We start from the raw sequence: 54,010 nt of genomic DNA on the forward strand, positions 1-54,010 counted from the left end.
ATACAATTACGGAAGCAAGTATTATTTAACAGGTACGGTTAGAAGAGATGGTTCATCGCAGTTTGCACCAGGCCATCAGTATGGTACTTTTTATTCAGGTGCTGTAAACTGGAATGTTAAAAAGGAATCTTTTCTTACAAACGTTAACTGGCTTTCGGGTTTAAAATTCAGAGGAAGCTATGGCGAGTTGGGTAACCAGCATGGCATCGGCGACTTTACCTACCAATCGTTATATTCTGCAGGCGCTTCTGCAACCGCCAGTGGTAACCTTGGTTATGCATTTGGTAAAGTAGGTGGCTCAAACGGAACTTACCAGGCAGGTGTGGCTTCAATCCAGCCAGAAAATGATAACATCAGGTGGGAAACTGACTACGTGACCGATATCGGTATGGACGCGTCGTTTTTAAATGGCGAATTGAGCCTTACTGTTGATTATTTTAACAGAAGATCAAAAGATTTCCTGTTAAACATTGCAGCATCACCACAAACAGGTTATACATCTTTACCTTCAAACGTAGGTTCGATGGTAAATAAAGGCTGGGAGTTTGCATTAAACTATAACCATGCGGTAAACAGCGATTTGCATATCGATTTAGGTTTAACCCTGTCGTTCATTAAAAACAAGCTTACCAGTTTATATTCAGGTACCAATGCCATTTCAAACTTTGGCGGTCTTGGATTAACAGGTGATGGCTGGACAGAATTTACCCGTACTTACATTGGCCAGCCGGTTGGCGAGTTTTACGGTTATAAAGCAATTGGTATTATCCAAAGCCAGGCCCAGTTAAATGCTTTAAATACAGCAGCACAGGCTAAAGGCAACGATTTTTATTATAAAGCAACTACAGGTGTAGGCGATAGGTTATATGCCGATGTTGATGGCAGCGGTAAAGTAACTGCTGATGACAGGGTAGCCCTGGGCAGCCCGCAGCCTAAGTTTTTTGGCGGGTTTAACCTTGGCGGTTCGTACAAAGCATGGGATTTTAACGCTTACTTCTACGGAGTTTACGGCAACAAGATCCTGAACTACCAGGAAAGTAACCTGGAAAGCTTTGCGCAAAGAGGATCGGTAAGTATCGAAAACGTGAGCACACAGTATTACAATAACTACTGGACTCCTTCACGTCCGTCAAACCGTTATGCTGCAGTACATTATGATGATACCGATTATGGTAACTTGTTACCATCAAGCGCCTGGGTTGAAAACGGTAGTTTCCTGAAACTGAAAACCGTTACTGTTGGATACTCATTACCACAGGATTTAGTAAAGAAACTTACCTTATCAAAAATCAGGGTATATGTTTCGTCTCAAAACCTGTTCACTATTACCAAATACACAGGTCTTGATCCCGAAATTGGTGCTCAAAACGCCAACCCAACCCAAAACGGAGTTGACAATGGTACTTATCCATCATCAAGGTTTTACACTATCGGCTTAAACGTAGTATTCTAACCAAGGACAAAAAAATTAATGATATGAAAATCAATAAAAAATATTTCACTATAGCGGCCTTGTGTGGGGCTATGCTGATCCCGCTCAGCTGTAAAAAGAATTTCTTAACACAAACCAATACTACAGCATCAAACGCCGATGCAACCTTCGAAAAATCGCAGGATGTAGTAGCGTTGGTAAACAGTATTTATGATGGTTATCAAAACAGCGATTTGCTGAAAAAATCAATCTGGTACTATGCCAATTTTACAACTCATGATTGGTTTAATGATGGTGGTGATATTGCCTGGAACAACTATACCATCAGTCCGACTTTTGGCGCATTGTATACCTTTTGGCAAAATGCTTATTTTGACATCATCAGGGCAAACTCTGCATTAGAGATCATTGCTACTGCAAAAACAAAAGGTGTAGTTACCGCCGAATTGGGTAACCGCTTATTAGGCGAAGCCTACTTTTTACGGGGCATGAGCTATTATTACCTGGCAGGTAGCTTTGGCGGCGTACCGTTGGAGTTAAAGGCATCAACCAATGGTTTAACACCGAGAAACACACAAGCCGAAGTATTTGCACAGGTTGTAGCCGATATGAAACAGGCTGAAACCCTGCTACAATCAAAAACGGTATTGCCTGCGACTGAAAAGGGCAGGGCCACCAAAGGTGCGGCTTATGCTTATGAAGGTTCGGCGCAAATGTGGTTAGGTAAATATGCTGAAGCTTTGGCCGCGTTTAACAATACTGAATTGACAGCCAATTACCATTTATTGCCAAAATTTATTGATGTACATGAATTTAGCAATCAAAATAACGACGAGTCGTTATTTGAAATTCAGTTTGATATCCAGGGCTCACAAAGCTGGGATGGCGGCTGGCAAAATGGTGGCGAAGTTGCCTGGATTGATGACTTTAGCTGGCCACATGAATTAAGCGGTTTTGGTTACGATTATGGTAACCCAGGATTAGAATACTCATACCAAACAGGTGATTTACGTAAAAATGCAACCATTATTGGTCCCGGCGATCAAAACATCAGCCCAGGCATTATTGCCAAGTGGGGTGGTATAAAAGGCTACCAGGTGGTTATTGACGGTTTCAAAAACGGAACAAAAGATAACTCGGCTCAAAAATATGGCTCATTTGTTGGCGATGATGGCAACATCATTAATACCTGCGGTGCCATCAGGCAGCCATGGTATGGCGATGACCTTACCCGCTCTGGCTTCTATTGCGCAAAAAAATGGCGCGATCCAAACCTTACCGGCGCCAATGGCTCATCAACCATATTTGGTTCGCAAAACCAAATCCTGATGCGTTATGCCGAAGTTTTGTTGTCAAGAGCAGAGTGTAAAGTGCGTACCGGCGATATTCCTGGAGCCATGGCCGACTTGAAATTGGTTAGAGACAGGGCTTTTGGCGGCTCGGCCCCTGCCGTTATGCAGGATGGGCTTACTTATGATGGTAAAGCAACTACGCCTATTACCGACCCGTTGCAGATGGTATTAAGTGAGTACAGGCACGAATTGACCGGCGAGTATTCCTTATTTTACTTATTGCGCAGAGCTGGCCCGGGTGTAGCTGCTGCCTTCATCCAAAAAAACTACGGTACCGATGCTACAGTAACCCCGCAGCCTTATCCTTACGGCCCAACTGCCGATGGAAAACTGCATGGAGTTTGGCGCACATCGTTACCTGCAAACCACGATATATTGCCTATACCGCAAACCGCTATAGGGCTTAACCCTAACCTGAAACAAAACCCAGGTTATTAATAAGGGTTATGATGAATGAACTGAGTTTAGTTATATAATTGGTTACTTGCTTTGGCTTTCTCCTTCGGGAGAAAGCCTTTTTAAATTCGGCCCAACCCAAACCCTCCCCGGTAGGGAGGGCTTTTAAAAGGAGTGAAGTTAAGTCTTCCTGTAAACGGCTTAGAGTTTAAAAAAAATAGATTTTAAAAGTCTCCCCTACCGGGGGAGATTTAGAGGGGGCCGGGCTCGCTGTCATGAAAAAAACACTAATAGTAACAAGCATATTAATTACACTACTGGTAGTTATCTACTTCCAGTTTAGGGGTAATAATGCCTATGCCGATCCCCGCGGCCCTTTATACGCCGGTTCAAAAGCCTGTGCTAAATGTCATGGTAAGCTTTATGACTCATACTTGCATACTGCACATTATATAGCGTCAATCCCTGCATCGGCAAATACGGTACACGGCAGCTTTGCAGCAGGCTTTAACGTCTTTAACATCAGCCAAAATCAAAAAATATTGATGGAGAAACGCGATAGCGGCTTATACCAAACCCTTTACCAGGATGGCAAGGTTAAGCAAAGTAACCGTTTTGATATTGTTTTTGGCGGGGTAAAAGGCGAAAGCTATTTATACTGGCAAAACAACCAGCTTTACCAGCTGCCATTATCTTATTATAATAAACAGGAGCAATGGTCAACCAGTCCTGGTTATCAGTTTAATTTTGTCAACTTCAGGTCGATAGGGAAGCGTTGCCTGGAATGTCATGTTTCTTATGTTGATGAGCTGCTGCAGCAAAACCAGCAGTTAAGCCGCGATGAGCAATTTGATAAAAGCACCATGGTATATGGAATTGATTGCGAACGCTGCCATGGCCCCGGTGCACAACACGTGGATTTTCAGGCTAACAATCCCGGTGTTAAAACGGCAAAATTTATAGCCCGCTACGCCAATTTAAGCAGGGAGCAAAGGATGGATATGTGCGCGGTATGCCACTCGGGCATCCATACGGCATTGTTAAAAACCACATTTGGCTTTATGCCCGGCGATACCTTTGCCAAATATAAACTTCCCGAATTTCAGCGCACGTTGGATACCAGCCATTTAGATGTGCATGGCAAACAGTTGCAGCTATTACAAAGCAGCAAGTGCTACATAAACAGTACCATGGATTGCGCAACCTGCCACGATACGCACCAGAATACGCGCGGCAACGATATTTTATATACCCAAAAATGCCTCAGTTGCCACAACAAGCCCAGTCATGTTTATTGCAAAATGACAGATAAGTTAAACGCCGGTGTGCTTAAAGATAAATGCATCAGCTGCCACATGCCCGAATTAACTACCAATGTAATATCTGTGCAAACCGCCGATAAGGCGCCGCCTGTAAGGTTTTTTGTGCATACCCATCATATAGCCATATATCCGCAGGAGGTTAAAAAGATATTGGCATTTGTTAACAAATAATTGAATATCCCCATCATATGAATAAGATCCATTTCCCGGTGCTGCTTTTATTGTCGATATGCTTGTTTTCCTGCAAAAAGCATACGTTGTTTCAGCAAATTTCTTCGTCGCATTCGGGCATTCATTTTAATAACCAGATTATCGAAACCGATACCATTAACCCCATCGACCTCACCAATATTTACAACGGTGGCGGCGTTGGCGTAGGCGATTTTAATAACGATGGTTTGCAGGACCTGTACTTTACCGGCAACCTGGTATCAAACCGGCTTTATCTGAATAAAGGCGATTTTAAATTCGAGGACATTACCGATGTAGCCGGCGTAAGCGGTATGGGCCGCTGGGGCAGGGGCGTTGCCGTTGTTGATATCAATAACGATGGCCTGATGGATATTTACGTTTGTAATACCATCTATCCCGATTCGCTGCGCCGTAAAAATATTTTATACATTAACCAGGGGCTTGATAAGGATGGCATCCCTCATTTTAAGGATGAGGCAAAAGCCTACGGCCTGGAGCTTACCAAACAATCAACCATGGCCAGCTTTTTTGATTACGATAACGATGGCGATCTGGATATGTACCTCACGGTTAATACTGCGTCATCGGCCTATTACCCCAACGTTTTTGGCAAAGCCACCCGTACCAGTAACAGCAGTACCGGGCAATTGTACCGTAACGATTGGGACGAAAAGCTGCACCATGCCGTCTTTCATAATGTATCGGCACAGGCCGGCATCAATTTAGATGGCTTTGGCCATGCAGCCACTACGGTTGATATTAACGGCGACGGATGGAAAGATATTTATGTATCTGACGATTTTGTATCCAGCAATATCCTGTACATCAATAACCACGACGGCACGTTTACAGATCGCTCCAAAGAGTATTTTAAACATACATCCTACAACGCCATGGGGCAGGATATTGTGGATATTAACAACGATGGCCTGGCAGATGTGATAGAGCTGGACATGAACCCGGAGGACAACTATCGTAAAAAAATGATCCTGGGAGCCAACAGCTACCAAATCTTCCAGCTTTTTGATATGTTTAAAACGCAGTACCAATACGTACGCAATACATTGCAGGTTAACCAGGGGCCGCGTTTGGGGCAAAACGGAGCCATTGGCAGCCCGGCATTCAGCGAAGTAGGTTTCATGAGCGGCCTGTCTCAAACCGACTGGAGCTGGACACCCCTGGTAACAGATTTTAACAACGATGGCTTCCGCGATGTAATTGTAACCAACGGTTTCCCCAAGGATGTATCCGACCGTGATTTTATGACCTACCGCAGCCAGGCCTACGCAGCCGTGCCGAAGAAAAAAGTACTGGAGCAAATTCCCCAGATCAAGATTCCTAACTATGCTTTTCAAAACAATGGCGATCTTACTTTTCATGATGTAAGCAAAAGCTGGGGACTGAACATACCATCGTTTTCAAATGGTGCAGTTTACGTCGACCTGGATAATGATGGCACTATGGATATGGTGGTAAACAATATCAACGATGAAGCATCGGTATACCGCAACACCTCGCGGGATGATAAAACGAAATCAGACAGCAGCCATTACCTGCAGATAGACTTTAAAGGCGACAAAAATAATATCAACGGACTGGGTGCACTGGCCGAAATTTTTTATGACAAAGGTAAGCACCAGGTTTATGAACACGACCCTTACCGGGGATACCTGTCATCAGTGCAAGCCATAGCTCATTTTGGTTTAGGGACTATTAGCAAGGTAGATTCGTTAGTTATAAAATGGCCGGGTGGCAAAAAACAAGTATTACGCGATGTAAAGACTGATCAAAAGATCACCGTAAACATAGCCGATGCCAAGGATAATTATTTATCCACGCTGCCTAAGTTTTATACCAAATCGCTGTTTAAAGAGGTTACAGACTCTCTTGGAATAGGTTATGTAAGCAAGGATGCCACCTTTATCGACTTTAATATTCAAAAACTGTTACCCCATAAACTATCAGAATACTGCCCGGCTTTGGCCGTTGGTGATGTAGATAATAACGGGTTAGACGATGTGGTGATTGGCGGCAACTCCAACTTTCCGGCGCTGGTGTTTTTGCAACAGGCCAATGGTAAATTCATCCAGCGCGACCTGGTTAAAAATAATCCGGCACAAAGCCAGGGTAAATACAAAGATGGCGGCTTGCTTTTGTTTGATGCCAATGGCGATGGCAAGCTGGATTTATACGCAGCAGGCGCCGGGTACGAAACGGCGGCCAACAGCCCCGAATACCAGGACAGGCTTTATTTAAACGACGGAAAGGGCAATTTTACCTTAGCTACCGATGCTTTGCCCACAAACTTTACCAGCAAACTGTGTGTGCGCGCCTGCGATTATAATAAAGATGGCAAACTTGACCTGTTTGTATCAGGCAGGGTTGAGCCCTGGAAATACCCACAGCCCGTATCAAGCATTATTTTAAGAAACGACAGCCACGATGGGCACATTAAATTTACCGATGTTACTGCGCAGGTTGCCCCAGCATTAAAAAATGCGGGCCTCATCTGCGATGCCTTATTTACCGACTTTGACAACGATGGCTGGCCCGACCTGATCATGGCCGGCGAATGGATGCCCATTACTTTCCTGAAAAATGACCATGGTAAATTTGTGAACATCACCGCTAAATCGGGCGTTGCCGACAAATTGGGCATGTGGAACACGATAACGGGCGGCGATTTCAGGCATATCGGTCGCACGGATTACATTGTGGGCAACCTTGGCCAAAACAGCCTGCTGCAGGCCAGCGACCAATATCCGATTTACATCACCGCAAAAAACTTTGACGGCAGCGGATACAGCACCATCCCATCCGTGTTTTTCCCGGATGTAAATGGCGAAAAGAAAGAGTTTCCGTTGCACGGGAGGGAAGATCAGCTGAAACAGATGATCAGCCTGAAAAAGAAGTATACCAACTACAAATCATTTGCCACCGCCACCCTACAGGATATGCTAACGCCCGAGCAGCTAAACGGTGCTTTAAGGCTTAAAGCCAACCTGCTTAAATCATGTTATCTGCGCAACGATGGAGGCGGCAAATTTACCCTGATACCTTTACCTATCCAGGCCCAGGTATCCATACTCAACGGCATGCAAACCGGCGATTTTGACGGCGATGGCAACCTGGATGTAGTGATGAATGGAAACGATTATGGCAGCGATGCATCCATAGGGCGCTACGATGCCCTGAATGGTTTGATGTTGAAAGGCGATGGCAAAGGCGGTTTCAAACCGATGAGTATTTTGCAAAGCGGTATTTACATTCCCGGCAACGGCAAAGCCTTGGTGCAGTTACGCGATAAAAGCAACCACATTCTGCTGGCTGCCAGTCAAAACAGGGATAGCCTGAAAGTTTTTAAACAAAATACAAAGGTTAAAACCATGGCGGTACAGGAGCGTGATGCCTATGCCATTATTAAATATAACGATGGCCGGGTAACTAAGCAGGAGTTTTACTACGGCAGCTCCTTCCTGTCGCAGTCTGCCAGGTTTATACAGGTTGATGATGGGATGAAGAGTGTGGTTGTTTTTGATGATAGAGGGAATAAGAGGGTAGTGAAATAGCGGGGAAATTGTTTGCTGTAAAGAATTTTAAAGTGAAGAAGGAATAAAAGAGAGCAGGGGGATGTGCGATTCCTTCCTTGGGGAAGGGGAGGTAGGGGTTAAATCAGGCGTTCAAATAACCTTTGTGCCGGTCGCTCGAATAAACCCCTCCCTACCTTTGCCCGCATTTCCATCGCGCCCCTCCCGAGGGAGGGATTTGAAAAATAAGGTTTTAGGTTGCGGTGTTTTGTATCAAACAACTTATTCAAATAATTCCGCAATCGATTGTATATTTTATTAAATTGCACGGGTATAAGGCTTAACCATCTTATGCCACATAAATCAAATTATAATTTAAATAAAATGTATTGTATCAAGTATCCTCCTATAACCCTTGGCGGTAAAAAGCTGGTTATGTTGTTGGGCTGCCTGTTGGGTTGCCATCAATTGATGGCACAAAGCACGGTGCCCTTAACCGATCTTTCGGCGTTCCAGGAGCCATCCTCAAACTGGAAACTGGCTGTCGGCGCACAGGCCGACCTGGATAAAGACGAAGTTTTAACAACCAAAGATGGCACCGGCATATTGGTTAACCTGCCCGGCAAAAAAGGCGCCCAGGACCTTTATACCAAAGCTAACTACGGGGATATGGACCTGGAGCTGGATTATATGATGGCCAAAGGATCAAACTCGGGCATCTATTTACAGGGCCGGTACGAAATTCAGTTACTGGATAGCTGGGGTAAAGTTAATCCCCAATCGGGCGACAACGGCGGTATTTACGAGCGTTGGGACGATAGCAAGCCCAACGGCCAGCAGGGCTATGATGGCCACGCGCCAAGGCAAAATGCCAGCAGGGCTCCCGGCTTATGGCAGCACATGCGTATCTCGTTCCAGGCTCCGCGCTTTGATGCGCAGGGCAAAAAGATAAGTAACGCCAAAGTGATTTACGTTTGGTTAAACGGTGTTTTGATACAGGATAATGCAGAACTGGCAGGCCCAACCCGCGGCGCGATGGACAGCAAAGAAACAACCGCCGGCCCGCTGCGCATCCAGGGCGATCATGGCGCGGTAGCTTTCCGGAATATCAGCATTACCAGTTTTGATAAAGCGCCACCTGTTTTAGCTAACCTGAAATATGCGGTTTTTAAAGGTGCAGCTACCGCAACAAATGACGCTAAAGTTAAGGCGGTAGCCGAAGGAAATTCGACCATATTATCATCAAATGTAGGCAAACTAACCAACGACTTTGCGATCCACTACACCGGAACCATAAAGATTACCGAAGCCGGGCAGTATACTTTTAAGCTAAGTGTGCCGGGGGGTAAAGGCTCTTTAAAGATCGGCGGCAATGATGCCATAGCGTCGGCCAATAACCGCGGCGATGGCAAAATTCAATTGCAGCCCGGCGATCAGGCTTTTGATCTGTATTATTCCAAAACTGCCGATTGGGCCAAGCCTGCTTTAGGCTTAACCGTTTCGGGTCCCGGCATCCGCGAATATCTGCTGACTGATGCTAACGTAAGTAATAACGATCCGGTTGATCCCATCCTTATTAATGCCACGTCCAACACCATTTTGCGCAGCTTTTCTGACCTGCCGGGCGGTATCCGCGTTACCCATGGCGTAAATGTGGGCAGTGCCGAACAGGTACATTACACTTACGACCTGGATAAAGGGATGATAGTTCAGATATGGCGCGGCGGCTTTTTAGATGCCACCCCCATGTGGCACGATAGGGGCGATGGTTCATCACGCGTAGCAGGTTCGGTACAATACCTGGGCAAACCTGTACCTGGGATCGAAAAATTGGCTGGTGTGCAGGCCACCTGGGCGGCAGATACCGCCGGGACAGGTTACCGGCCTAAAGGCTATATCCTGAACGCTAATGATCAGCCCACTTTCAGGTATATCATTTACGGATCAATGGTGAATGATGCCAGTTCGGTGATAGAAGGTGGCCACGGCATCCACCGCGAAATTACTTTGCAAAACCCGGTTGATGGCTTGTTTGCCCACCTGGCTACCGGCAACAATATTGAGGATGCGGGTAACGGATTATATACCGTTGATGATAAATCTTACTATATCAAAGTAGAAGATGCTACGGGGGCAAAACCCGTCCTTAGGGACGCGGGCGGTAAGCAGGAACTCATCATCCCCATCAAAGGAAAATTAACCTATTCAATTATCTTTTAAGCAGCCGTCATCATGAAATACACATTAAAACAAATGATAAACAGGACCGGCTTATTTACTACACTGATAGTTGGCGCGCTGTTAAGCAATACGCAATACACGTTCGCCCAGGCCGAATCGCCTAAGGAGGATGATTTTTTCAAGATCATGAAAGTGCCTGCTCCCGAAGGTACTATACTGGAAGTTGGCGGTTTGTGCACCCTGCCTAATGGCACTTTGGCGGTAACTACCCGCAGGGGCGATATTTTTATGGTGGAGAACCCCACCGGCCAGCACCCATATTTTAGGAAATTTGCATCGGGCCTGCACGAGGTTTTGGGAGCGGCCTGGAAGGATGGCGCTTTATACGTGGTACAGCGCGGCGAGCTGACCAAGCTGCAGGATACCAATATGGATGGCAAGGCCGATGTATTTGAAACCATTTACGCCTGGCCATTATCGGGCAATTACCACGAATACAGCTTTGGGCCAAAACTTGCTCCGGATGGTTCTTTCTTTGTGACGCTTAACCTGGGTTTTCCAGACGACTGGTGGCACCCCCGAAGCTTCGTACCCTATCGGGGATGGGCTTTAAATATCAAAGAAGATGGTACCGTTACCCCATGGGCTGCGGGTTTCCGCTCGCCATGCGGCATTAGTATGATTGATGGCGAACTGTGGTACAGCGATAACCAGGGCGACTGGGTAGGATCGGGCAGTATCATGAAGATAGAAAAAGGCGCTTTCATGGGCCATCCCTCCAGCCTGGTTTGGACGAGTTTACCAAACTCTCCCCTAAAACTAACGCCAGAACAATTCTTTGCCAAAAACAATCCCAGGATTGAATTTGATAAAGATGGGCGTCCATTTAAACCCCAGGATATCGTCAACGAAAAATTCAGGACAGAATTTGAAGTAAAGAAGGAAATTCCGGAACTAACATTGCCAACGGTTTGGTTACCTCACGGGATATTAGGTATTTCCAACTCCGAAATAGTAAAAATTCCCGAAGACGCCTTTGGCCCCTTTGCCGGTCAGCTATTAGTGTGTGACCAGGGGCAGAGCATGGTTGACCGGATCTTTTTAGAAAAAGTTAACGGCCAGTACCAGGGAGCAGCATGGGCATTCCGCAGCGGCTTTCAATCGGGCATTGTGCGGCTGGCCTGGCTGCCCGATGGTTCATTAGCCGCCGGCGAAACCAACCGTGGCTGGGGATCAGCAGGCGAGGCCACCATGGGCCTGCAACGTTTGGTGTGGAATAATAAGGTGCCGTTTGAGATGCGCGCCATTCGTGCCATGCCCGATGGTTTCGAGATTGAATTTACCAAACCGGTTGATAAAAAAGTAGCGGAAGATATTGCTTCTTACTCGGTAGAAAGCTACATCTACAAATACCAGGCGGTATATGGCAGTCCACCAGTAAATACCGAAAAATGCCCTATTGTAGGTGTTAAGGTATCGGAAGACGGACTAAAAGCCAGGCTAATTGTAAACAACCTGCGCCGGTATTATATCCACACCATTACGTTGGATGGCATGCGCGATAAGGAGAATTATTTTAACCTTGTCCATCCAACGGCTTATTATACCCTCAATAACATCCCCGAAGGGCAAAAGCTTTCGATGGTGGGGGTGAGTACCCTGAATTCGGCCAAAATGGTAAAAACTGCTACAACAGCAGACGGTAAAAAGGGAGCTTTAGCTAAAGGCGCAGGTGCAAAAGCATTGGCTATGGCCAACGCGGTACCTACGTATGACGAGGTAAAACCGCTGTTACTAAAAAACACCTGTTTATCGTGCCATAACGCCAATAAGCGCCAGGTTGGTCCGGCCTATGTTGATGTGGCCAAGAAGAAGTACAGCGTGAACGAATTGGTACAACTGATTCACAATCCCAAACCCGAACACTGGCCCGATTATTCGACACCGATGCCGCCTATGCCGCAGGTGCCTAAAGATGAGGCCCGGAAAATAGCGCTCTGGATTAAATCGCTGGCTAAGTAATTTATTAAAACAGATCATCAATAGTTTAAAATGAAAAACGTTATCATATTATCAGCTTTATTAGCTGCCTCGGCAATAGCTGCAAACGCGCAGCAAAAAGGAAAACCAGAAGATACAGAATACTGGACACCGGTACCAGCTGTAGTAACACCCGGCCAAAAAATGGGCGAAGCACCATCTGATGCCATCGTTTTGTTCGACGGCAAAAACCTGGACGAGTGGGTAGATTTAAACGATTCCACATCAACCCACAAATGGACAGTTGCCGACAATATTATAACTGTTGATAAAAGCGTAGGGGATATCCGCACCAAACGCAAATTCATGGATTTTCAATTGCATATTGAGTACCGCATTCCATCCAACATTACCGGCACCAGCCAGGCACGTGGTAACAGCGGTATTTTCCTGGCGGCTTTGCCCTGGGGTGCAGGTGGTTACGAGTTGCAGGTGCTGGACAATTATAAAAACCCAACCTATGTAAACGGCCAGGCCGGTAGTATGTATAAACAATCGCCGCCACTGGTAAATGCCTGCCGCAAACCCGGCGAGTGGCAGTATTACGATGTAATTTGGACAGCCCCGCGCTTTAATGAGGATGGCACCTTAAAATCGGCAGCCCGCGCTACGGTTTTGCATAACGGTGTGCTTGTACAAAACAATACTATCCTGAAAGGAGATACCCCTTACATAGGTCAGCCAGAATATCGTAAACATGGCGCCGAGCCCATTAAGCTACAAGCCCATGGCGATAAAAGCGAACCTATCAGCTATCGTAATATCTGGGTAAGGGAGCTTTAAAAAGCAGCAGGAGTAAATAGTTCAGGGTGTTTGCTATTAGTTGATGGTACTACGTACATAAACTTTAGCAAGCACCTTGTTGTTTATGAAGTTTTTAAATACGGCAATCTTTCCTGTGCGGATAAGGTAACCGGTGAGTAAGGCTATCAGCATAATTTAATTTATTTAACAATTCCTGCAAAACGTTGATAAAACGCGGTAGGGCTATCAGCATTTTTTGGTTCGAATTTGCCCGCTATGATGGGTATGTATATTACCCTGCGCCTGCTTGCATCGCCAGTTATGGTTGATTGTGCCACACGGTGCCATAAGCGGCCATCGTGTATGGTCAGGTCGCCGGCATTTGGTGTAATTGCTACCTCATTTTCATCAGTATCATGATCCAGGAAATACTTTTTACGGAAAAGCATCTGGTAAAGGTTTTGCCTGTGGGTGCCGGGCAAAATGCGTAATCCGCCGTTTTCGGGTTTTAATGTGCTCAGGTGGATACCTACATTCAGCATCGGGTTTAATCGCTGCCCGTGAAATATATCGCGCAAGCCATCGGTATGCCAGCCCATTTTGGTAAAGCTGCTCTCGGGGCCGTTAACATAGTGGTTAAAAACCATTCCGTCTTTTTCTTCAGTTCCCAGCCTTGCACCATCGCCAATGAGGTTTAACAATACCAGGAATCTTGGGTCCTGCGTAAATTCATTGAGCACGGCATGGTGCTGGTTAATGAACGCGAAGCGCTGCACAATTGGCGAGCCATCCAAATCCTTGCCATATTTAACCGGGACACCGTTTATCTTTTCTACTTTATTATCTATCCATTGCTGCTGTACCTGTTCAGATGCCTTGATGATATCGGCCACGGTTTCGGGTTTAATAAAATTGGTGAAATGAATGAAACCATGCTGGTTAAAAAAAGCTTGTTGTTCGGCCGTAATAGTTGTGCCTAAGGTGAATTTTTGATATACCGCTGCCATAAAATGGGTAGTTAAAATAATAGATAATTAAAATGTTGTATTGGATAAAGCGTTATGCCGCTTTTAAATGGGGGAGCCTTGGGGCCGGTGAAAATTAACAACAACAGCTACACAGCACCCTTTTTGCAAAGGGCATTCGCATGGGGGATGCAAACGTTATATGTTGTGTTTTGTTCAATGTATATAATGTCTATGTATTTTATAGACTATGCAAATGTAGATAAATTGTTTAATCAAACAAATTTTCAGGAAAATATTTTTATCGCTTATATAAACCGGCGGTTATGCGTTCAATAAGGCGTTTGGGGCTATGCCTGGCCGCTGTTGACGATAGCTTATTTAAAAAGCCGGGTACAATTTCGGCTTTGTTGGCAAACATGCCGGCGATGCCTATGGCCGCAACATCGTCAGGGCTCATGTTAAATTTGGCTGCCAGTTCTGCAATAGCATCCATGCCTGCACGGTGCACAAAGTTGGTGTCAGTAGGGCCGGGGCACAGGCAACTTACAGATACAGGAGTGTTTTTTAATTCATAACGCAAGGCCCTGCTAAATGATAAGACGAATACTTTGGCAGCCGCGTAAATAGCCATAGTAGGCACGGCCTGGTAGGCCGTAGTGCTGCTTACATTAAGTATATAGGCTTGTTGCTGTAATTTTAAAAACGGAATAAAATAATGTGATAATTCGACAACGGCATCTATATTAACCCTCATCATGGCCATTTGGCCTGGTAGTGGCAGTTCATCGAAGTTACCCCACTGGCCGTAGCCCGCATTATTAACCAGTATAGATAGTGGTATAGATAAACCGGTAAACCAGGCAGCTATTTCTGCTGCCGCGCCCGCATTTGATAAATCGGCCGCGTAATAGTGCACATCAACATGATGGGTTGATGTAATAGCTACGGATAAAACATTTAATTCGGCCTCTGAGCGGGCAACAAGCAATAAATTATAACCTTTTTGTGCCAATAGCCAGGCTATCGACTTGCCAATACCTTTACTTGCGCCGGTTATTAAAGCATATTTTTTCATCCTGAAATTGTCATTTTAAAGCAAAATCCAAAAAACTCCGCAAGTTAAATAAATACTCTACTAAATTTGTAGACTATTTAAAATGTTATTACGTTTGTATCGGATATGAAAAACACACCCACATGTTTTAATTTTTTAACTTGTAGCAGCAACTATTGTTGTTGCAGGTAAGCAAGCCGCATATACCGTTTACTATTAAATTACGTTAATACAATATCCATCTAAGCTCCTTTTCATGAATAGCCATCGAATAACGCAATGTTTGAAAGCGTTTACCATTATAGGTTATCTTTTATATAGTATACCCGTGCATGCCCAGTTGTCGGCCGCTGTGCATTATAAACCAATGCGGGCAGATACATCGGCAGATGTTATAACTGATTACGATGTTAAAAAAACATCCGTAATAATAAATAAAACAAGCGTACCGGCCGAAGGGAACATTAATTTCCTGGAGAATATGGAAACACATTTAAGCAGCCGCCAGGAGCGCAAGGCGCTGATGGGCTACTTGAAAGAGTTTTCGACCGGGAGCAACGAAGTAAATTATAACAGATCAAGGGTTAAGATATACTATAAACTGGCCAATGTATTTGCCCGGTTGCGGATGTACCCACTGGCCATGAAATGCTTTTTTAAAACCATGCAGTATAAAAAAGATTCAAAAGAACCAGCCTTGCAAATAAGGCCGGTGGTTGATTCTGTATCAGCAGATACGCTGAGTGCTGATTCGGGCCTTAGCACACGTTACCTGGCAATTAATGCAAAAGACGATTCGTTATTTGTAAACGATCCAAAACCTTTAGCATTAAATGATAAGGCCGAAGAGAAAAGCAAGGCCGTTACTTACCAGCGTATTGTAAACACTTTTAACGATGGCAAAAAGGCGGTTGCTTATGCGCTGTTATTTCATGTGAAACAGCCGGTACCCGGTAAACCAAGGATATTTAAGATAGTTAATACCGGCCATACTTTTATAACACTTATTAAATATAATACCGATTCAACTTCGGTTTCCATATCGTTTGGATTTTATCCTCAAAAAGATAACCTGTTTTCGGCAACGCCGCTTGATCCTTCCTGCTCGGGCACGTTCAAGAACGATAACGGGCATAACTGGGACGAAGTGATGGGTAAGTTTATCTCCAAAAAAAGGTTTGATAAAATCCTGCTGCTCACCAAAAGCTACGATGGGCTTGAATATCATCTATCTAAAAACAACTGTACCGATTTTGCAATTAAAGCCGCTTCATACGCAGGCATCGGCGTGGCCGATACAAAAGGCTCGTGGCCGCTGGGGCATGGGAACAATCCGGGCATAACCGGGCAAAGCATTATATCAGGCGGAGTTTATAATACCGAAGGTAAAGACAGCCTTTTTATTGATTTTGATGCCGCGCTGGGTAAATAAAAGATCTGTGTAATACAATCCCAATTTTATTAACATATTGTTTTGCTCCTTTTTGCGCTTGATCCGTGTTATCCATTGTTAAGCGGAATGCATAAGGAAAACTCCGCGGATTAGTTCTTATAAAAAATCTGAAGATGTTACCGGGCGGTGAAAAACATTAGGTTTGATCTTATATTTGCCCTTGAAACCGCGTGATTCCGGCGAAAAAAAAGCCCCTCTTTTTACAGAAGGGCTTTTGAGCGAAAGACGAGATTCGAACTCGCGACCCCGACCTTGGCAAGGTCGTGCTCTACCAACTGAGCTACTTTCGCGTTAGTATAGGCTCTCATTTATAACGAAACCCGATACGAAGGTATCAGGTTTGTGCTGCAAAGATACAGATTTAGATCAGTTTGTCAATAATCTGAGATTGCTATTTCTCTTAACTGCATAAAATCAAGGATTTAAAAAAAAATAGAGCGAGGGGTTATCGGATTATTCGGGCGTTGGGGTGCCAATTAAAGTATAGAATAATAAGAAGGCGAAATATAATATTAGATTATAAATATAGTAATGAAAAGCGTAAAACAAAATTATAAATGTATAATATACACTTTTTATTGAATATCGTAATCGACCGAATGCTCCATGTAATTAGATGATGAATTAGGCTTTATAAAACTAAATGGCAATAAAAACAGGTAATTTATCAATAGAGCCTGAGAAAGTTAAATAGGTGTAATAATTGTACAAAACACAATAGTACGTAATCGTTTACGTAAATATTCTTATCGTAAATAAAAAATCTAACAAATAAAATATTCACTTTTATGATGGTAATATCAAATTACCACCATAACCAATTAACTATAAATAACCTTTTTGTTTTACTAATAACTATTTAATTATGAAGCTTATCCTCAAGATGGAAGTGGATGGTATTGACCCGTCGCCACCTTTTTTTTGCCGCAAACACCAATGTTTTAAACCAACCAACCAATTTATATGAACAAAAATTTACAAAAATCATGAGATTTAACCTAAAACGCAGCAAAGGCACGTGCAAGGCTTTGTTGTTGCTTTTATTGTCATTGACTTTAAATTTGCACAACACTTTTGCTCAACAAGGCACCAATGTTACGGGCTTGGTAACTGATAGCAAAGGGCTTAATATCCCGGGGGCTACCGTTAAGGTAAAAGGGACCCAAAAAGCCGTAGCAACAACAACTAACGGAACATTCAGTATCGCCGCAAATGCCGGAGATGTACTGTTAATTACATCAATTGGCTATAAAGCCCAGGAAGTGACTATCACCGGTGAAAAGCACTATAAAGTACAACTGGCCGAGGATAACACATCTTTAAAGGAGATAGTTGTAGTAGGCTATGGTACCAGCACACGAAAGGCACTTTCAAGCGCTGTAAGTACTGTTAAATCCGAAGACCTTAATAGAGGAGCCATTGCCGATGTGGGCCAATTGCTGCAGGGAAAAGTAGCTGGCTTGAATATCAGCGCCAGCGGCGACCCAAATAAGCCTGCGGCGGTGGTATTGCGTGGAGCCTCTACAATTAATAGCCCCGGCGCACCTTACTACGTGATAGACGGAATACCTGGCGGTGATATTGCCGGCATCGCGCCTAATGATATTGTTACTGTTGATGTGTTGAAAGATGCTGCCGCAACGGCAATTTATGGTAACAGGGCTGCCAACGGCGTAATTATGGTTACTACACGCCGCGGTAAAAAAGGCCAGTCGCAGGTAACTTATAGTGGGTATGTAGGGACCGAAAAGGTTAGTAATAATCTTGACCTGATGAACGCCGATCAGCTAAGGGCATATGTTGCTACCAATAATAACGCTTTTTCGCCCAATGATGACAAAGGTGCCAATACCGATTGGATGAAAGCTATTGAACGCTCTACCGCTTTCTCACAAAACCACAATCTTTCGCTCAGTGGTGGAGGCGAACATAATACTTACAGCGCAAGCTTGAATTATTTTAAAAAACAGGGTATACTTACCGCAAGCTCACTTGAGCGCTTAATAGGCCGTTTAAATGTCGATCAGTATGCTTTGGGTGATAAGGTTAAATTTAGCCTCAACATATCTAACTCTGAAAGCAACTCAAATAACGAGCCGCTGCAAAATATCGTTTTATTACAAGCGGCAAAGCATATGCCTATATCGCCGGTTACTAATGCAGATGGTACTTATTTCGAAAACTTAAACACAACAGGGTATTTTAACCCGCTTGCAATGGTTAATAATGCCCAGGACAATACAAAGTATCACGTATTGATGGGTGGTTTTGTTACCGAAGTTAAATTACCTTTTGATTTGACGTACAATGTAAACCTATCATATCAAAGGACAACGGCTAACCACGGCGAGTTTTACGGCAGTTACTTCAGCAAATATCCAACGTCGAACTTTTATAACAATCCAGACCCGGGTATTGGTATCGCGCATACATTGATAGGGTCAATATTCGGAACAAACGGGTCGGCTTTGAGAAATGTTTATGAAAATACCTCTAAAACGTTGGAAACCTTTTTATCATGGAATAAAACATTTGGTTTTCATTCTGTTAACGCCGTTTTAGGTTACTCATACCAGCAGAATATTGTTGGCGACGGTTTCCAGGCTACAAGCACCAACTTCCCTATTGATAATATAGGCTATTTAAACCTTACTTTAGGCAATCCATATGCCATTTCTTCTTACCGGATAAACCTGGGGAATGATCTTACATACGCCAAAACATTAATGATCTCCGATTTCTTCAGGGTTAACTACAATTATAAAGAAAAGTATCTTTTGCAGGCGTCTATCAGGAGGGATGGCAGTTCTACATTCGGCGTTAATAACCGTTGGGGTTATTTTCCTTCAGTTGGTTTGGCATGGCGTATAAGACAAGAAGATTTTATGAAAAACCAAACATTGTTTGACGATTTGAAGCTACGCGCAAGCTATGGTATAACAGGTAATTCATTTGGTATTGGCGCTTACACCTCACAGCTGTATTACGGAATCAGTGGCACTTACTACAATAATGGGGTACAGGCTGCGGCGTATGCCCCTGCACAGGGCACTAATCCTGATTTGAAGTGGGAGCGTACTGCTACGAAAAACATTGGTCTCGATTTTTCCATTCTTCATAATAAAGTTTCAGGCTCAGTTGAGGTGTATGATAAAAATACTACCAACATGCTGTACAAATATGCAGTATCATCTTCGCTTGTACCAGGCGGCCAGATATGGGCAAATGGAGGCAGTATCAATAACAAGGGTATCGAGGTTAGTTTGAATGCCACACCGATTTCAACGCAAAAATTCAGCTGGTCGAGCAGTGCAACCGTAACCTTTAATAAAAATAAGATAACGAGTTTGAAAAACCCTTACGCAAATGGCGATTCAATCCGTTATTCTGACCCCGAAGGCCCGGGACAAACCAACGCTACATTGCAAATTCTTAAAGTAGGATATCCGGTAGGAGAGTTCTTTTCACTGAAATATGCCGGTAAAGATGCTAACGGTGCCTCGCTGTTTTATAAAAAAGATGGCACAACAACTACTTCGCCTTCAATAGGAACAGATTATTTTTATTTAGGAAGCCCGCAGCCTAAAGTAATATTAGGATGGAACAATACTTTCAGGTATCAGAATTTTGATCTAAATATCTTTTTAAGAGGTACCCTGGGTAACAAAATTTTCAATGCTACCCGTGCCGATCTATCTTATACCGCGGGTGCTACTACCAATAATATTTTGGTTAGCGCAGGGGGCGATAAAATATCCGATACCAAAAACTCCTATTATTCAGACCGCTACATTGAAAGTGGTTCATATGTTCGTTTAGATAATGCTACACTTGGTTATAACTTCAAAAATGTGGTAAAATATGTAAACAACATACGTGTGTATGTTTCAGGAAATAACCTGGCCACAATTACCGGGTATAAAGGTATTGATCCTGAGATCAATCAGGGAGGCATCGCGCCGGGTATAGATTATAATAATTTCTATCCTAAAACGCGCACGCTGTTATTTGGTGTTAACGTATCATTTCAATAATAGAATTAAAGGACATGAAAAAAATATTTTTTGGAATACTTAGCCTCTCAATCGGGGTGATGTTATTCTCGGCATGCCATAAATTGGATGTTCCGGCTTCTTCGGAACTTACGCCTGATGCATATCCACATACCGAAGCACAATTTAGTTCAGCATCGGGCCCTGTTTATATTGCATTGAGGAGTGATTTCGCTGTATCGTACTGGTTTACACAAAGCTGTTCGACTGACGAAGCGGTTCTGGCTACTTTCGGCTCGGATTGGATAGACGGTAATAAATACCTCGAACTGCACCGCCATACATGGACTAAGGATAATGCGTGGGTGAACTCAACATGGGCATATCTTACCAATATGATTGGTATCGCTAACCAAACCATTTCGGTATTTAAATCAGCACCCGCAGGTAGTACTAAAAATACCAGTATTGCCGAATTGAAAACCATGCGTGCGTTGGCCTATTACATGATGATGGACCTGTATGGCAATGTTCCGCTCGATACGTTGTATGGATCGACCGCGGTTAAAACAAACGCTACCCGTTCCCAGGTATTTACCTACGTAGAAAGCGAGCTTAAGGCTTCTATCCCTTATTTGAAGTCGACCACCGGAACAGCTACATATGGAAAACCAACAACGTTTCTTGCTTACTCCATACTGGCAAAAATGTATTTGAATGCAGAAGTTTACACAGGTACTCAACGCTACAACGATTGTATAGCAGCTTGTGACCAGGTTATCAATTCGGGTCTGTATAGTATAGAACCGATGGCAACTTATCTCCAGATGTTTTATCCAACCAATGGGCCGAGTACCAAGGAGTTTATTTTCGCTATTCCATATGATGCTTCCACATCCAATGGCTATATGTTTTATGGCCGTTATGACTTGAACCGCAACCTCGGCATCAGGTACCTTTATTCGGGCTCTACGCCGGGAGGTATTACTGATCCTGTGATGAACCAAAGTACAGGCAGTGGTTTAGTAAATAATAAGCCGAGTGGCCCGCGAATGACTACAAGCGAATTTTACGCCAATTTTAACGACGCTAATGACATCCGCAATAAGCAATGGCTTACAGGTTTGCAATACTGGACAGATGGTAACCCTATTATGGTGAGCACAACCAATGTAGGATATGATCAGTTTTACTCTGGTTCAACTCCGGCAGGCAGCTATGTTTATCAATTAAACCTTACGCCGCTTACTCCTAACTCATCACGTTTGGGTTCAGGTTCTTTTGACCTGGGTAAAGACGAAATAGCATGGAACACAGGGTACCGGAACATTAAATTTTATCCTGACTATACCAACACCATCAGCAGAAACCAGAATAATGATGTGCCGGTTTTCCGTTACTCGGATATTATCCTGATGAAAGCCGAGGCAATTTTGCGTGGTGGCACACCAACTTTGGGTGCTACTGCATTATCGTTGGTTAACACGTTAAGAGCTAACCGTACTACATCGGCTGCTTTAACAAGTCTTACTCTTGATGACATGTACAGCGAACGTTGCCGGGAGTTTACATGGGAAACATGGCACCGCAATGATATGATACGGTTCGGCAAGTTTGAAAATACCTATGGCTTAGGAAAAACAAATACAGATACCTACAGGCGCATCTTTCCGATACCTACGGTAGCTATACAAACAAATAATAAGCTGGTGCAAAACCCTGGTTATTAACTACTTGATTAAACTTTAGAAAGAGGCTGGGTCAATATGATCAGCCTCTTTTTTTATTCGTTCAAGTTGGCATTGTCCCCATGTTGCAAAGTGGGGTTGAGTTTTCTCAATATAAATCAACAACAAAGGCGCCATGATCCGGTGCCTTTGTTGTTATAACACGATAAAATTGGGGCCATTTACTTAATCCTTCGTAACACATCAAGGAGAATGAACCCAAAATGGCGGTATTTTCCTAAACACTTAAATCAAATCTGTCCAGGTTCATCACTTTGGCCCATGCGGCTACAAAATCGTTTACAAACCTGTCCGTGGCGTCGGAGCTTCCATACACTTCGGCCACAGCCCTCAATTCTGAGTTTGAACCAAAAACAAGGTCTGCTCGGGTTGCTGTCCATTTTACTTCTCCGGTGACGCGATTACTACCTACATAAACTTCCCTGTCAGTAGAGGCAGCTTTCCAGGCCGTGCCCATATCAAGCAGGTTTACAAAGAAATCGTTGCTGAGTACACCAGGACGCGAAGTGAAAACACCATGTTTGGAGCCATCAAAATTGGTGTTCAATACCCGCAACCCGCCAACAAGCACTGTTAACTCGGGTGCTGTTAGGGTAAGTAATTGCGCTTTATCTATTAATAATTCTTCGGTAGATACTGGTACTTTTGATGTGCGATAGTTGCGGAACCCATCGGCAGCAGGTTCCAGGTAACCGAATGATTCTACATCAGTTTGCTCCTGCGAGGCATCCATACGGCCAGGGGTAAAAGGAACGGTGATGACATGTCCTGCATCTTGAGCCGCTTTTTCAACAGCTGCATTGCCGGCCAGTACGATCAAATCGGCCAGCGAAACGTTTTTACCATCGGCCTGTGCCGCATTAAACTCTTTTTGAATGCCTTCAAGTATGTTCAATACGTTTTGCAATTGTATCGGATTATTCGCCTGCCAGTATTTTTGCGGGGCAAGGCGAATGCGGGCACCATTGGCGCCACCGCGTTTATCGGAGCCGCGGAAAGTGGACGCCGAGGCCCATGCCGTAGAAACCAGTTCAGATACGCTTAACCCCGATCCCAATATTTTAGCTTTCAAGGCGGCGGTATCACTTTCGGCTATCAGTGCATGGTTAACTGCAGGGATAGGGTCCTGCCAAAGCAATTGTTCCTGCGGCACCTCTGGCCCCAGGTAGCGGGCGATAGGGCCCATGTCGCGGTGCGTTAATTTAAACCATGCGCGGGCAAAAGCATCAGCAAATGCATCTGGGTTTTCTAAAAAGCGTCTTGATATTTTTTCATAAGCCGGGTCGGACCTTAAAGCGAGGTCGGTAGTAAGCATTGCAGGCTTATGTTTTTTTGCGCTGTCATAGGCATCCGGAATAAAGGTCTCATCAGTTTTAGCAACCCATTGTTGCGCGCCACCCGGGCTTTTTGTAAGTTCCCATTCAAAGCCAAACAGGTTTTCAAAGAAATTATTACTCCATTGGGTTGGTGTTTTGGTCCAGGTTACTTCCAGTCCGCTGGTAATTGTATCCGCACCCTTGCCGACGCCATAACTATTGCTCCAGCCAAAACCCTGCGTTTCGATGCCGGCAGCTTCAGGTTCTTTGCCTACATGGTCGGGAGTTGCAGCGCCATGGGTTTTGCCAAAGCTATGGCCACCGGCTATTAATGCAACAGTTTCCTCATCGTCCATCGCCATACGTCCAAAAGTATCACGAATATCTTTGGCTGCCATCACAGGATCAGGATTGCCGTCTGGTCCTTCGGGGTTCACATAAATGAGCCCCATTTGTACAGCTGCCAATGGTTTTTCCAGGTTACGGGAATGAACGTCACCATCGGCATCATCTTCCGATACCAATACGCCGTGCCCATCAACACCAGGCGAGCCATGTGCATAACGCAAATCGCCACCCAGCCAGGTGGTTTCAGAACCCCAATATACAGATTCGTCTGCCTCCCATACATCTTCACGTCCGCCGGCAAAGCCAAAAGTTTTAAAACCCATTGATTCCAGTGCCACGTTACCGGTAAGTATCATCAGGTCGGCCCATGAAATTTTGCGGCCATATTTTTGTTTAATGGGCCAAAGCAACCTGCGGGCTTTGTCAAGGCTCACATTATCCGGCCAACTGTTAAGCGGGGCAAAGCGTTGCAGCCCTGCGCCGGCGCCTCCGCGTCCGTCGCCCACACGGTAGGTTCCGGCACTGTGCCATGCCATACGTATAAATAAGCCACCGTAATGACCAAAATCTGCCGGCCACCAGTCTTGCGAGTCGGTCATGAGGGCATAAAGGTCTTTTTTTAATGCTGCAAGGTCAAGGCTTTTAAAAGCCTCGGCATAATTAAAATCTTCGCCCATCGGGTTTGATAAAGAAGAGTGCTGACGCAGGATATTCAGTTTTAGCTGATTAGGCCACCAGTCGCGGTTCCGGGTGCCGCCACCGCCAACATTGTGCTTCATACTGCCGTTGTGAAACGGACATTTACTAATGTCATTTGATTCTCTTTCCATAGTTATAAGTTTATGTATTGAACGTCTGCACCTATCAATTATGCAGCAGTATAAAAGTAGGATATTGAGGGTAACAATCCCAATCGATTAATTCTATGTTTAATAGTTAAAAGCTATTGGATATGGCATATTTGCGGGAAGCCAATATGTATTGTAGAGATTAAAAGTATTGATGTTCGTTTTTTTGAAGCTTATTTCCGGCGGAGAAGTGAAAAATCCATTGATTTCTTACATTTGACTATCTGACTATGAAAAAGAATTTATTGCCCGGCACTGTTTTTTTAGTGTTGTTGTTTTGCGCTTTCGGGCGGCAGGCGCCATTACGCCGTTTCGAACTGAAGGGTTATGCACAGGGCACTACCTATAGTATCGTGTATTACGCAACCGACAGTTTGGTAAGCCTAAACCAAACCGACAGCCTGTTGCAACGGTTCGACCGTTCTGTTTCCCTTTATCAACCCAATTCGCTCATTTGCCGGTTTAATCGTTCCGCAAAAGGTATCCGGATGGATGAAGCTTTCAGGATGCTCATCAATCATGCCTTGCAGATCAGCCGCGCAACGGGCGGCTTGGTAGATCCAACTGTAAAGCCCCTGGTTGACGCCTGGGGATTTGGTGTGGTGAAAGCCACACATGAACCTGATAAGGAAGAAGTAAAAAGCTTGCTACGCAATGTAGGAGCCAGCAAGATAGCTTTGAAGGGTGATTTTTTGCATAAGACTAATCCCGGTGTGCAATTGGACCTTAACGGTATCGCCCAGGGTTATTCGGTTGATTTGCTGGCATTGCTATTGGAGCGACACCACATTCACAACTACCTTGTTGAACTTGGGGGCGAATTGCGCGTAAAAGGCCGTAAGCTTGGTAACGAGCCATTTAAGGTAGGCATCGAAGGTATTAGTGGCGACGACCTGGACCCGGCCCCCATGCGTAAAGTGATCGAACCCGGGGATGGTGCCATCACTACCTCCGGCAATTACCGGAAACATCACGCGGCCGGCGGCAAACAGATTTCGCACCTAATGAACCCGCTTACAGGTTACCCTGTGCAAAACGAGATGATTAGCGTTACTGTGTATGCTAAAGATGCCATAACTGCGGACGGTTATGATAATGGTTTTATGGCGATGGGGCTGAAACGAACCCTGAGTTTTTTATCGAAACGGAAGGATATGGGGGCTTATATTGTGTACCGGAGGCCTGATGGCCTTATTGCTGATACGGCTACCACTTTTTTTAACAAATATCAATAACAAACTGAAAAGATGGAGAGAAGAACTTTCTTGAAAAATACCGGCATACTCACTGGTGGACTATTTCTTGACAATAAGCTGAGCGCCTTGCAGATGGGAGACGATCCGGTGAAGATAGGGGTGATCGGTTGTGGCGATCGTGGCACCGGGATTATGAACATCCTTAATGGGATGCCTGATAAGTTCCGCGTTACCTCAATCTGTGATGTGCTTGATTTCAGGCTGGCCACGGCACAAAAGCTGAGCAAATTGGGTGTCGTAAAAACTTATACAGATTATCACCAGCTATTGGATGATAAAGAAGTGGGGGCGGTTATCGTAGCTGTGCCGTTGCACTTGCATTATCCGATAGGGGCGGATGTAATCCGTTCGGGCAGGCATTTATACCTGGAAAAAACGATGACCTATACCATTGAACAGGCGCTTGATTTGGTGGGCCTGGTGAAGGGCCGGGATAACCAAGTGTTGCAGGTAGGCCACCAATACCGATATTCCCCCTTATATTACCGGGTTAAAGAGATGATTAATAAAGGTTATCTTGGGAAGGTAACGCAGGTGGATTGCCGCTGGGACCGCAACGGCAACTGGCGCCGCCCGGTTCCTAATCCGGCCCTGGAACGGGCAATCAACTGGCGGATGTACAAAGAATATTCGGGCGGGCTGGCGGCCGAATTGCTTTCGCACCAGATAGATTTTATTAACTGGGTTTTTGATACCCATCCGCAGGAGTTTTTTGCAACGGGTGGGATAGATGTTTTTAAAGACGGCCGCGAAACTTATGATAACGTTCAGCTGATGTTACGTTACCCGGATCAGGGCCTGATTGGAAATTTCGGCGCGATGTGCGGTAATGCGCATGACGGGTATCTTTTTAAGATCAAAGGTACCCTGGGCACGGTTTCCCTGCTGACCGACCAGGGGATGTTTTACCCGGAGAAAAAGTTGTTGAGCGATAAAGGAACAATTGACGGCGTAACAGGAGCTACACGCATTGTATGGAACAAGGAAGGAGGGACGCCTATTTTGCCCGAACCTACCAAAGACGGCACCTGGTACGCGTTCAACGATTTTTATCAAAAGATCCGGCATAAGGGACTGCCCGACAGTAATGTATTTACCGGCGCCCGAACCGCGATCAGCGTACACCTGTCAAATCAGGCTTTATATAGTAAAACGATTTGTAGCTGGGATAAGGCATATAAGATTGGTTGAAAAAAATGCTTGATATTGTACAAATCTCAAACTATTTCCTGGCCGATTTGCGCTTGGTTGCCGATTTGGGTTTATAAATCTCATTCTTGCATATTGGGGCCGATGAGGGATTTAATAATTGGTTTCAAAGGCGGCTTCATTGTTGCCGTTGAAGGTCGCTCTGCCGCCTTTTGAATGGTGCTTCTAATCACATTATTTTTTATCGCAAACTAAGAACACTACACCTCTTGCGGGTACATTAACCGTTATTCCGCCGCTGGTTCCTGATGAGTTTGCAGCAAGCGTAGCATAACCAGCCGGACCACCAACATCGCCGGCAGGGCCGTTGTTGTTAACAGTTACTTTGCCGGAGTATGATCCATTATCGGTACCACCTTTTAGGGTATAGTAGTAGTAACTTGAACCGGTGTAGTAATTTTTGAAATTGATACTAACTGCCTGGTCGGTGCCACTTTTATTCACCAGTGTAACACCGGCTTCGCCCGATGTGAATGACGATGCATAACTAACAATATCGGTACTGCCCGTAACTGCCGAACTGATCATCCTGTCGCCAAAGTATTTTTGAAAATAATACAGGTAATAGAATGCAGGCCGCGGGGTAAAATTTGCCGTGCCATCCTGTTTAAAAGTAAATAAACCATGGTCGTTACCATCGCTGCCTCCATTGGCCAAATCCCAGCGGCAAGCCATGCTTACCTGGTTTTTAATTAACTCGCCCAGTACCAAAACAGCATGTACTCCATTCACGTAAGACACCTGCTGTCTTGAACCCGAAGCAAATATATTCCACTCGTCCATCGCAATGGGCTTTTGAGCGACACCCGCTTTTTGAACGGAATTATTAACCCAACTTAACATCGAAGCTGTAACTGCCGATGGTGTTGCCAGGATAACGTCGGGCGTTGAATTTTGATTAAAAGGCGTATAATAATTATGCACCACAAAAAAATCGGGCGATGAGCCGGCAGCAGATAATACGCCCGAATTCCAGTTTTGCACCCCTACCGAATTGTTTTGGTCATCTCCGTCGGTAAGTACAATACCTATTTTAATGGTGGTGCCTATGTCGCTGGCAGCTTTACGCATCGAATCGGCAAAAACCTTAAAATGGGATCCGTATAGCTGCCCTGTCAAAATTTCGGGCTGGCCATCCTTATTTTTTGATACATCAATGCGATACCCGGCTTCCCAGTTGCCAAAATTTTCGTTGCCAACCTCCCACAATTGGGTTCGGCCTTTATCATTCCTAACCCATTGGGCAGCATAATGCGCGGCAGTTTCAACCGGGTTATCGCTCAACCCATAACGGGCATACCCATAATTTACTGTGATAATACCCGTGCTATTTGTTTTTTGTAACAGCGAATAGTAATTGCTAAGACTTATCGACCAGCTATCGGTTACCATACCACTCCAATACCCACTGGTAGGGTCGACACTGCCATCGGCCTTTAATAGTTGGGCAGGCACATCAGCCGGTTTACCACCCGCAGGCAGATCATAAAAATAAACATCAGATAAACTGCCCCCCGGCGCCCTGATAATATTAGGCGATAGATTAGTGATGTTTTTTACCAGGCCGGCATCGGTATATTGGCCGGTAAATGGATTCATATTATTGCCAAACAAGTTTTTTGAAACTTTTGACACCACTTGGGCAAAATCCGCGGTTACAGTTATTGAAGATGCGGTTGGCTTAGCCGCGTTTTGCGTAGCCGGCTTTGTAAATGTTTTAGCTTGCCAGCTATCTAAAAAAAAGCCTTGCGAAACCGCGATGCCAGGGTCGGTTGGTGATATAATTAGGCCTGTTGCCCCGCCGTTTCCTGTATCAACAGCTGTTGTATCAGTCTTTTTATCCTTTTTGCATGCCGTTAAAGTTATAAGGGCCAATAATATTGTAAATACACTATTTATTATCACTTTCATTTTCCTGTTTTTTACCATCGCGGTATTTATTGGGCCTTTTTTGTTTGCCTTTTTTTTGTATAAATTAAGCTACTGATGCTTTTAAGCTAACGTGCGGGCCATGCGTAAAGCTTGCAACCATATAGGTTGATCTGAACTCGTTGGGTGTAAATTGTTTTTTGCGTTTAAAAATCCTGTTAAAATTGGATATGTTGTTAAAACCACACTCATAGGCTATCTCGGCTACGGTAGTGGTGGAGTCAATGAGCATCCGCGATGCATGTCCCAACCTTATTTCGTTTAAGCTATCGGTAAAAGTTTTGCCGGTACGCTTTTTTATAAACCTGCTGAACGATGCTTCGGGCATGTGAACAACGCGGGCAACCTCGGCAAGGGAAACCTTGCGGTTGTAGTTGCTATTCATATGCTCAAATACTTTTTCGATACGGCGGCTGTTATGGTAAAATTTCTGGTTAATAAAGCTCGGATCTGACAGGGTTTTCATATCTGCCGAAGTTGAGAGTTCGTGCAATATGGATAGCAATTCTAAAACCGATGTAAAGCCGCTTTGCTTATTCAGCGCCAGGAGCCGGTTTTTAACCGCCAGAATTGTTTTGGGCGAGAAAAGAACCCCCAGCGGCGCACGCTGCAGCATTCCCTTTAAAAAACTAAGCTGGTTACGCTGTAAAAACTTCTCGTCAAAAAGGTCTTTATGAAACTGGATAACAATCTCGGTTATCTGCTGGCTTTCACACTCGTTGGTAAACCAGCCATGATAAAGGCCGGGGCCTACCAGTACCAGTTCCAAATCGTCAATTACATCTATATGTCCGCCAACAACGCGTTTGGCCCCTTTGGCGTTTAAAACCAAATGAAGTTCATAATCGTCATGGTAATGAAGCTGGCCTTCAAAATTATTATCAACCTTCGCAAAAACAGTAAAGCAATCGCCTGCTGTCAGCGGGGTATTTTCGCGCATTACATTGCTTGTCGTCATAAAATAATCTGTATCACAAAATTCAAAAACAAGTTAGTTAGGCTAAGTAGCTGTATAAGATGGTTACTTTACGGCAGGCTGCTCAATTAGCTCTTTAGCTGCAACATCATCTGCTATCATGGTACCCGAGGCGTTACCCATCGCAATCAAAACTTTAAAACTTACGGCCTTTTGGGGTATTTTAATCACTTTGGTATAAAGCGTCCATTGCTGGTCGCCGGTTAGGCGGGCAATATTGTCGCCGCCATTTATTTCTTTATCATTGCTATCCAAAAAAGCAACGCTAAACAGGGCTCCTTCCCAGTCATTTTTGCCTTTAACAACATTTAAGGTTTTTAGCCAGGCGCTAAATTCAATGGCTGTAGCTTTTTTGGGAATCCGGACGGTTTGATCAATACCCACCCACTTATCGGTATTGGTGGTTACAATGGCGCAGCTGTTTTTACCGCTTTTAATATTCCATGGGGTAACCTGCCCGCCGCCATCATTCCAGCCGTAAAAATCATCTTCAAAGCCGCCGTTGGTTAGCAGATTTTTTTGCGCGTTGGCTTTTAACATCAGCAATATCAAACCCATGCTGAATATTATTTTAATCGCTTTCATCAGTCAAATGAATTTAAAATATCGTCGCCAGGTTTATCCTGGCAACGATATTGATTAAGCCTGTTATTTTACATCTACAAGGCCAACATCATCCATACTAAAAGTAGATGAGTTGCCGCTGAATTCCTGGAAAACCAGGGCGGTGATGCTTGAAGGTACCGGATTACCGGCGTCGGCCCAGTTAGCAATTGGAATTTGATAATCTGTCCATTTGCCTTCGGTAAGGGTTATCTGCACGGCAGTGTTAAAATTGTAATTGAGTACCAGGTGTATATTTTTACCTGTAGTGCCCTTGCCGCCAAATATTGAAAACTTAAGAGCAGTATTGGCACCAACACTGTTTCCGCTGCCAGGCTGTATTACATAACCATCGTACCCGCCGGTGTAGCTGTACGTCCTGGATTTTGTCCCTCTCCTGAAATTGGTATTATCATCTTTCGGTCCGCCACCCCAGCCATAATCGCTCCAGCCGTTTTCGTATCCGTCTTCAAAAATTGCTGTGTTGAAGCCAAATATTGAATTGGTTTGTTTTGCCGACGAAACGTTGTTGGATAATAAGCTTGTGCCCGAAGTTACAACCGGTCCTGTACCTACACCACCGCCTTTAGTAGCTGATGTGGTGACCAATAGATGTGCAGCAGTTACGCCTGATGGCACTTTTACGGTTATTACAGTAGGCGATTTGGTAAGTACCGTAGCCGGTACCGTACCAAATGCCACACTGGTAAGGCCATTGAATGTTGTACCTGTTATGGTGATAACATCGCCGGCGTTACCTGCCAACTGGCTAACCGAAGTTATGCCGGGGACAGGCTGTTCAATTATAAAAGGGGTACTAACTTTTCCGTGGGCAGTAACAACAGTAAGTACATTACTGGTAGTGTCGTTGCTAAACGGCACCGTGGTAGGTACTGAAAACTGAAGCGTGGTGTTTGATGAATAAGCTATGTTAAAGTATATAGAAACACCATTAATATAAATAGCTTTAGTTGTGCTTAAATTATTACCTATCACTGCATATAAGGTTCCTATGCTCCCGTCGGTTGTAGTTGAGTCAAAAGCAGTAACTGTTTGCGAAGTTTGGGTGCTTTTATAAACGGTGCGTATCCTGGTAATAACCGGAGGGCCATCCCCGCCGCTATCATGCTTTTTACAGGAGTTGATACTGAATACCACCACGAGCGAAAGTATGCAGTAAGAAAATATCGATTTTAAATTTTTCATAGCTGTATTTATTTAAAAGTGTATGGTACTGCTGGTTCTAATAATTTAGGGTCGGCGGTTGTTTCATTTATTGGTATAGGCAATAAAAAGTCGGTACTTTTTGGTGTAACCGCGCTGTGGTAAACAGTTTTGCGGTCATTAGCATAAGTGCCTCTTTCCTGCTGGCTTATAAATTGAGTAGCAAGCGGGTGCGAGTTATTCAATATACCATTCCATCCGTCAATGCGGCAAAGGTCAAACCAGTAGTCGTTTTCGATAGCAAATTCATGCCTTCTTTCAGTTAAAATATCGTCCTGGATAATGGTAGTAGGCACTGCATTATTAAAAGTGGCATCATAGTTAGGATTAGGAACTACGTGATTACGTTTTATTACGGTTAATGGCGCTAAATTTGCCCTTTTCCTGATTGTATTAATATAAGCCAGCGCTTGCGCATCTGTCGAGGTAGAGTTTTTGCCAACAATTGCTTCTGCTGCAATTAAATAAACTTCGGCATAACGCATTAAATAAGTGTTATTTGCCGCAGATTGCGCCGCGCCAACACCGCCATTGTCTGCAGGTGTACCAACCACATATTTTTTAATAGCAGCATCAGTACCCTGGGAATTGATATTATCAGGCACGGTGTAACCTCCGGCCGCTGCAGTAATTTCGGGATAAAAATCCTTGGCTTGCATAATAGTAGCATGCAGGCGTAAATCGCCCCCTTCGTAAGAGTTTTGTAAGTCGATAGTGGGGCCTAATACGCTATAGCCATCACCCGTACCGGTAATAATACCACTTGCCGCAAAAAAAGCCTGAGCCGGGTTTCCGTGACCATAGGATGCACCGCCAGCCCATTGTATCTGGCAAATACTCTCTTCGTTATTATTATTGGCTGTTTTAAACAGATCGTTGTAAGTTTTATTAGGCAGATCTATCCCATATAATTTAAACTCTCCGCTGTTGATTACTTTTTGTGCCTCTGCAAGCGCATTAGGATAATCCTGCATATACAGGTATAATTTGGCCAGCATAGCCGAAGCTGAACCACTTGACACATGGCCTTGAGTGATAGCTCCTGTCCTGATCATCTTGGTACAATTTGCTTCAGCAAATTTCATATCCTTAACCATCAAGGTGTATATGTCTTCTATCCTGTTGCTATTTACCTGGAAATTGGTTAAAAAGTTACTGGCATCCTCAATAATAGGCACGGCTCCCCATAACCTCACAATATGAAAATAAGCCATGGCACGCATAAAATGTGCTTCGCCCAAAGCATTGTTTAAAACAGCTGGGGTTACGCCCGCGCCTGCTCTTGGGGGCATTAAATTGATAAGGGCATTAGCTTGCGCCACAACTGTCCATAATGATGACCACGCGGCATCATTTTGCGAATTGAGGTTGGTAACGGCGCCGTTCAGGTTACCAAAATCGGTAACATCTGATGAATAGCTGCGGCCGTTACCGCCGGTCATCTCGCATACTGCCCAGCCCGGTTTGGCGCAATAATTAAACCAGGGAGAATTATAAAGATTAAGTGTGCTTGATGCTACCTGGGCATCGGTTTTATAAAAATTGTCAATAGCTATCGCATTTTCGGGCGGCCTGTTGAAGAAATCTTTTTTACAGCCTGTCATGGTAACAAAACCGATAACCGTTGCGCTGATTATATATTTAATATTTGCTTTCATTTTAAATCTTTTATGGTCAAATTAAAATTCCGCGTTTATTCCAAAAGAAATAACCCTTGGCGAAGGATATCTTCCCAAATCCACATTGGTTAAAAACACGTTTTGGTTTTGCTGGCCAACTTCGGGGTCAAGGCCTTTATAACCTGTTATTACGAACAGGTTTTGTGCACTGCAATACACTTTTAAACCGCTAAGTGCAATACGTTTAGCCCAGGCTGCCGGTACATTATATCCTAAACGCACATTTTGAAACCTTAAAAAAGAAGCGCTTTGCAAAAATCTGGTTGACATGTTAAGGTTTGGGTTAACGCCGCCTTTTGGAGCAGGGATGGTGGAATTAGGGTTAGATGGGCTCCAGTAATTTGCAGCTTCGGCAAGTTGATTGGTGTATAAACCATTCAGGCCTTCTATCGTGTAATCCAGGTAATTCAGCACTTTACCGCCATATGACCCATACAGGAATATAGACAGATCAATACCTTTATAACTGAAATTATTGGTAAAACCATAGGTAAAGGTTGGGTTAGGATTACCGATAGCACTCATATCGCTTGCATCAATCTTGCCATCATGATTGGTATCAACATATTGTATATCGCCTAAAGTTGTTGAACCAAGGGTGCCCAATGTAGTGCTTATAGGCTGGCCAAATTGTATTGGCGCGTTTTGCAGCTGGTCTTCTGTTTTAAATATTCCTTTAACAGTGTATCCATAAAACTCGCCTATAGGGCCGCCAACTTGAGTACGGGTAACCGGGATCTGCAAAAAGCCCGAGGTAACGCTGGCGTTAATTATACTGTTGTTGTAGGTAGAAACCACTTTATTAACGTAATGGCTAAAAGTTACCGTAGTATTCCAGTTAAAATTCTTTGAAACGATGTTTTTTGAATTGATGCTAAACTCGATACCTTTATTGCTAACCTCGCCTCCGTTTACATAAAGCGAACTGATCCCCCCAAGATAATTGGGGCCGCCGGTTAAAAACTCGGGTAGGGGTGCCTGGAAAAGGAATTTCTTCGAGGTTTTATTATACCAGTCGACAGTTGCATTAACCCTGCCGAATAAAGTGAAATCCAAACCTATATCAGTTTGTATAGATGTTTGCCAGGTTAGGTTAGGATTGTTATAATTTGATACGTTAAAACCAGTACCTAAGCCCGTGATAGTAGGGTTAAGTGCAGACCCGTACTGGTAACCCGGTATGTTCTGGTTACCCACCTCACCGTAACCAATCCTGAATTTCACATTATCAGCAACGCTTTTAATGCCGGTCATAAATGATTCGTTTGAAACCGTCCATCCAAGGGCTGCAGACGGGAAATAACCTGTCTGGTGGCCTTGTGCAAAGTTTGACGACCTATCCGACCGGATAGTTGCAGTTAGGCTATACCTGTTATCGTAGTCATAAATTGTACGGGCATAAAAGGACTGCAAGGTATTGGACGACTTGTTTTCGCCAATTGTGGGTATTTTAGCACCACCGAGATTAAGTGTCGGTAAATCGTTACTTAAAAAAGTATTAGTTCCGGCGCTCATGCTGTTGTAGTTGCCTTCATTCAATTCATAACCTGCTGTTGCAGTTATATTATGTTTTTGGGCAAACGTATGATTGTAGGTAATGTACTCCTTCCAGTTCCATCCTAAAGCCTGATCAGTATATTCACTCAAACTTGCTATAGGGTTGCCATATATAAGCGAAGGATTAGTAGGAGAAGTTACGGTGTACGATGGGAAGAACAATACACTTTTTGAAAAATTATCATAACCGCCAATTTCCGACCTTAACGTCAGATTTTTCAAAAAACGAATATCAGCGTAAAAATTCGCATTTATTTGGCTTCGCACCAGGTTATTGGTGTTTAAGCTTGCCAATGCAACGGGGCTTATAAAAACACCGCTACCGTATGATGCGGGGGCAACAGTATAACTGCCATCCGGATTGCTGGCCGCCTGATCGGGAGCATTCAACAATGCCTGGTAAACGATACCACCGTTATCACTCGCACCGATATTCTGGTCGGTACGGTTTAGTGTCATATTTGAACCAAGTTTAAACCAATCCTTTAATTTTCCCTCAACATTTGTACGGAAAGAGTAGCGTTTGAAGTTTGACGCTATGATGGTACCGTTTTGTTTAAGGAAGCCGCCTGAAATATAGTAATTTACGTTTTCGTTACCACCGTTCATCGAAAGGTTATGGCTTTGCATTGGCGCGGTTCTGAACACCTCTTTTTGCCAATCGGTACCCGGGCCAAGTACAGTGGGATCAGCAAACTCACCCCTGCGGCCTATGCCGGTAATATCGGCTATCGCGTTTTGTATAGCGGCGTATTGAGGTAGGTTCATCATTTTAAGGAAATGTCCTTGTTGCTGAATGCCGTAATAACCATCGTAATTTAAATGAGCCGAACTGTTTTTACCCTTTTTTGTGGTAATAATGATAACACCATTTGAGCCACGGCTACCGTATATAGCTGTAGCGGATGCATCTTTCAAAATATCAATAGATGCAATATCATTTGGGTTAATATAGCTTAGAGGGCTAACTGTATTTTCGCCATTATTTTGATTTTGGGTGGTATAGGCAGAACCATCAATGTATACACCGTCAACCACATATAAAGGCTCATTTGAACCCGAAAGAGATGTTATCCCCCTGATGTGCACAGAGGCCGAACTACCTGGCGCCCCTGTACCGTTGGTAACAGTAACACCTGCTGCTTTACCTTGTAGCAATTGGTCAACACTTGTTTGCGGGATATTCTGAATATCCTTGGCGGTTACCGATGATATGGCACCATTTACGTCCTGGCGCTTTTGCTGGCCGTAACCAATTACTACCACATCGGTTAATGCGGTAGACATGTTGACTAATACAACATTAATAATAGTTTTTTTGCCTATAACAACGTCTTGCGGTTTCATCCCGATAAACGAGAAAGTAAGTTCGGTACCGCCACTGGGTACGCTGATGCTGTAATTACCATCCTTATCTGTTATAGCCGAAGCCTGGCTATTTTTTACCCTGACAGAAGCCCCGGGCAAGGTTATGCCTTTGTCGTCTGTTACTGTTCCTTTGATTACTGTCGCCAGGTTTTGCGCCCCTGCCCGGAAGCATACAAAAAGAGACAAAAACAGCAATGCCATTCGTAGAATTTTTCGCATAATTGATTTACTTAGTTTATTTGGTTTTTATTTGATTTTATTGGTTCCGTTACTATAGCTGCCATCATCTTTTTTAACACGTGCATAATTATTAATGAAAATCATCAATGTTTATGTGTCTGTTGTTCCCATCAATAAATGACAAACAATTGCTTTAATAAAATTGGTTATATACGCTTATCAGGTTTATACTAAACCGGGCAATATTATTGCCGGGCATTAATACATGTTTATAATGAGGGTAAAATTATATGCGAAACCAAACCCGGTTGTGGATAAATAGGGGTACAAATGTCAATCTTGTATATGATATTGATTATCAATTATTTAATTGATTAAACTAAAGATATTTATTGAAAATTGACGTGCAAAAGTTACAAATGTATCCCCATAAACGATTTAGCATTACATTTTGAACTGAAAAAATAGTATCACTGTGATGAGGATAACAGGCAATTTTACCTTGCGTTTTCGAGATGACGCTTTTTACTAATGCGTAAAAAAAGCGTTACACTTTGATACACAGTATCGCCTTTGAAAAGGTTTATAGTTTGACTGTTTGAACTTGTGGGTAGTTCACTTAGGGGCGGTCTAAAATTAAAAAAAGAGCATCATTGCAAGGCATAATTTGTTAAACCGGAAAAAACAGGGATGAGATGTTGATTTTATAGCCTCACAACAACCATGTCATTGCGAGCGCAGCGTGGCAATCGTGAACGGTGCAGGTCCGCCATATATAGTTCGCGATTGCTTCGTGCCTCGCAATGACGGTAGTTTTGGACATTGGTTTAACTATATTTCGTTGCTCGTCATCCCCATTTTTTTCAGGATCATCCTGATAGCAATGACATATTAAAAACATGTCATTATAAGGCTTACACCACGCTAAGATTCAATTTCTTCGGCAGCTTCTGCAAACTTCGAGGGGATGGTATTATATTCGGCTTTAAACATCTTCACAAAATATTTCTGGCTTTTGAAGCCTACTTTATGGCAAATTTGGGAGATGGTTAAATGACCTGTTTCCAATAGCTGGGCGGCGCGTTTCAACCTCATCGACCGAACCAACTCGTTGGGGGTTTTGCCTGTCATGGCCAGGATTTTTTTGTAGAGGGTATACCTGCTTACAAAAACTTCGTTGCTCAATTCCTCGACCGAGAAATTGGGGTTAGAAATATTGCTATCAATCAAAATAAGCACCTTTTTCATAAACTGCTCGTCCGGCGAATCGATATGCATTTCGGTTGGGCTTACTTCCAGCTGCTTGGTATAGGTTTTGCGCATACTTTCCTGCTGGCTCAGTATATTCCTGATCTTCGATTGTAATATTTCGAAGTTAAAAGGCTTGGTAAGGTAATCTGTTGCACCGGTTTCCAATCCTTTTAATTGCTGGTCTTCGCCGGTTAGCGCGGTTAACAATATTACCGGAATATGCGAGGTGCGTTTATCATTTTTTATCTTTAAACAAAGGTCGATACCGTTCATCTCGGGCATGCTGATGTCGCTTACTATCAGGTTAGGGTGTTGGGCCAGGGCCTTTTGCCAGCCCTTTTTTCCGTTTTCGGCCTCAATCACATTGAATGCCGACTTTAAATTGTCTTTAATATAAAACCTAAAATCGTCATTGTCTTCAACCAATAACACTGTTGGCCTTTTGCTATCCCTGTTGTCTTTTAGGGAGTCGATTTTGGGCAGACTATATAACGGAGAAAGTTCAGTGGAATGTTCAAACGGCATCATCGTATCTGTTAAAACACTGATATCCAATTGCACCAGCGGCAATAAAACCGTAAAGCAACTGCCCTGGTTAAATTCGCTCTCAACATATATCTCCCCCTCGTGCAGCTTAACAAATTCTTTGGTTATAGATAGGCCTATGCCGCTGCCCTGGTTAAGCATTGATCCGGGTAGGTCGTTCTGAAAAAAGGGATCGAAGATCCGGTTCAGCTTATCGGCAGCAATGCCAATACCTGTGTCAATAACCCTTATTTCTAACAAATGCTCACCAGTATCCTTTTTATCAATCAGGTTAATTAAAACGCTTACCTGCCCTCCCTCATGGGTAAACTTATAGGCATTTGATAGCAAATTGAACATGATCCGCTCTATTTTATCATGGTCAAAGCTTGTGTAGTAGGTGTCTATTTCTGAATCGAAAATAAAACGGATGCTTTTTTGATCGGCCACATCGGTAAATGCAAGCGAAAGGTCTTTTATAAAGCCAATAATGTCGCCGTTCATCTTATGCAGTTTTAATTCCTGGTACTCCATCTTCCTGAAATCAAGCAATTGATTTACCAGGTTTAGTAGGCGTTTGGCATTACGGTTTACCAGCATCAGCTGCCGTTGCACTTCAGGTTCGGCAATTTGTTTCAGGATCTTATCCACCGGGGCCATAATGAGCGATAGGGGGGTGCGGAACTCATGGCTTACGTTGGTGAAAAATTTAATCTTCATTAAATCCAACTCGTGCATCCGCTGCGCCTCTTCCCGCTCCTTCTCGATAGAAAATTGCGTACGTATTTTTTGGATGCCTCTTCTTCTTAGATATAACAATGAGCCTACCGCCAATAATGTATATAAGATGTAAGCCCAGGTGGTTTTCCAAAATGGCGGCGATATATTGATATTTAACGTAAGTTCCTTCCCGTTCCAGCTTTCGTTGTTGCCAGCGCGAACTCTGAACACATAGTCGCCCGGGTCCAGGTTGGTATAAGTGGCTTTGCGAACCTTGTTATCGGCGTTTATCCACCGCTTATCAAATCCATCCATTCGGTATTGGTAATTTATTTTATTGGGGTTAAAATAATTAAGAGCCGCAAATTCTATAGCAAAAACGTTGTCATTATATTTTAGCTTAAGGTCTTTTAAATCCACGATAGACTGCGTTAATATTACCGAACCGTTCACCTTATCACCAACCTTTACCGATTGGTTAAAGATTTGCAAATCGGTAAAGACCAAATTTGGCGGATTGGTGTTATTTAGGATATTTGAAGGTTTGAAAATATTAAACCCATTGCCGCCACCAAACAGCAGCTCCCTTGCCTTGGTTTTGTACGATGAGTTTTCGGTAAACTCCCGCCCTTGTAGCCCTTCTGTTTCGTTATAGTTAACAAAACGAAACTTGAGCTTGCCTGCCGAACGATCGATAAAAATGCTTGATAAACCATTAGGAGTACTTACCCATATATTATTACGGCTAAACTCCTGCATATCAATCACTGTATTATCGGGCAAGCCATCAAGCTTATTAATATTGGTGAATTTTCCGGTTTTATAATCAAATATGCTGATGCCTTCGCGGGTGCTTATCCAAATCAAGCCATCTTTATCTTCCAGTATATTATTGGTGTTGTTGTTAATGAGGCTGTTGGCGTCCTTTTCGTCATGTAAGTAATGCAAAAACTGGTGATCTTTTTTTACTAAAAGATCTAAGCCGTAGGCCGTAACAATCCATAAATTTTTACGCCTGTCTTCAATAACCGAACTGATGTAATTGGAGTGGATGGAACTTTTGTTCATGTCTCCGTCAAACCGGTATGCGGCAACCACATTCCTGTTTTTATCAAGCACATTCAAACCAGCCGATAAGGTACCCACCAATAAGTTATGGTCGCTATCCTCAGTTATGGCGCAAACCCTGTCTTCAGATATGCTGTTTGCGTTGGCATCGCTATGCCTGTAATGCTTAAATACCTTGCCATCAAAGCAATCAAGGCCGCCATAGTACGTGCCTATCCACAGCTTTTGTTCGTGATCAATAAATAGCTTTACTACAACATTATTGGTAAGGCTGTTTTTATCGGCAGTGTTGTGCAGGTATTGTTTAAAGCTACCTGTCTTCCTGTCCCAGTAAATCAGCCCTCCGCCGTTGGTGCCTATCCATATATTGCCCAGTTTATCTTCGGCAAAACTGTTTACGTCGCTAAATGGCAGGCTGCTTTTATCCGACAGGTGATGCGTGTAGCTGGCAAATTTTATAATGTTTTGGTGATAATAACTTATCCCCCGCTTATAACTGCCGCACCAGATAATGCCTATATCATCCACATAAACACAGGTGATGCTGTTTTGACCTACCGTTTTATCATCATCTTCCCGATTAAGCAGGTATTGCGTTGTAAAATCCTGTTTGTTAAGTATGTTAATCCCCCCATGATCTGTGGCAATCCAAATCCTGTTTTTATCGTCCTGGATAACATCAGATATGACATCGGTATTTATACTGCCCGTCGCTTTTAAAATATGTTTAATTACTTTGGTTTTAGGGCTAATGAAAAATACACCCTTTGAATAACTGGGAACAAAGGCCCAGATATCATCATGCTTATCAATAAAAATTTTATAAGTGGTACTTAATGCCGCCGGCAGCTGCTCAAGTTTCAATCGGTAATTAACCTTGTAACTCTTAGGATCCAGCCGCTCCAATACGCCGGCGCTTGATATGAGCCATATATTTCCTTTTGAATCAACCGACAGATCGGTAACCAGGTTTGAATAAATAGATGTGGTATCACCTTGTTTATGAAGCAGGTTAATAGTTTCTTTTGTTACAGGGTCATACTTAAAGAGCCCCTGTGTTTTGTGATGCTCCAAAAACCAGAAATTGCCTAATCTGTCTTTTTTTATGGCTAAAATGTAGGTGTCGTATACCTTAATTTTGTACATGAAATCCTTCAGGTTTTTGCTGAACTTTTCGGTAGCGGGGTCATAAATATTAAAGCCCGTACGGGTTTCTATCCACAGCTTATTTTCGGGCCCGGGGTTTATGCTTACAATGTAATCATCATCTAACGTAGTAGTATCGCCGGCAACATGCTTAAAAGTTTTAAAACTGTAACCATCATACTTATTTAAGCCCGATAGGGTACCAAACCACATAAAACCCTTGTTATCCTTATAAATACAGTTTACCTGGTTGTGGGAGAGGCCTGTATTAATATCGAGATGGGAAAACCGAAACTGGTTATTTTGCGCGTTTACATAATTTAAAGTAAACTTCATTAACAGGAGTAAAAATAAAGCCCTGAGCTTCATGGCGGTATTCGGCGTAAATATTAGTTTATGATTGCTGGTAAATAATCTTAAAGATATCATTAATAAATCCCTAAAAAGAAATTTAATTGTTTAAAATACAATTTATTAACGCTGGTTTCAATTATAGATCAGTGTAATTTGACTGGATTTTAAGGCTATCAAATTTGATGGCTGGTTTTTTAGGAAGAAGGGATAGACAATATGCCAGAGACGAGATTGGTCATGAAAGTTCCCGAAGAACGGTATGTTAATGTTCGACCTCGAGTGTTCAATTTATCGTTGAGCGGTGACTGGCCTTTTCATCAACTGTGTTTCTTAGATAACTAGGTAGGAACCGTTTGGACTGTTTTCAGACTGGCCCTATTTAGGTGACGCAATGGATCGTTCTATAGAGTTAAACAACGATGGGCCGGTAAATTGAAATTTTCAGGACAACATGGTTGTCCTGAAACGAAATGAGGCGATTAGTGTCTTTCACCTAATCGCCTCATTTTTAAGTACTCAGAGCGGGAATCGAACCCGCACTCCGTTTACGGGAACAGGATTTTAAGTCCTGCGTGTCTACCAGTTCCACCATCTGAGCAGGTGATTAACCTTTAAAAATAAAACCCTTCTTTTTGATGGAAGGGCTTTGAGCGAAAGACGAGATTCGAACTCGCGACCCCGACCTTGGCAAGGTCGTGCTCTACCAACTGAGCTACTTTCGCATTGGTATTCTTCCTGCTTTAAGTAAGCTGTGTGCCTATCTCGTTTGCGGGAGTGCAAATATAGACAGAATTGGATGTTCTGCAAGGGAAAATTTCACTTTTTTTAAAATAGTTTATAAGTGGTTGACTTTCAAAACTTCTGCAACCAGGTCTGCCTCATACCCGCGCCCCATAGCGTACTGTTGTAGCTTATAACGGCGCTTAAGTTCATTTTTCTCGTTTATGGTACCCGCTTTTTTATCCAATAGCCTGGTTAACACTGCAAAATAATCGTCGGCATCAATGGTTAACATGGCCTTTTTAATCAATACATCAGGCACGCGTTTCTGTTTAAGGCCTTGTTTTATTTTTATTCGGCCCCAGGCTTTCTGGCTAAACTTGCCTTTGGCGTAGGCTTTGGCAAAGCGCTCTTCGTTTAAAAAGTTACCTTGTATCAGTTCGCTTATTACCTGCTCAATGGCATCGGGCCATAAGCCCCATTCGTAAAGCTTGTCGCGCACCTCTTGTTGCGATCGTTCCTGGTAGGCGCAATAACTTTCGGCCTTGGCCAGGGCTATTTTGGGGTCGGTTATCTTGATTTTTTTAGGGCCATCCATTGGCAGTCAAAATTCGTCAAAAAATATGCTATAGTTAAATTAATATGCCCAAATTCGTACCATGCTTAACAACCAGTACCAGATAACCGAAGTTAAACAGATCATTAATGCGGGTGGCAACATTGTAAAAGAGTACATCATCAGTGCACTGTTTACCGATAGCCGCCGTTTAAATAACGCCGCCGAAGGCTTGTTTTTTGCCCTAAGTGGCAGGCGTAACGGCCACGAGTTTGTTGCCGGCGCTTACGCCGCGGGCGTACGTAATTTTGTGGTAGAGCATGGCCCCGAATTTAACTTACCCGAAGCCAACTTTTTGATAGTAGCCGACCCATTAGCCGCCTTACAAACTTTGGTTGCCTACCATCGCAGCCGGTTTAATTTGCAAGTAATAGGCATAACAGGCAGTAATGGTAAAACTATTGTAAAGGAGTGGCTTTACCAGCTACTGAATGCCGATAAAAATATTGTACGTAACCCTAAGAGCTATAACTCGCAAATTGGAGTGCCGCTTTCGGTATGGCAAATAAGCAGCCGCAATGATCTGGGTATCTTTGAAGCCGGAATATCAACCATAAATGAAATGGAAAAGTTGGAGGCTATTATTAAGCCCCAGGTAGGTGTGCTTACCCACATCGGTACCGCGCATGACGAGGGTTTTGCCAATAGACGAGAGAAGGTTTTGGAGAAGCTCAAATTATTTAAAAACAGCCAAAAACTGATTTGCAATTACGACCAGCTGATAGATTACAAGGCCGATATACCGGCAAAAGAAACATTTACCTGGAGCCGCAAATTTAACCAGGCCGATTTATATGTTTTTAGCGGAACGGTGATCTCCAAAAATTATTACCTGCGCGCCTACTATCAAAAGCAGGAGATTGAATGCCTGGTGCCTTTTACCGATGAAGCTTCGATAGAAAATGCGATTATTTGCTGGGCAACCATGCTTGCCCTTGGGTACAGCGCGGTTGAGGCAGACAAACGTATTGAACGCCTGGTGCCGGTGAGCATGCGCCTTGAATTAAAAAACGGCATAAACAATTGCTCGGTGATTGATGACTCTTACAACTCCGATTTGCAATCTTTGGAAATTGCACTTAACTTTTTAGGTCAGCAAAACCAGCATCAGAAAAAAACATTGATACTGTCGGATATCTATCAGTCGGGGTTGCCGCAGGATGTGCTTTATCAACAGGTTGCTGATATGGTGGCCGGTAAACAGGTAGATAAATTCATTGGTGTTGGCGAGGCTTTGGTAGGCCATCAAGAATACTTTAGCGTAGCTGAGCATCATTTTTTTAATGATACCGCCGCTATGCTGCAGCACCTGAAGCAGCTTGATTTTAAAGATGAAACTATCCTGATTAAAGGCTCGCGTAGTTTTGAGTTTGAACGGATAAGCCGTGCGCTGGCCCAAAAAGCCCATGAAACCATTTTAGAGATTAACTTGAATACCCTATTGAGTAATCTAGATTTTTATAAATCTAAACTGAAACCTGGCGTAAAGGTGATGGCGATGGTGAAGGCCTTTAGCTATGGCAGCGGCACTTTTGAGGTAGCCAATATGCTGCAATACAACAAGGTTGATTACCTGGCGGTTGCCTATATTGATGAGGGGGCTGCATTACGGCAGGCCGGAATTAATTTGCCCATCATGGTACTGAACCCCGAAGCATCGGCATTTGATAAGCTGACCGAATACAAGTTGGAGCCGGTAATTTATAGTTTCGGTTTGCTGGATGATTTTGTGAGTTATGCTAAAGGGCGCAACATATCAAACTATCCTGTAAATATCAAAATAGACACCGGGATGCACAGGCTGGGCTTTGAGAATCATGAAATAGATACCCTATGCGATATGCTGGAAGTCAACAGGTACATGCGTGTACAATCTGTTTTTTCGCACCTGGCAGCAAGCGAGGCTGTTAAACACGACGAGTTTACCAAAACACAAATAAAACGTTTTGAAAAGGCATTTAAAGAGATTGAACGCTCGCTTGGTTATACCGTTATTAAGCATTTGTGTAATACGGCTGGCATCATCCGTTGGCCTTCGGCACAGTATGATATGGTACGGTTGGGCATTGGCTTATATGGTATTGATTCGGCGGTGCCTGCTTCAAACAGGGCGTTGCAGCCTATAGCCAGTTTAAAAACAAGCATTGCACAGGTAAAAAAAATAAAAGCGGGAGATACAATCAGCTACAGCCGCAGTGGTAAGCTGGCTAAAGACGGCAAAATTGCCACTGTGCGTATTGGTTATGCCGACGGCTATTTGCGGGCATTTGGCAACGGCGTAGGTAAAATGCTGGTAAAAGGAACCCTGGTGCCAACCGTAGGTAACATCACCATGGATATGTGTATGCTGGATGTAAGCGGCCTTGATGTAAACGAGGGAGATGAGGTAGTTATATTTGACGAACAGCACCAGCGTATTGAGGAGTTGGCCACACAGATAGGCACCATTCCGTACGAGATATTAACTAATGTTTCGCAGCGGGTAAAAAGGGTATATTTTTACGAGTAGGCTTTTGAAATATTTTTAATGCTTTTTTGTCAAAAATGGACAAGAAGAATAATTTGCCCACCTGCGCCGCGTGAACTTCGTTAGCCATATTTGCTTGAACGTTAGCTCTGACAAATCAGTAGATGCGCCGAACAGATAATCGTGTTAAGACAATTTATAAAAAGAGTTTAAACAATAATCACAACTATACCACTTCAGTGGTAAAAAGCCTAAAAATTTTTTTACAAAGGGAGGTCTGTGGTCCCGCCTAACCATTTGTGATTTACATTTTTTGCAAGTAATATGTGACATAAGTGTTGATTTAGAATGCTGAATCTACATATTGAATTTATAACCATATTATAAAATTGAAAACTGCACTTATAGTGTAAAATAAAGTGTGAAATAGTTGTGAAAAATGTAAACTATAGAAATGTAACCAGTAGTCTTGCCAGCGTTTGCCGCTCCCTCTTTATTTTATTTTTTTGCCAATTTAAAAGGGTGTATTTTTACGGCGAGAAATTTTAGGGGCTTATGAACAATTTTGTGCGGGTTTTAATCAGGTATTTTGCCAAAGGCCTGTTGGTAGTTGTACCTATAGGCGCGGCAATTTTTTTGATGTACTGGGGCGTATCAACAATTGATAAGGCGTTGAATTTGAGTGATCTGCTGGTTGATAAAACAGGGAAGCATCTGTATATACCGGGCCTGGGGATACTGAACGTGATTGTAGTGATCATGATAGCGGGCATTTTGGTTACCAACGTAATTACCGATCCGATAAAACACTGGTTTAAGCGCTGGTTTAACCGTTTACCCATCTTCGCATTCCTGTATTCATCTATAAAAGACCTTACCGAGGCCTTCGTAGGCGAAGAGAAAAAATTTAACGAGCCTGTTTTGGTAGAAATAAATGAGTTCGGGCTGAAAAAAATTGGCTTTCTTGTTCAAAAGGACCTCGCTGTTTTAGGGCTGCCCGGCGAAGTTGCCGTGTATTTCCCTTACTCTTACTCATTTGCCGGGCAGGTTATCATTATTGATGCCAGCAAAGTAAAACCCATTGATAAAAGCGCAGCCGACATTATGAAGTTTGTAATCTCGGGAGGTGTAAGCGGTTTAGATCATCATTAAACTGTTTTCACTGCTTTCTTCGGGGCTGGTACTTTTTTAAAACTTTTTACGGCCAATAACACACTCGTCAGCATTAATAAGGCGCCCAGTATGTATGGGGCTCCAGGAAAATATGCTGTGGTATCTTTATGGGTAAATAAGTGAAAAACCGAACTCATCAACAGTGGCCCTATAATAACAGCCACACTGGTAAGGCTGGTTAATGAGCCCTGTAACTCTCCCTGTTCTTTTGCCGATACTGTACCGGTAATTAATCCCTGCAGTGCAGGCCCCGAGATGCCTCCAAGGCAGTAGGGTACCATGTAAACATAAACCATCCAGCCATGGCTGGCAAAGGCAATAAGCACCAACCCAAGTGCGTAAAATAGCAAACCGGCTACAATGTTTTTTTCCTGTCCAAACTTGGGGATAGTATACCTGATAAGCCCGCCCTGTATAGCCACCAGTACTACGCCAATAAACACACCCAGGTAACCTATGCTGATCTGGCTCCATTGAAATTTTTCAATTAAAAAGAAGGCTAAAACGTATTCTACTGCTTTTTGGGCTACATAAACCAGCGCGAATGCACCAACCAGGCCACCAAGTGCGGGATAACGGTTAAGGCTGCGTAATGAACTTATGGGGTTCGATTTTTTCCATTCAAATTTACGGCGGTTTTCGGGCGCTAATGATTCGGGAAGTACAAAATAGCCGTATGCTGCATTAACCAGCGCAAAGGCGGCGGCAGCCATAAATGGCAACCTAACGCTAATCTCGCCCAGGAAACTACCCATAGCCAGCCCTACAATGAACCCTACACCTGATGCCGCGCCTACCAATCCAAAATTTGCTGCGCGGTTTTTGCCGGTGCTCACATCGGCAATGTAGGCCGTTGCCGTACTGGTACTTGCACCGGTGATGCCGGCTATTACCCGGCCAACAAAAAGCCAGGCTATAGTAGGGGCGAAGGCCATAAAAATATAATCTATTCCAAAGCCGAGTAATGAACTCAGCAGGACAGGCCGCCGGCCGTACCTATCGCTCAGGTTACCTACAACTGATGAGAAAAGGAATTGCATCGATGCATAGGTAAAGGTTAAATAACCGCTGTATTGGGCGGCGGTACTTACATCAACATTGCCCAGGTTTTCGAGCAGTTTGGGCATTACGGGGATAGTAACCGCTAAACCAAGCACATCAATAAACAGCGTTACAAATATAAAGCCCAGCGCTGCCGAATGCTTCTTTTTAGGTTTTTTAGTCATTAATTTGATAAAGGTTTATACGCCTTAAAAGTTTTGAAGATATTAATTTTGGCCAATATATAACCTATCATATTATTTTATCTATAATTTAATCTTTAACTCGTGCTCGCGTTTTAAGGTAATTAATGCCTCGGCGTTTCCTTTGGCATCATCAACGGGGTGGTGTGTATGTGCTGTTTTGCGTAGGTGTTTAAAGTTTTTAAACATATCTTTTACCATGCCTTTGTACAAACTGCCCAGGTTTTGCGAACTGAAGCCAAATGGATTTTTGCCCGTAAAGTGATGGAAGTACCAACAGATGAACATCCAGTCGAACCCGTTATTGTCGCTGATAAAAATGGGCTGATCTTTGCAAACCGTTTTTATCCATGTTGCAAAATTGATCATCACTGTAGCCGGATCATCAAAGGATAAAACCTCTTCGCGCGTATGGCCCGAAACAGCCAGCGCTTCGGGAATATAATTTTCAGATATTGGTTTTAACTGTCCGTAAAAAGTTTTGTCAAGGCCATCCTGTACAAGTACGGCGCCGAAAGAGATCATAGAAAAGTCGCCCGGAATTGGGCCGTCACTTTCTATATCTACCATAATATAAGCCATTGTTTTTAATTATTAATGTTATTATTTGCCTTTTAAGGCGTGTTAAGCTTTAATATAGCAAAAATAATGGGTATATACAATAACGATATAAAATTTCGGGCTGTAAGCTGATATCGCTACTTTACATTTGCTTCTTTTTAAAACTCCTCATGGCCAGCAATGCAGCCAGCAACATCAATATAGCACCCAATATAAACGGAGCCCCGGGTAAATAAAGGTGTTTTTTAAAATTGGTAAAATAATAAAACAAGGTGGTCATTATCCATGGGCCAAATATCGAGCTTAGGCTCATAAGGCTGGTTAGGCCGCCCTGCAGTTCGCCCTGCTCATTGGCGGGTACCTGGTTGCTCATCAAACCTTGTAGCGCCGGGCCGGCAATACCGCCAAGTGCGTAAGGTATCATAAAGGCAAACATCATCCAGGTATGGGTGGCAAAAGCAAACAATATCAACCCGGTGCTATACAATAAAAGCCCCATCCATATACTGCGTTCCAGACCCAGGTTGGGCAAAGTTACCCTGATCAATCCACCCTGAACCATAGCTATCATTAAGCCAATAAAACCTAATGAATAGCCCACTATATCTTCGCTCCAGTTAAATTTCAGGATAGTATAAAAGGTCCATACGCTTTGTACAGATTGTGCCGCAAAATATACCAGGAACAATGAGGCGGCTAAACCTATTACCGATGGATATTTTTTAAGCTGTAATAATGAGCCTAAAGGATTGGCGCGTTTCCAATTAAATGGACGGCGATGTTCTAACGAAAGAGACTCGGGCAGGATAAAGAAGCCATAAGCTGCGTTTAATAAAGCTAAGCCAGCCGCTGCAAAAAACGGATAGTGAACATTCCATTTTCCTAAAATACCACCCAGCACGGGGCCAATTATAAACCCGATGCCAAAAGCTACACCTATCATTCCAAAATTTTGCGCGCGTTTTTCGGGAGTGCTCACATCTGCTATATAGGCAGATGCTGTTGTAAAACTCGCCCCCGTTATACCCGCAATAGTACGGCCAACAAACAGCCAGCCAATTGATGGTGCAAATGCAAGGAAAAGATAATCGACACCAAACCCTAACAGGGATGATAATAAGACTGGTCTGCGGCCATATTTATCGCTCAGGTTGCCAATCATGGGCGAAAACAGGAACTGCATTATTGAATAAGCCAGCAGCATGAGCCCGGAATATAACGAGGCCTGGCTAACGGTACCATGTATTAATTTCTCTATCAGTTTAGGCATTACGGGTATAATGATACCAAAGCCGATAACATCTATCAGCATAGTAACAAAAATAAAGCCCAGCGCGGCCTGTGGTTTAAGTTTGGCAGGTTGATCCATAGCCGCAAAATAATGATAAAATATTATTGCTTGATATTAACTTTAAAAATCATCCGAATGTCTAAAATTCCGCCTTCACCTCTTTTTATTTCTAAAACAAAAAAAAATAGACAAATTGCAGCTTAATATCCAACACAGGGAACCTAAAGCCCGATAGCCCAAAAGATCGGCCTGAACAATTAACGATTGAAATGACAACAACAATTAAAAACAGGATAACATCCATTGATTTTCTTCGCGGCACCATCATGATCATTATGGCGCTTGACCATGTGCGCGATTACCTGTATTCGGGTTCGTTTTTATTTGACCCGCTCGATTTGGATAAAACAACCGGCATATTGTTTTTTACCCGTTGGATAACCCATTTTTGCGCACCCATTTTCATGCTGCTGGCAGGCACGTCGGCATTTTTAATGAGCCGCAAGAAAACAAAAAATGAGCTTTCTGTTTTCCTGGTAAAACGTGGCCTTTGGCTGGTGTTCCTGGAGTTGGTGGTAGTTAATTTCGGTTGGAACTTTAATATCGCCTTCCCGATGTTGCTGTTTATAACCATATGGGCTTTGGGGATAAGTATGATTGTACTTGCGGCGTTAATCCATTTGCCTAAAACCGCTATTCTTGTTCTTAGCCTTGTAGTTATATTCGGCCATAATTTATTGGATGGCGTGCATGTGGCCGGCAATAACTTAGCTGGTTTTGGCTGGGCCTTTCTTCATGATCAGCGTCCGTTTTTTTGGGGACATGAAATCCTTTTAGTAGGTTATCCTATAATTCCGCTGGTGGCAATTATGCCATTAGGCTATTGCCTGGGGCAACTGTTTACCCCTGAGTACGGCGTGGAAAAACGCAGGACGACTTTATTTGTCATTGGCGCTGCTTCACTGGTATTATTTGTGATAATCAGGTATCTTAACGTATACGGTGATCCTGTTAAATGGACAGTGCAGAAGGATGCGTTTTTTACCTTCCTGTCGTTTATCAAAGTAAATAAATACCCGCCTTCGTTGCTGTATGTTTTATTAACCGTTGGCTCGGCCTTGCTATTTCTGGCTTTTACAGAAAAACTGCAGAACACAGTGGTAAGGGTAGTATCGGTATATGGCAGGGTACCTATGTTTTACTATATTATCCATATTTATATTATCCATTTAATCGCCCTTGTTGCATCGGCGTTAACAACGGGCCAAAATTGGAAAATCTGGATACTTGATCAACCCATTTGGTTTACTACATCGCTTAAAGGCTACGGGTTTTCGCTGGCGGTGGCTTACCTGGTTTGGATAGTTATTGTTGTAGGCCTGTATCCGTTGTGTAAACGTTATGATGCATACAAACAGGCGCATAAAGAAAAATGGTGGCTGAGTTATTTATAGTGAATACCATAAGCTCAATTTGGTGCTATAATGAATGTTATTTATAGTTAATAAATGTTAATCGCTTTCTTTTTAGTAAATAATACTATTATTTTAGGGGTAAAATAATTACCTATGAAATATCACAAACTGATACTGTTTGTGCCTGCCGTGCTGGCCATGCAATATACTTACGCACAAAGTAAGCTTACCCTCTCCGATAGCTATCCATCAGTTGCCGAAAAGCTAAAACTTACCTATAGCCCCGCGGGGACAGTGCTTGATGGTAAAAAGGATATCAGCGCATCTGTTTATTTTATTGATGGCAAGGATAATCCTGTTGCAGATGTCGACCTGAAAGCCAACGGCGAGTTACTTACCGGCGATTTTACAGTGCCTGCCGGCGCAAAGGCCTTTTTTATTAAGCTTGGCAGTGGCGAAGATATAGATAATAACATGGATAGAGGGTACCTGTATCCTGTTTACAAAGATAAAAAGCCTGTAACCGGCGCTTACGAATCGGAAGCTTTTATATTAACCAGCGGCCTTGGCATCAGGTATGGTAAAATAAAAGCCGATAACTATAGGGGTATTGAATTATTTAAAAAAGAAGAGGAGGTAAACCCTAAAACCGAAAAGCTGTTCGGCGTACAATATTACGCTGCATTGGCCAAAAAAACCGATGCTGAAACTCAGGCCTTGCTTGCGGCCAAAGTAAAATCACTTGAAAAAAGCGATAAGGAAAAAGATATGGTGCTGGCAGCCTACATCTTAAACTGGACCAGGCATCCCGAGTCTGCCGATTCATTAGGTAAGGTTATTAAAGCAAAATTCCCGCAGGGCGAATCGGTTTATAACGAAGCTGTGATGGCTATTTACCAGCAAAATGACCTGAATAAAAAGGATTCGCTGTACAAGGCCTTTGAGCAAAATTTCCCTTCAAAGTTAAAAGAGAAAAATGGCATGCTTGATTATGCCCGCGCTGCAATTGCTACCGGCTTTATGCAAAAAGGCGATATGGACAAATTTAACGCGTACGCAGGCAAAGTTCAAAACAAAACCAATCTGGCGGGCGGCTATAATAATGCAGCCTATGAATGGGCTAAAACAGGCGAAAAACTTGATGTAGCGGAAAAAATGTCGAAACAATCTTTAGACATTATGGCCGACCAGATGAAAAACCCTCAGCCTGGTTTGTACACATCGCCTAAAGCAGCTGCTAATAACGCTAAAGAATCATACAATAACTACGCGGATACATACGCATTCATTCTGCTAAAAGAAAAAAAGTATGATGAAGCGTTAAAATATGAAAAGGAAGTATACGCCACCAATACATATAACGATCCGGAAATTAATGAGCACTATGTGTTGATATTAAACGCGCTGGGTAAATACACCGAATCGAAAGTGGTAATAGAAAGCGCCTTAAAAGATGGCAAGGGTAGCGAAATTTTAAAAGCCGAACTGAAAAAGGCTTATGTTGGCCTGAAAGGCAGCGAAAGAGGTTATGATGAGTACCTTACTTCACTTATAAACTTTGCCAAAAACAAAAAGCGCGGGGAATTAACCAAGCAAATGATTAACCAGCCCGCATTGCCCTTTGCTTTGAAGGATTTTGAAGGCAACACCGTATCGCTGGCCAGCCTGAAGGGTAAAGTGGTTGTTGTTGATTTTTGGGCAACCTGGTGTGGCCCCTGCAAAGCATCGTTCCCTGGTATGCAAACTGCTGTAAATAATTTTAAGGACGATGCAGATGTTAAATTCCTGTTTATTGATACCTGGGAAAAAGGCAGCGACTATACCGATGGTGTAAAGAAATTTATTGCCGATAAAAAATACAGCTTTTATGTATTGCTGGACGAAAAAGGTGCCGATGGCCGCCAATCAAAGGTGGTAACGCAATTTGGGGTTGATGGTATCCCTACCAAGTTTATTATCGACAAAAATGGTAATATCCGCTTTAAAGTTGTAGGATTTGATGGCTCGACTGATGGATTGGTTGATGAAGTTACCGCCATGATTGATATGGCTAAGGAGCCTGCGGTAGCGGCGACACCGGCAGCGCCTGCTAAAGTGGGTATGAGATAGTAGGTATGAATGTTTCGTTCCTACCTATAACATGTTCAATTTTTCCTGTTATCCTGAGTGGTAAAATTTCGCGAAAGTTTGCAGGGAAAATGACATACTAAAGAGCGTTGTCATGCTGAGCCTGTCGAAGCATAGCGGGCAAAGGCCTCTCCGCGCGACCCTTCGACAGGCTCAGGGTGACAGGCCTACGCACCTCGAAAGTAAAACATGTCATGGGTACGTACATACAATCTATTCTACACTATGCATTGCCGTTCTGTAAAGTTTGCTAATAGCCCTGCGTGACAGTTTTTTAGTGTCTGTTATGCCATCGTCAAAGTGCCCGAAATAACCATGGTTAATGAAGCTAATTAAATAAAAATGCCGCCCTGAACAAGAGGGCACTGAAAAAGTGGCTATTTAAGAGCGGCATTTATAAGCGATTTAATAAAGGATCATCTTTTATTGAATCGCTTT

At 43.4% G+C, this 54,010-nt stretch carries 30 protein-coding genes and 3 tRNA genes (1 of these 33 running past the window's edge); 16 read left to right on the top strand and 17 right to left on the bottom strand.

Features of this window, described 5'->3' with window-relative positions:
* The 7 genes from BMX56_RS27360 to BMX56_RS27390 all read left to right on the top strand — a co-directional run.
* On the top strand, positions 1 to 1,453 hold the end of the coding sequence (locus tag BMX56_RS27360) for a SusC/RagA family TonB-linked outer membrane protein (protein WP_090652898.1). Its footprint begins 1,769 nt before the window's first position; only the last 1,453 of its 3,222 coding nucleotides appear in the window; its start codon lies off the left edge, out of view; its stop codon occupies positions 1,451 to 1,453.
* 23 nt (positions 1,454 to 1,476) lie between these two features.
* The gene (locus BMX56_RS27365) at positions 1,477 to 3,222 is read left to right on the top strand and encodes a RagB/SusD family nutrient uptake outer membrane protein (RefSeq protein ID WP_090652899.1); all 1,746 of its coding nucleotides are present in this window, start codon (positions 1,477 to 1,479) and stop codon (positions 3,220 to 3,222) included.
* A 233-nt stretch (positions 3,223 to 3,455) separates the two neighbouring features.
* On the top strand, positions 3,456 to 4,673 hold the full coding sequence (locus tag BMX56_RS27370) for a multiheme c-type cytochrome (RefSeq protein WP_090652900.1): 1,218 nt from the start codon (positions 3,456 to 3,458) through the stop codon (positions 4,671 to 4,673).
* Between the two features lie 17 nt (positions 4,674 to 4,690).
* The gene (locus BMX56_RS27375; RefSeq protein WP_090652901.1) at positions 4,691 to 8,263 is read left to right on the top strand and encodes a VCBS repeat-containing protein; all 3,573 of its coding nucleotides are present in this window, start codon (positions 4,691 to 4,693) and stop codon (positions 8,261 to 8,263) included.
* 342 nt (positions 8,264 to 8,605) lie between these two features.
* Positions 8,606 to 10,441 carry a 3-keto-alpha-glucoside-1,2-lyase-like domain-containing protein gene (locus BMX56_RS27380; RefSeq protein ID WP_090652931.1) on the top strand — a complete coding sequence of 612 codons (1,836 nt, stop codon included), beginning with the start codon at positions 8,606 to 8,608 and terminating at the stop codon, positions 10,439 to 10,441.
* A gap of 12 nt (positions 10,442 to 10,453) precedes the next feature.
* Positions 10,454 to 12,424 (top strand): c-type cytochrome, encoded by a 1,971-nt coding sequence (locus BMX56_RS27385; RefSeq protein WP_143065545.1) that lies wholly within the window; start codon positions 10,454 to 10,456, stop codon positions 12,422 to 12,424.
* A gap of 30 nt (positions 12,425 to 12,454) precedes the next feature.
* A complete protein-coding gene (locus tag BMX56_RS27390) occupies positions 12,455 to 13,225 on the top strand; it encodes a 3-keto-disaccharide hydrolase (protein WP_090652902.1) in 771 nt (256 codons plus the stop codon).
* 161 nt (positions 13,226 to 13,386) lie between these two features.
* Here BMX56_RS27390 and BMX56_RS27395 read toward each other — a convergent pair whose 3' ends face one another.
* Both BMX56_RS27395 and BMX56_RS27400 read right to left on the bottom strand, forming a co-directional pair.
* On the bottom strand, positions 13,387 to 14,193 hold the full coding sequence (locus BMX56_RS27395) for a phytanoyl-CoA dioxygenase family protein (RefSeq protein ID WP_090652903.1): 807 nt from the start codon (positions 14,191 to 14,193) through the stop codon (positions 13,387 to 13,389).
* A 259-nt stretch (positions 14,194 to 14,452) separates the two neighbouring features.
* Positions 14,453 to 15,229, bottom strand: a complete 777-nt coding sequence (locus tag BMX56_RS27400; protein WP_090652904.1) for an SDR family NAD(P)-dependent oxidoreductase — start codon at positions 15,227 to 15,229, stop codon at positions 14,453 to 14,455.
* Between the two features lie 235 nt (positions 15,230 to 15,464).
* On the opposite strand from BMX56_RS27400, the gene BMX56_RS27405 reads away from it, so the two are divergent.
* On the top strand, positions 15,465 to 16,640 hold the full coding sequence (locus tag BMX56_RS27405; RefSeq protein WP_143065546.1) for a hypothetical protein: 1,176 nt from the start codon (positions 15,465 to 15,467) through the stop codon (positions 16,638 to 16,640).
* Positions 16,641 to 16,878: 238 nt separating this feature from the next.
* On the opposite strand, the gene BMX56_RS27410 is transcribed toward BMX56_RS27405, so the two are convergent.
* Positions 16,879 to 16,951, bottom strand: a tRNA-Gly gene (locus tag BMX56_RS27410).
* A 696-nt stretch (positions 16,952 to 17,647) separates the two neighbouring features.
* Here BMX56_RS27410 and BMX56_RS27415 point away from each other — a divergent pair.
* The gene (locus BMX56_RS27415) at positions 17,648 to 20,695 is read left to right on the top strand and encodes a SusC/RagA family TonB-linked outer membrane protein (RefSeq protein WP_090652933.1); all 3,048 of its coding nucleotides are present in this window, start codon (positions 17,648 to 17,650) and stop codon (positions 20,693 to 20,695) included.
* 14 nt (positions 20,696 to 20,709) lie between these two features.
* Complete coding sequence (locus tag BMX56_RS27420; RefSeq protein WP_090652906.1) at positions 20,710 to 22,383, top strand: RagB/SusD family nutrient uptake outer membrane protein; 1,674 nt, start codon at positions 20,710 to 20,712, stop codon at positions 22,381 to 22,383.
* 235 nt (positions 22,384 to 22,618) lie between these two features.
* Here the strand turns inward: BMX56_RS27420 and katG are convergent, their stop codons facing one another.
* Positions 22,619 to 24,895, bottom strand: coding sequence for a catalase/peroxidase HPI (katG, locus tag BMX56_RS27425; protein WP_090652907.1), 2,277 nt, complete (start codon positions 24,893 to 24,895; stop codon positions 22,619 to 22,621).
* Positions 24,896 to 25,143: 248 nt separating this feature from the next.
* Here katG and BMX56_RS27430 point away from each other — a divergent pair, with 248 nt between their 5' ends.
* Positions 25,144 to 26,148: an FAD:protein FMN transferase gene (locus BMX56_RS27430; protein ID WP_090652908.1), complete on the top strand. Its 1,005-nt coding sequence runs from the start codon at positions 25,144 to 25,146 to the stop codon at positions 26,146 to 26,148.
* Positions 26,149 to 26,160: 12 nt separating this feature from the next.
* Positions 26,161 to 27,360 (top strand): Gfo/Idh/MocA family protein, encoded by a 1,200-nt coding sequence (locus tag BMX56_RS27435; RefSeq protein ID WP_090652909.1) that lies wholly within the window; start codon positions 26,161 to 26,163, stop codon positions 27,358 to 27,360.
* Between the two features lie 192 nt (positions 27,361 to 27,552).
* On the opposite strand, the gene BMX56_RS27440 is transcribed toward BMX56_RS27435, so the two are convergent.
* The 10 genes from BMX56_RS27440 to BMX56_RS27490 all read right to left on the bottom strand — a co-directional run bounded on the left by BMX56_RS27440 (position 27,553) and on the right by BMX56_RS27490 (position 43,276).
* On the bottom strand, positions 27,553 to 29,289 hold the full coding sequence (locus BMX56_RS27440; protein WP_143065547.1) for an alpha-L-arabinofuranosidase: 1,737 nt from the start codon (positions 29,287 to 29,289) through the stop codon (positions 27,553 to 27,555).
* A 64-nt stretch (positions 29,290 to 29,353) separates the two neighbouring features.
* Positions 29,354 to 30,265, bottom strand: coding sequence for an AraC family transcriptional regulator (locus tag BMX56_RS27450; RefSeq protein WP_090652912.1), 912 nt, complete (start codon positions 30,263 to 30,265; stop codon positions 29,354 to 29,356).
* Positions 30,266 to 30,328: 63 nt separating this feature from the next.
* Complete coding sequence (locus BMX56_RS27455; RefSeq protein WP_090652913.1) at positions 30,329 to 30,868, bottom strand: carbohydrate binding domain-containing protein; 540 nt, start codon at positions 30,866 to 30,868, stop codon at positions 30,329 to 30,331.
* Positions 30,869 to 30,931: 63 nt separating this feature from the next.
* Positions 30,932 to 32,092 (bottom strand): IPT/TIG domain-containing protein, encoded by a 1,161-nt coding sequence (locus BMX56_RS27460; protein WP_090652914.1) that lies wholly within the window; start codon positions 32,090 to 32,092, stop codon positions 30,932 to 30,934.
* Positions 32,093 to 32,100: 8 nt separating this feature from the next.
* Entirely contained in the window at positions 32,101 to 33,768 is a 1,668-nt protein-coding gene (locus BMX56_RS27465; protein WP_090652915.1) for a RagB/SusD family nutrient uptake outer membrane protein, read from the bottom strand.
* Between the two features lie 21 nt (positions 33,769 to 33,789).
* A complete protein-coding gene (locus tag BMX56_RS27470) occupies positions 33,790 to 36,933 on the bottom strand; it encodes a SusC/RagA family TonB-linked outer membrane protein (protein ID WP_090652916.1) in 3,144 nt (1,047 codons plus the stop codon).
* Between the two features lie 885 nt (positions 36,934 to 37,818).
* Positions 37,819 to 41,940, bottom strand: coding sequence for a hybrid sensor histidine kinase/response regulator (locus BMX56_RS27475; RefSeq protein WP_255369938.1), 4,122 nt, complete (start codon positions 41,938 to 41,940; stop codon positions 37,819 to 37,821).
* A 531-nt stretch (positions 41,941 to 42,471) separates the two neighbouring features.
* A tRNA-Leu gene (locus BMX56_RS27480) sits at positions 42,472 to 42,556 on the bottom strand.
* A gap of 51 nt (positions 42,557 to 42,607) precedes the next feature.
* Positions 42,608 to 42,680: transfer RNA gene (locus BMX56_RS27485), tRNA-Gly, on the bottom strand.
* A gap of 113 nt (positions 42,681 to 42,793) precedes the next feature.
* Positions 42,794 to 43,276 carry a regulatory protein RecX gene (locus BMX56_RS27490; RefSeq protein ID WP_090652917.1) on the bottom strand — a complete coding sequence of 161 codons (483 nt, stop codon included), beginning with the start codon at positions 43,274 to 43,276 and terminating at the stop codon, positions 42,794 to 42,796.
* A gap of 61 nt (positions 43,277 to 43,337) precedes the next feature.
* Between BMX56_RS27490 and BMX56_RS27495 the strand changes: the two genes are divergently transcribed.
* Positions 43,338 to 45,803, top strand: coding sequence for a bifunctional UDP-N-acetylmuramoyl-tripeptide:D-alanyl-D-alanine ligase/alanine racemase (locus BMX56_RS27495; RefSeq protein ID WP_090652918.1), 2,466 nt, complete (start codon positions 43,338 to 43,340; stop codon positions 45,801 to 45,803).
* Between the two features lie 513 nt (positions 45,804 to 46,316).
* Positions 46,317 to 46,913, top strand: coding sequence for a DUF502 domain-containing protein (locus tag BMX56_RS27500; RefSeq protein ID WP_090652919.1), 597 nt, complete (start codon positions 46,317 to 46,319; stop codon positions 46,911 to 46,913).
* Here the strand turns inward: BMX56_RS27500 and BMX56_RS27505 are convergent.
* The 3 genes from BMX56_RS27505 to BMX56_RS27515 form a co-directional block, all read right to left on the bottom strand.
* Positions 46,910 to 48,160: a TCR/Tet family MFS transporter gene (locus BMX56_RS27505; RefSeq protein ID WP_090652920.1), complete on the bottom strand. Its 1,251-nt coding sequence runs from the start codon at positions 48,158 to 48,160 to the stop codon at positions 46,910 to 46,912. The two genes, BMX56_RS27500 and BMX56_RS27505, sit on opposite strands and share 4 nt — an antisense overlap.
* Positions 48,161 to 48,241: 81 nt before the next feature.
* The gene (locus BMX56_RS27510; RefSeq protein WP_090652921.1) at positions 48,242 to 48,760 is read right to left on the bottom strand and encodes a 3'-5' exonuclease family protein; all 519 of its coding nucleotides are present in this window, start codon (positions 48,758 to 48,760) and stop codon (positions 48,242 to 48,244) included.
* Between the two features lie 121 nt (positions 48,761 to 48,881).
* A complete protein-coding gene (locus BMX56_RS27515; protein ID WP_090652922.1) occupies positions 48,882 to 50,108 on the bottom strand; it encodes a TCR/Tet family MFS transporter in 1,227 nt (408 codons plus the stop codon).
* A 191-nt stretch (positions 50,109 to 50,299) separates the two neighbouring features.
* Between BMX56_RS27515 and BMX56_RS27520 the strand changes: the two genes are divergently transcribed.
* Positions 50,300 to 51,484, top strand: coding sequence for an acetyltransferase domain-containing protein (locus BMX56_RS27520; RefSeq protein WP_090652923.1), 1,185 nt, complete (start codon positions 50,300 to 50,302; stop codon positions 51,482 to 51,484).
* A 114-nt stretch (positions 51,485 to 51,598) separates the two neighbouring features.
* On the top strand, positions 51,599 to 53,554 hold the full coding sequence (locus tag BMX56_RS27525) for a redoxin domain-containing protein (RefSeq protein WP_090652924.1): 1,956 nt from the start codon (positions 51,599 to 51,601) through the stop codon (positions 53,552 to 53,554).
* Positions 53,555 to 54,010: the final 456 nt, after the last annotated feature.

The organism is Mucilaginibacter sp. OK283 (assembly GCF_900110415.1).
Lineage (GTDB): Bacteria > Bacteroidota > Bacteroidia > Sphingobacteriales > Sphingobacteriaceae > Mucilaginibacter.

Coding starts and splice junctions, on each gene's coding strand:
- BMX56_RS27365 (WP_090652899.1), top strand. CDS start 1,477: ATGAAAATCAATAAAAAATATTTCACTATAGCGGCCTTGTGTGGGGCT.
- BMX56_RS27370 (WP_090652900.1), top strand. CDS start 3,456: ATGAAAAAAACACTAATAGTAACAAGCATATTAATTACACTACTGGTA.
- BMX56_RS27375 (WP_090652901.1), top strand. CDS start 4,691: ATGAATAAGATCCATTTCCCGGTGCTGCTTTTATTGTCGATATGCTTG.
- BMX56_RS27380 (WP_090652931.1), top strand. CDS start 8,606: ATGTATTGTATCAAGTATCCTCCTATAACCCTTGGCGGTAAAAAGCTG.
- BMX56_RS27385 (WP_143065545.1), top strand. CDS start 10,454: ATGAAATACACATTAAAACAAATGATAAACAGGACCGGCTTATTTACT.
- BMX56_RS27390 (WP_090652902.1), top strand. CDS start 12,455: ATGAAAAACGTTATCATATTATCAGCTTTATTAGCTGCCTCGGCAATA.
- BMX56_RS27395 (WP_090652903.1), bottom strand. CDS start 14,193: ATGGCAGCGGTATATCAAAAATTCACCTTAGGCACAACTATTACGGCC.
- BMX56_RS27400 (WP_090652904.1), bottom strand. CDS start 15,229: ATGAAAAAATATGCTTTAATAACCGGCGCAAGTAAAGGTATTGGCAAG.
- BMX56_RS27405 (WP_143065546.1), top strand. CDS start 15,465: ATGAATAGCCATCGAATAACGCAATGTTTGAAAGCGTTTACCATTATA.
- BMX56_RS27415 (WP_090652933.1), top strand. CDS start 17,648: ATGAGATTTAACCTAAAACGCAGCAAAGGCACGTGCAAGGCTTTGTTG.
- BMX56_RS27420 (WP_090652906.1), top strand. CDS start 20,710: ATGAAAAAAATATTTTTTGGAATACTTAGCCTCTCAATCGGGGTGATG.
- katG (WP_090652907.1), bottom strand. CDS start 24,895: ATGGAAAGAGAATCAAATGACATTAGTAAATGTCCGTTTCACAACGGC.
- BMX56_RS27430 (WP_090652908.1), top strand. CDS start 25,144: ATGAAAAAGAATTTATTGCCCGGCACTGTTTTTTTAGTGTTGTTGTTT.
- BMX56_RS27435 (WP_090652909.1), top strand. CDS start 26,161: ATGGAGAGAAGAACTTTCTTGAAAAATACCGGCATACTCACTGGTGGA.
- BMX56_RS27440 (WP_143065547.1), bottom strand. CDS start 29,289: ATGAAAGTGATAATAAATAGTGTATTTACAATATTATTGGCCCTTATA.
- BMX56_RS27450 (WP_090652912.1), bottom strand. CDS start 30,265: ATGACGACAAGCAATGTAATGCGCGAAAATACCCCGCTGACAGCAGGC.
- BMX56_RS27455 (WP_090652913.1), bottom strand. CDS start 30,868: ATGAAAGCGATTAAAATAATATTCAGCATGGGTTTGATATTGCTGATG.
- BMX56_RS27460 (WP_090652914.1), bottom strand. CDS start 32,092: ATGAAAAATTTAAAATCGATATTTTCTTACTGCATACTTTCGCTCGTG.
- BMX56_RS27465 (WP_090652915.1), bottom strand. CDS start 33,768: ATGAAAGCAAATATTAAATATATAATCAGCGCAACGGTTATCGGTTTT.
- BMX56_RS27470 (WP_090652916.1), bottom strand. CDS start 36,933: ATGCGAAAAATTCTACGAATGGCATTGCTGTTTTTGTCTCTTTTTGTA.
- BMX56_RS27475 (WP_255369938.1), bottom strand. CDS start 41,940: ATGAAGTTTACTTTAAATTATGTAAACGCGCAAAATAACCAGTTTCGG.
- BMX56_RS27490 (WP_090652917.1), bottom strand. CDS start 43,276: ATGGATGGCCCTAAAAAAATCAAGATAACCGACCCCAAAATAGCCCTG.
- BMX56_RS27495 (WP_090652918.1), top strand. CDS start 43,338: ATGCTTAACAACCAGTACCAGATAACCGAAGTTAAACAGATCATTAAT.
- BMX56_RS27500 (WP_090652919.1), top strand. CDS start 46,317: ATGAACAATTTTGTGCGGGTTTTAATCAGGTATTTTGCCAAAGGCCTG.
- BMX56_RS27505 (WP_090652920.1), bottom strand. CDS start 48,160: ATGACTAAAAAACCTAAAAAGAAGCATTCGGCAGCGCTGGGCTTTATA.
- BMX56_RS27510 (WP_090652921.1), bottom strand. CDS start 48,760: ATGGCTTATATTATGGTAGATATAGAAAGTGACGGCCCAATTCCGGGC.
- BMX56_RS27515 (WP_090652922.1), bottom strand. CDS start 50,108: ATGGATCAACCTGCCAAACTTAAACCACAGGCCGCGCTGGGCTTTATT.
- BMX56_RS27520 (WP_090652923.1), top strand. CDS start 50,300: ATGACAACAACAATTAAAAACAGGATAACATCCATTGATTTTCTTCGC.
- BMX56_RS27525 (WP_090652924.1), top strand. CDS start 51,599: ATGAAATATCACAAACTGATACTGTTTGTGCCTGCCGTGCTGGCCATG.